The following is a 57,671-nucleotide window of genomic DNA, read 5'->3' on the forward strand; positions in this document are numbered from 1 at the left end:
GAAGGGAGATCGTGCTCAGTAGAAGTTTCCGCCGGAACGGCGAGGTGGCCGCCGCGAAACCCCGAAGGGCTCGCTGGCAACCCGATGAACCTTACGGATCACTCGTCGTACTGTCAACCGACGGCCGGCCCGCCCCCGCGCGTGCTGACGGGGGCCGGTCAGTCGAGGTCGGTGAGCCTGCCGCCGGCGTCCGGCTGGGCGTGCTCGACGCGGCGGAGGAGGCGGGTGAGGAGCTCGCCCAGTTGTGTGCGCTCCTCGGTGGTGAGGTCCTGGAGCAGGTCCTCCTCGAAGACGGACGCCTTGCGCATGACCTCCAGCCACTTCTCGCGGCCGGTGTCGGTCAGGCCGATGATGACGCGGACCCGGTTGTCCTGGTCGCGCTCCCGGGTGACGAGTCCCTGGCCGAGCATGCGGTCGATGCGATGGGTCATCGCCGCCGGCGTGAGGCCCAGGCGCTTGGCGATGGTGCCGGGCCACAGTTGGTAGGGGCTGCCCGCCATGACGAGTTCCTTGAGGACCTCCCACTCGGGACCGGTCAGTCCCAGGGTGGCGAGCTGGCGGCTGTAGGCCACGTTCATCCGCCGGTCCAGCCGGCTCACGGCGTTGACCACCTTCTCCACCTGAGGGTCGAGATCGCGGTACTCGCGCTGGTAGATGGCGATCTGCTCGTCGAGGGTCGGCTGTCTGTCCGGCATGTGGTCAGTATCCCATGGCAGCTCGTTCATACTAAACGCTTGCCCTGTGTATCCTTTAGCATCGAATTTTAGCTTCGAAGTCTTCCTGTACACCCTCTCGAATCAAGGCAGGTGAGTGTGACCACGGCGATGACCGCCGCTCTGCGGCGGATCCAGCTCGGCAACGCGCTGGCAGCGTTCGGCAACGGCTTCACGGTGCCGTTCCTCTTCGTGTACGTCTCGCGGGTGCGGGAGCTCGGCGACGGGACCGCGGGTGCGGTGCTCGCCGCGTTCGCCGCCGCCGCGCTGGTCGTGCTGCCCTTCACGGGCCGCGTGATCGACCGGAGTGGACCGCTGGTGATGGTCGTCATCGGCGCGGTGGCCGCCGCGTCCGGTGCGCTGGGCTTCGGCCTGTCGACCAGTGCCCCCGCGGTGCTGGCCGCCTCGGCGGTGATGGGCGCCGGAATCGCCGTACTGCAACCCGCACTCGCCACGATGATCGTCTGGTGTTCGTCCCAGGGATCACGGTCGCGGGCCTTCGCCATCCAGTTCTTCCTCAACAACCTCGGGCTCGGCGTCGGTGGGCTGCTGGGCGGCATGCTCGTCGACGAGAGCGACCCGGCCAGCTTCACGATGCTGTTCGCGATCGAGGCCGTCATGTTCCTGGTGCTGCTCGCCGTGCTGATGACCGTGCGGGTCGCCCGTCCCGCCGAGGCGGCCACGGCGGACGGCCCCGGCGCCGCCCGCGGCTCCGGCTGGGGCGTGCTGCTGCGGGACCGGTCGATGGTGCTGCTGTGCGTCCTCGGCTTCGTGATCTTCTTCGCGTGCTACGGGCAGTTCGAGTCGGGGCTGTCGGCGTACGCCGTGGAGGTCACCCGGATCTCGACCGCGACGCTGGGCACCGCGCTGGCCGCGAACACGGCGATGATCGTCGTCGCGCAGTTCGTCGTGCTGCGGTTGGTCGAGAAGCGGCGGCGCAGCCGGGTCGTGGCCCTCGTCGGCATCATCTGGACCGTCGCATGGCTGGCCGCCGGGGCGTCCGGGCTCGTGGAGGGGGCGCAGGCGGTGGCGACCACACTGCTCATCACCACCTACGCGCTGTTCGGTTTCGGCGAGACGATGCTCGCGCCGACCGTCGCCCCGATGGTCGCCGATCTCGCCCCGGCCCGGTTCGTGGGCCAGTACAACTCGGCCTTCGCGCTGGTGAAGCAGCTGGCCCTGGCGATCGGCCCGGCCGTGGGCGGTGCCATCGCCGCCGCCGGTGCCTGGTCGGCGTACATCGGTCTGCTGGTGCTGTGCTGCCTGGGCGTCGCCGTGCTGGCGCTGGTGCTGGGGCGGCGCCTGCCGCAGTCGGTGGACCGGCCCGGTTCGGTGGTCGTCGCGCGCGGTGGTGCCGTACCCGAGGCGGAGGCCGCCGCCGGTGCGGAGCAGCCGGTGTCGGGACCCGGGACGGGCGAGCGGATGCCCAGCGCCGTGTGACCCGGCGGCCCGGCATCTCCCCGGGCCGCCCGCTTTCGGGCCCTCTCCGTGGGGCTACCCGGGGTGGTCCTCCCTGCGGGGGCTTTCCCTGTGGGCCGTTTTTACGGCGCCCTCCGACCGCCGCCGGGCGGGCGGGGGGCGCCGTTTCGTCGCGGGGCCGCGAAGAGGTCAGCAGCCGGGCAGTACGAATTCGCACCAGACGGATTTGCCGCCGCCCGGTGTGCGCCGGCAGCCCCACGAGGTCGCGATCGTGGCGACGATCGAGATTCCCCGCCCGCTCTCGTCGGCCGGCTCCGCGCGGCGGCGCCGGGGCAGGTGCTCGTCCCCGTCGGTGACCTCGATGATCAGGCGGCGGTCGGTGCGGCGCAGCCGCAGCCGCATGGGCGGGACGCCGTGCTGGAGGGAATTGGCCACCAGCTCGCTGGTGGCCAGGACGCCCAGGTCGCGGAGTTCGGCCGGGAACCGCCAGGAGGCCAGTACCCCGGAGGCGAACGCGCGGGCGCGGGGCGCCGCCTCCGTGCCGCCCAGCAGGTCGAGGGTGGCGTTGTGGAACAGTTCGGCGTCCTGTCCGGTGCGCTCGGGGTGCTGGCACACCAGGAGCGCCACGTCGTCGTCGTGGTCCTCGCTGATGCCCAGGGCGCGCAGCAGACGGTCGCAGATGATGTCGGGTGAACCACTCGCACCCGCGAACGCCTGTTCCAGTGCGGTGACGCCTTCGTCGATGTCGGCGTCGCGGCGTTCGATCAGCCCGTCCGTGTAGAGGACGGCGGTGGCGCCGGGCGGCAGCGGCAGGCTTCCTGACGTGTGCAGCCAGCCTCCGGTGCCCAGCGGCGGCCCGGTGTGCTCGGTGGCGACCCGGACGGTGCCTTCCGGGTCGCGGACGAGGATGGGCACATGGCCGGCCGAGGCGTAGGCGAGACAGCCCTCGTTCGGGTCGTGGACGGCGTAGACGCAGGTGGCGATCTGGTTGGCGTCGATCTCCGCGGCGAGTCCGTCGAGCAGTTGCAGCACTTCGTGCGGTGGCAGGTCGAGCCGTGCGTAGGCGCGGACCGCGGTGCGCAACTGACCCATGACGGCGGCGGCCCGGACACCGCGCCCCATGACGTCGCCGATCACCAGCGCGGTACGGCCCGCGCCCAGCGTGATCACGTCGTACCAGTCGCCGCCCACCGCCGCGTCGGTGCCGCCCGGCAGGTAGGTGGCCGCGACGCGCAGATCGTCCGGCTGTTCCAGTTCCTGCGGCAGCAGACTGCGTTGAAGGGTGACGGCCGCCTCCCGCTGGCGGCGTTCGCTGGCGCGCAGCCGTTCGAGGGCCTCCACCTGATCGGTGACCTCGGCGGCGAAGATCAGCACCCCGCTGTCACCCGAAGTGGTGATGGGGGTGCAGGTGAAGGTGTAGTAGTGGGCTGTGCGCCGCCTCCGGCCCGGCGTGGTGCCCGCCGGAGCGGGGCCGCGCCGGTCCGGGACCGTCTCCGTCCGACGCTTCGGCACCCGGCGGGACTTGACCGTACGGGGCGTACCGCTGCGCCGTACCTGGTCCATCAACGGCAGCAGCCCCAGTTCCACCAGTTCCGGCATGGCCTCGCGGGCCGGCGCGCCGAGGGGACGCGGCCCGAACGCGTTCACATAGGCCTCGTTGACGAACGCGATCCGGTGCTCCGCGCCGTGGACGACCGCGGCCAGCGCGGGCACCTGGCCGAGCAGGGCGTGGATCGGCAGGGAGTCGATCGCGTGCGCGGGCTGCTGCGCCGCCCTGACAGTGCCGGCCGCGGCACCGGTGTCCGCCGCGCCGCGTCGTCCGTACGCCGTTGCCGGTCCGTCCGGGCCCTCGCGTCCGGCCGCCTCGGCGGCGGGGCGGCTGCGGGCGCCGGGGACGGTGGGTGCGGTGACGGTGTCCGTGCGTCGGTCCGGTGCCGCCTCACGGGGTGCGCCGGCGGTCCGGGCGCCGTCCGGGTCCGTCCCGGCGTACGGCATACCGGGATCGCTGCGGTCCGGCAGGGAGGCATCGGGCCCCTCCGCACCGGCCGCTCCCTTCGCGCCGCCGGCCGGGTCGGACGTCCCGTGTTCGCCGCCCGCGTTCTCCGGGGCGGCGGAGCCGCTGGCGACGGGGGAGTTGCCGGTGTCGGTGGATCCGCCCGCACCGCCGGGGTCCCGGTCGTCGTCAGGGGTGCCGGTGTCCGTGTCGGAGGTGGTGTCGGCCGTGCCGGTGGTGTCGGTCGTTTCTGCGCTGTCGGACGACCTCGCTCGCGCCCTTATCGCGGCCCTGGCCGCGGTCCGCCGCTGTGTGCCGGGCAGTCGGGCGCTCCAGCGCGTGAAGTTCACGTCGTCCGATTCCTTGTGTGATTCGCTGTGTTCGCTCGGGTCGCTCAGGGGCCGCTTCGGCAATCACTCTTCGCAGACGCGGGCCCACCCATGGTCACACGCCCAGTGTGGCGCACCGGACCACTGTTCGTCAGACGCCGCGGGGCGCCGAACGCGCGTCCGGGACCGCCGGGCGCGGGGGCGTCAGTCCTTGTCGGGACGCGGCACGCCGCCCGCCGCCAGCTCGAACTCGGCGCGCGGGTGTTCCAGCGAACCGAGCGACACGATCTCCCGCTCGAACAGACCCGAGAGCACCCATTCGGCCAGCACCCGGGCCTTGCGGTTGAAGGTCGGCACGCGACTGAGGTGATAGGCGCGGTGCATGAACCAGGCAGGGTAGCCCTTGAGTTTCCGCCCGTACACGTGCGCGACGCCCTTGTGCAGACCCAGTGACGCGACGGAGCCCGCGTGTGCGTGCCGGTAGGGGGTGGGCTCCCGTCCGTCCAGGACCGCGACGAGGTTGTCGGCGAGACGACGGGCCTGGCGTACGGCGTGCTGTGCGTTGGGGGCGCACACAGGCAGCTCCGCGCCGCCCGAGGAAGCCTGCGCCGCCGTGGCCCGTCTGCCTGTTCCCCGTCCTTTCCCGGGTTCTCTTTCGGGGCCTGTTCCGGCACCTGTTTCCGGGCTTCTCTCCGGGCCTGTTTCCCGTCCTGTTTCCAGACCTCTCTGCTGGCCTGTTTGCGGAGCTGTTTCCGTGCCGGCTTCCGCTGTCGGGGGATCGGGGACGGCCGACAGGTCGGGCACGGCTGCCGCGTCGCCGGCCGCCCACGCGTGCGGGACGCCCTCCACGCGGAGTGCGGCGTCGCACCGGAGCCGGCCCCGGGACGTCAACGGCAGGCCGGTACGGGCCAGCAGAGGGTGCGGTTTGACGCCCGCCGTCCACACGAGGGTGCGGGTCGGATGCCGGGAGCCGTCGCTGAGGGCGGCGATCCGGTTCTCGCACGAGTCGAGACGGGTGCCGAGGCGGACATCGATGTTGCGGGCCCGCAGCTCGCGCAGCGCATAGCCGCCCATCTCCTCCCCCACCTCCGGAAGGATGCGGTCACTGGCCTCCACCAGCAGAAATCGCAGGTCCTCCGCCGCGACATTGTGGTAGGAGCGGCAGGCGTGGCGCGCCATGTCCTCCAGTTCGGCCAGTGCCTCGACGCCCGCGTACCCGCCGCCGACGAAGACGAAGGTGAGTGCCGCGTCGCGGACGGCCGGGTCCCGAGTGGAGGAGGCGATGTCGAGCTGTTCGAGAACGTGGTTGCGCAGCCCGATGGCCTCCTCGACGGTCTTGAAACCGATGCCGTGTTCGGCGAGCCCCGGCACGGGGAGGGTGCGGGAGACGGAACCGGGAGCCAGCACCAGCTCCGTGTAGGGCAGTTCGACGGTCTGCGGCTCGACCCGCCGGCCCGGGCCCGCCTGGGCGGCGCGCGCCGCGTCGGCCTCCGCCGTGGCCAGGGTGCTGACGTGTGCGACGCGGCGTTCGTGGTCGATGCTGCGCGCCTCGCCGACGACGATCTGGCAGTGCGGCAGGACCCGGCGCAGCGGCACGACGACGTGGCGGGGCGAGATCGAACCCGCCGCGGCTTCGGGCAGGAACGGCTGGTACGTCATGTACGGGTCAGGGTCCAGGACCGTGATGGTGACCCCGGGGGCGAGGGCCTCGCCCGGCTGCGGCGCGTGAGCGGAACGGGCCGCCCCGCCGAGCCGCCGCCGCAGCCTGCGCTGGAGCCGCAGCGCGGTGTACATGCCGACGTAGCCGCCGCCGACGACGAGGATGCGCGTGGCTGCCGCGGGTTCGTTCGTGGCCTTCGTCACTCGTCCATGACGCACCCTCAGCCCCCGGTTTGTCCACAGGCCCCGCAATTCGTATGACCGGTATGCGCCGGGCGCGGGCTCTCGGCTCCGCCGCGGTGGCGCTGGCGGTCGGCGCAGGTCACCTACGGCCACGGCGGGGGCGCGCGGGCCGCGTCACCTCGTACGGCGGGCAGTGTGCGCCACAGGTGTTGGGAGCCGCACGAAGACGCCCCCTTCTCTCACGCCCTGGGCTCAACTATGTTCGTATCCGAGCGGGGTGCGGCAGGTGGACCATTGCGCCGCGTCCCAGCCCCGCAGACGCGGGGGTCTCCGGGGGGAGACAGAGATTTACCGGGGGAACAATGACGCACATTCAGGGTATGCACGGCTCTCATGCCGCCACGGCGACGACGGCTGCCGTCACCGCGCTCGCCGACAGCCGGCCCACCACCACGAACTCCGCGGCCGGCCCCGCGCGGGCGACCGCCACGGCACCCGCCGCCGCACCGCGCACCGCACCGCTGCGGGTGGACGCGCAGCGGAACCTCGAACACGTCCTGCGCGCGGCCCGCGAGGTCTTCGGTGAGCTGGGCTACGGCGCACCCATGGAAGACGTCGCCCGCCGTGCGCGGGTCGGCGTCGGGACGGTCTACCGCCGCTTCCCGAGCAAAGACGTCCTCGTGCGGCGGATCGCCGAGGAGGAGACGGCACGGCTGACCGAACAGGCCCGCGCCGCTCTCGGCCAGGAGGAAGAGCCGTGGTCGGCGCTCTCCCGGTTCCTGCGCACCTCCGTCGCCTCGGGCGCCGGGCGGCTCCTGCCGCCCCGGATACTGCGAGCCGAGGGCTGGACGGACGGCACACCGAGGGTTCCGCAGCAGCGGGCACCCGCCCACACCGAGTACGCCGACGCCGAGTACGCCAACGCCTCCGGGACCGGCGCTCCCACGGGCGCCGGCGCACCGCCGGACCTGCGGATCGTCGAGCGCACGCCGGCCGACTCGGCGGCCGGCGTCGGATACGACGGGCTGGACGAGGACCCGGGCGCCGTGGAACTGCTCCAGGTCGTCGGCCAGTTGGTCGAGCGGGCCCGCGCCGCGGGGGAACTGCGTCCGGATGTGACCGTCAGCGATGTGCTCCTGGTGATAGCCACCGCCGCGCCGTCCCTGCCCGACGCGGCGCAACAGGCCGCCGCCTCCACCCGGCTGCTGGACATCCTGCTGGAAGGGCTGCGCTCCCGCACCGCGCACTGAGGGCGACGGTGGTGGTACGTCCACCGTGTTGTGACCTGCCGTGCCGTGCTCTGCCGTTGTTGTGACGTTGTGTTGCGTCCCGACGTGTTGTGACGTGACGTGTTGTGGCGTGTCGTGTCGTGACCTGCCGTGCTGCGCGGAGCCTCTGTGGCTGAGCGGCCCCGGTTTTGCGGAACCGATGCCTTGGGCTGTGGGGCTGGCTGGGCCTTTGGGGACGGTGCCCTGTGGCTGAGGGGCTTGGCTTCGGGGGACGGTGCGCGGGTTGCTCGGGTGGCGGTGCGGTGCCGTGTGATGCGGCGGTGCTGCGTGAGTGAGCAGTGCGGCACGGTGCTTCGGTGCGGTGTGAGGCAGTGGTGCGGCGTGGTGCCTTCGGGCTGTGCCGTGTGTTGGTGGGATACGTCGCGGTGGTGCGGTACGTCGCCGTCGTGCGGCGGGCCGCCGTCGTGAGGGGCGCCGTCGTGGGGCGTCACCGTCGTGGGGGGTGTGCTCGGACGGCGATTCGTTCGTACGTCTGTGCGTTGTACCCCCGACGAGGGTGATTGGTCTGCTTGCCGGGCTCCGGAACTGCGGTGCTGTGCCACGCTGACGCGATGTTCCGCAGGCAGCGTGTGCAGGGAAGTCGCGGCTATGGGTGCTGACGGACAGCGGAAGCGGGGGCACGGTTCGGAGCGGGGAGCCCCGCCGCACGGGGAGTCTTCGGGGGAAGCCCACCACGTACCGGCGCAGGGCGCCCCTTCCGACCGGGAGACCGCAGACCCGCCTCCGGCCCCCTCCCGGCACGCTCCCGAACAGCGAGCGCCGGCGCGGGACGCCGCGGAGGGAAACACCTCCGGGCGGAGCGCCTCGGAGCAGCATGTGCCGGAGCACGTACCGGAGCAGCGTGGGCCGCATGACGCTCGGGCGACGCGGCACGGGGCCGTTCCGCCCGGTGTCGGTGCCGCTGATGACCGTGACAGTGGCGGGAGCGGCGGCGGCGCCCCTGCCGGGGGCGAGGCCGAGCCGGACGGAGGCCGGGTCGGGCCCCGCCACGGAGCCGCCCCGTCCCCGATCGATGGCGTCGGTGCCGGCGGGAGGGAGAAGGGGAGCGGGAACGAGAACGCGAGTGGGGAGGGGTGCGCAGACGAGAACGGGGGCGGAGGCGAGCCGTCGTCGCGGGCGAGTGGTGACGGCCCGGGCGGGCGGGAGCGCGGAGGCACCCGCAGCGTGGACGGGCGCGGGGGCCGGGGCAGCGGGTCCGGGAGTGCGGGGCCCCTGAGCGACACGGCGGATGGTGGCTCGCGGGGGGTCTCCGACACCGAGTTGGTCTCGCGGATGAGGGAGGGGGACCAGTGTGCGTACGCGGAGCTGTACCGGCGGCACGCCGAGCCGGTGCGACGGTACGCCCGTACCTGTTGCCGGGACGCGGACACGGCTGAGGACCTGACGGGTGAGGTGTTCGCGCGCACCCTCCAGGCCGTCCGGAACGGCAAGGGCCCGCAGACAGCGGTGCGGGCCTACCTGCTCGCTTCCGTACGGCATGTGGCCGCCGACTGGGCGCGGACGCGGCGGCGCGAGCAGCTGGTGGCCGACTTCGCGGTCTTCGTGCAGGCGGCGGCGGACGCCTCGGCGGGTCGGGAGGCGGAGACGCTCGACCTGGGCGCCGACGTCCGGGCGATGCGGCAGGCCGAACGGACACTCGTGGTGAGGGCGTTCCGGAGCCTGTCGGAGCACGACCGGATGCTGCTGTGGCACACGGCCGTCGAGGGCGCCAAGCCGCAGGATGTGGCTCCGCTGCTGGGCACGACGCGGGGTGCGGTGGCGACGGCGGCGCACCGGGCCCGTGAACACCTCAAGCAGGCGTACCTCCAGGCGCACGTCAGCCGGGCGCTCACGGCGGGCGGTGAGTGTGCGAGGTTCGCCGACCGGCTCGGCGCCTTCGCCCGTGGCGGGCTGCGGATGCGGGCCGAACGCGGGGTGGCCCGGCACTTGGAGGAGTGCGCGGAGTGCAGCCGGGCGGCGTCGGAGGTCCGCGACCTCAACCAGCACATCAGGCTGCTGGTGCCGGTGGCGCTCATCGGCTGGTTCGGCACGGCGGGTGGCGCGAAGGCGTTCGCCGCGCTGCTGGGCGGCGGTATGAGCGCGGCGGGCGCGGGCGGTGCGGCAGCGGCCGGTGGGAGCGCGGCTTCCGGCGCTGGAGCCGGTGCCGGGGCTGGAGCCGGTGGTACCGGTGGTGCGGGCGGGGCCGCTGCTGAAGGGCTCGGTACGCCGGCGAAGGTCGGTATCGGGCTGGGGGTCGTCGCCGCTGCCGGTGCCGTACTGGCCTACGCGCTGACGGGAGGGGATGAGGAGCCCCCGAAGAAACCGCAGGCCCGTCACCCCGCGCCGCCGGCCGCCCCCCGGCAGCCGCCCAGCCCGGAGCCGCCCGAGCCGGAGCCGCCCCGGCCGCGGCCCGCGCCGGCCGAGCCACAGCCCGCGCGGAAGGCGTCACCCGAGGCGCCGCCACCGCCGGTCCGCCCGGCGCCCGCCGCGAAGCCCGGGCCGGCACCACGGCCTGCTCCACCGCCCCCTCCGCCTCCGGAGTCCGAGCCCGCGCCCGAGCCGACGCCGCCCGAGCGCCCCCGGCCGGTTCCGCCGCCCCCGCCCCCTCCCCCGGTCGCCGAGCACGTGGTGGAGGTGACGGAGCACCGGGTGACGGTGCGGTCCACCGTCGGGGGGCGGACCGTGCGGGTGGTGGTGGAGCGTCGGGCCCCATCGGAGACACTCGGTGGGCATGCAGGGTCCGTTTCCGTCTCCCTGACGTCGTCCGAGCGCGCGACAGCCGGGCGCCCGAGGGCCGAACGCCCGGGGACCGAACGCTCGGCGGCCGGACATTCGGCGTCCGAACGTTCTGCGTCCGGGCGCTCGGCGTCCAAACGCTTGACGGCCCAGCCCTCGGCGTCCGGGCACTCGGCAGCCGGGCGTCCCGCCTCCAGGCGTACGGCCATCGGGGGTCCGGCCTCCGGGCACGGGCAGTCCGACACGTCGGCGTCGCCGTCCGCGGCGCCACCGTCCCGGTCAACGCCGTCCCGCTACCCGTCCCCGCCGGTGTCGCCGTCGAGGACGCCGTCGTCGCCCGGGGCATCGTCGTCCGGGGCGTCGCCGTCGGGGGCGTCGCCGTCGGAGGCGTCGTCTTCCGGTGCATCGCCCTCCGGTGTGTCACCGGCGAGGTCGTCGTCCGGGGCGGCCTCGTCGGCGTCGAGTTGGGCGCACAGTTTGTCGAGGCAGGCGGCGGCCTCCTCGGCGGACAGCGGCGGTTCGGCGGTGCCGGCGGCCCCGCGCTCGGCCCCACCCGGGTCGGCCTCCCGGCCCTGACCCCCGTCCCGGCGGCCCTCGGGGGAGGCGGCGCCGGAGAAGGCGCGGACCATACCGTCCAGGCGGAGTTCCGGGACACTCGCCGGGAGTTCGCGGCGCAGCCGTGCGGCGGCGTCCGCGAAGCGCAGGGCGAGCGCGTGCCGGCCGGCGCGGGACAGTACGTACCCGGCGGTCAGCAGAGTGTGGCCCAGGAGGTGGTCGGGGACGGCGACCTCCACGGCGGTACGCACCGCCGACCGCGCCGCGCGGAAGGCTCGGGGGAGGTGGCCGGACCCCTCGTCGGCGGCGATGCGCGCGTCGAGGTCGAGCAGCAGCACCTCCAGGGCGGCGGGCGGGGTGCCGACCCCCGCGTACTCCCTCGTCCGCAGGTGGAGGCGGCGGGCGCGGGCGGTGTCACCCTGTTCCACCGCCGCGACCGCGCGGACGTAGACGGCGAGGGTCTGGGCGTCGCGAATGCCGAGCTGATCGGCGTCCGCGATGGCGCGCCGGGCGAGGGAGTCGGCCTGCTCCGCGTCGCCCTGGCGGTACCAGATCTCGGCGATACGGGCGAGCAGCACCGGCATCTCCGTGAGGGCGCCGAGCTGCTGTGCGTGGCGCAGCGCGACCTCGCACTCGGCGCGGGCGTCCTCGTAGCGGCCTTCCTGTACGGCGATTTCGGCGCGCAGTCCGGACACCTGGCTGAGCAGCCAGCGGTCGCCGGTGCTGTCGGCGAGGGCGTCGAGTTCGGGCAGGTATTCGCGGATACCGGCGTATCCGGCTTCTCCGTCGGGGAGGTCGAGGCGGACGTGCGCCTGGAAGAGGAGGGAGACGGCCAGCGCCCAGGGGGAGCCGTGGCGGCGGCAGTTGGCGACGGTGTCCCGGACGGATGCGACGAGGCCCCGGGTGCCCTCCAGCATGTGGGCGGTGACCGGCCACAGCATGCCGGGGAAGCGGGCGGAGGCCGGTCCCGGGGTGCGGAAGAAGGCGACCAGTTCCGCGGCGACGGCGCGGCGGCCGGGGTCGGTGAGCAGTTCCTGCGTGCGGTGCTCGGCGAGGAGGAAGCAGTCGAGGAGCTGGAACTCGCGGTAGAGCAGTTCCTCCTCCCCGGTGCGCTCCTCCGGTGCGGCGGGCAGCAGGGAGAGGGCGGACTTGGCCCATCCGGAGCCCTCGTCGCGGTAGTTGCGCAGCCACCAGAACCAGCCGACGGCGCGCACCAGCGCGGCGAGTGTTTCCAGGTCCCGGGCGCGCAGGGCGCGATGGAGGGCCGCCCGGATGTTGTCGAGGTCGGCCTCGACGCGGGGCAGCCAGGAGAGTTGTTCGGCCGAGCGGATACGGGGTTCGGCGGCCGTGGCGAAGCGGAGTATCTGCGCGGTGTGCCGGTCCTCGGCCGCGTCCCGGTCGTCCGCGTGCTCGGCGGCGCGTTCGCGGGCGTAGTCGTGGATGGTCTCCAGCATCCGGTAGCGCACACCGGTGCCCGCCAGGGCGGGCGGCTGGTCGGCGACGAGTATGGACTTGTCCACGAGGGCGGACAGCAGATCGAGTACGTCGTCGGGACGGTTGTCCGCGCCGCCGCGCCCCCCGTCACCGTCGTCGGCCCCGTCGTCGGCCCCGTCCGCGCACACGTGCTCGGCGGCGGACAGGGTGCAGCCGCCGGCGAAGACGGACAGCCGGCGCACGACGGTGCGCTCCCGCTCGTCCAGCAGGTCCCACGACCAGTCGACCACGGCCCGCAGCGTCTGCTGGCGCGGCAGGACGGTACGGCTGCCGCTGGTCAGCAGGCGGAACCGGTCGTCCAGCCGGTCCGCGATCTGGCGCGGGGTCAGCGACCGCAGCCGGGCCGCGGCCAGTTCGATCGCCAACGGCAGCCCGTCGAGGCGCCGGCAGATCTCCGCCACCGCCGCCGGGTCCTCCCCGGTGCGGAAACCGGGACTGGCGGCGGCGGCACGGTCGGCGAAGAGACGGTGCGCGGACGCCGGTGGCAGCGGCTCGACCGGGCGTACGGCCTCCCCCGGCACCCCGAGCGGCTCCCTGCTGGTCGCCAGCACGGTCAGCCCGGGGCAGTGCGCCAGCAGCGTCTCGGCGAGGGTGGCCGCCGCATGGATGACGTGCTCGCAGTTGTCGAGCACCAGCAGCGTGGTGCGGTGCTCCAGGTGTTCGACCAGCAGCCCGGTGGCGTCCTGTTCGCCGCCCAGCGATCGGGCGCCCTCGGTGGCCGCGGTGGACAGGGCCGTCACCCGGCGGCCGAGTGCGCTGAGGACGGCGCCGGGGACGGCCGCGGGGTGGTCGAGCGGCGCCAGCTCCACCAGCCAGGTGCCGTCCGGGTACGGCGCCGGTGCGGCGGCTGCCGCGGTCGCCGCGACCTCCTCGGCGAGCCGCGTCTTCCCGGAACCGCCCGGCCCGGTCAGGGTGACCAGCCGGGAGCCGGTCAGGTCGGTGCCGATCGCGGCGATCTCGGCCTCCCGCCCCACGAAGCTGGTCAGCCGCGCCCGGAGATTGCCGGGCGCGCGCCGCGTCCCGCCCGACCGGTCCTCGCCCCACCGGTCCTCGCCCCACCGGTCCTCGCCCCACCGGTCGCCGTCCCATCGGTCGCCGTCCCACCGGTCACTGTTCCGGTACGGCATCCCGTGGGGGGCGGAGGGCTCGGGGTACGAGGGGGATGCGGGGTGCGCGGAGTGCGTGGGGGGCGTGGAGTGTGTGGAGTGCGTGGGGGACGTGGACGGTGCGGACGGTGTTGCTGCTGTTGCCGGTGCGGCTGGTGTGGACGGCTCGGGGTGCGCGGAGGGCGTGGGGCGCGCGGGGTACGCGGACGGCTCGCGGTGCGCGGACGGTGCGGAATGGGCCGGGGGCTCGGTGGGGGCCGGGGGCTCCGCGTAGGCGGGTTGCGCGGAAGGTGCCGGGTGCGCCTGGGCGGGGCCGGGAGCCGGTGCGGTTCCCGCTGCGGGGGCGGTCCCGTGGCCGGGGGCGGGGTTCACGGTGCCGGCCGTACCCGGGGCGGCGGCTGACCCAGGGGCGGCATCCGGGCCGGGGCGGGCGGCCGGTCCAGGACGGGTGGCCGGGCCGGTGGCGGCGTTCGGGGAGCCGGGGGTGGTGCCTGGGGCTGTGCCCAGCTGGCCGGCGGCTCTGCTCCGGTCCGCCGGGCCTCTCCCGTGGCTGGCGCTCCAGTTCGCCGGGTCTCTCTCATAGTTGGCGCTCCGGTCCGCCGGGCCGGCGCTCTCAGCGGCGCCGCTCCCGCCAGAACGCGTCCCGGTGCCGGCACCGGGACCGGGACCGCGGCCGGTGGTGTGCGGGCCTGCCCACGTGCCCGGCGCCGTACCCGGTGCGGCGCCCGGTTCCGTGGCGGGGGCCACGGTGCCGGGTCTCGGGGTCCCGGCGGCCAGCAGCTCCGCGTGCAGGGCGCGCAGCTCGGCGCCCGGGTCGGCGCCGAGGCGGGTGGCTATGCCGCGGCGTACGGACTCGTACTCGGCCAGTGCCTCCGCCGTACGCCCGCTCTCGTGCAGGGCGCGCAGCCGCAGCACCTGCAACGGCTCGTCCAGCGGGTGCTCAGGGGCGAGCTGTCGCAGTTCCGGGAGGATCTGCGCGGCGCGGCCGAGGGCGAGGTCGGCGGCGAACCGCCGGTGCAGGGCCGCATGGCGGAGCGCCTCGGCACGGGCGGCGGCGGTGGCCCGGTCGGGCAGGTCGGCGAGGGCCGGGCCGCGCCACAGGGCGAGCGCTTCCCGGAGGAGGTCGGCGGCGTGTGCGGGGTCGCCGTCCGCCAGGGCCCGTTCGCCCTCGGCGGCGAGCCGTTCGAAGCGGTGCAGGTCGACCTCGTCGCGGTCGGGATCGACGCGCAGCCGGTAGCCGCCGGGCAGCGACTCGACGGCTTCCTTGCCGAGGGCCCGGCGCAGTCTGCCGACGAGGGCCTGGAGCGCGGCCGGTGCGTTCTCGGGCATCGCGTCGTCCTCGGCGTCCGCCCAGATCTCTTCGATGAGGGTCCGCGGCGAGACGGGTGCGCAGCCGTGGGCGCGCAGCGCGAGCGCGGCGAGCAGCGCGCGCAGCCGCTGCCCGCTCAGCGGGAGCGGCCGATCCGCTTCGTCGCGGGCCTCGCTGGGGCCCAGGATCAGATAGCGCACCGCCCCATTGTCCCTGTCGTCCCCGTCCGGCCCCTCCGCTTTTCCGCCCGGCCCCGGGGCCGGACCTCCGCCGCCCCCATCGCCTCCCGGCGGACCTGCGGCGCACCGTCCGGGCCCGCGGCACCCCTCCGGCCCCGTGGCACACCGTACGGCGCGTCACGGTGTCACCCCCACGCGGACCTGCGCGGTTCCCGCGCGGGCAGGCCGGCAGTGGGCTCCCGCGCGGGCAGGCCGGCGGTGGGTGAGGAGCCAGGGGCGTCATCCCGCGGCGGGCGGGAGGATGCGTTCGTAGCGGGCATCCGGTGTGACGCCCGCCGCCGCGGCCCGGTGGCGGGGTGCGGCGGTGCCGGTCCAGCAGGTGCCGCGGCGGGCCAGGAGACGCTGGAGCCACAGTTCCATGGAGACCAGGTCGGCGATGCCTTCGGGCGGAAGCGGTTCGCCGCGTGCCACGCGTCGGACGGCCTGGCGTACGACGCGGGCCTCGACCAGCCCGGCCTGGGCGAGCAGCGGCGCTTCGAAGAGTCGCAGCAGATGGTCGGCGGCGAGTCTTATCCCGGCACGGAGGGCGGCGTGGTGTCCGGCGTGGGTGGGGGCGCCCCAGCCGGGCGGCAGGTCGTGGACGCCGGCGCCGGCGAGGGCGGCGCGCAGTACGGAGGCGCGCGCACCGGGGCGTACCCGGAGGGCTTCTGGGAGTGCGCGGGCGGCGCGTACGACCTGGTTGTCGAAGTAGGGGGCGTGCAGCCGCTGGTTGCGGATCTCCGCGGCCTGTTCGAGGACGCGGTGGTCGGCCGCGGCGCGGGCGAGGGCGGCGCGGGCCCGCCGTTCGCCGGGGCGTTCCACGGTGGGCCGGGACTCGGCGGCGGCCTCCAGGCGGAGGGAGACCTCGGCCAGTGCGGCTCCGGTCAGCCAGCGTGCCGCCGGGCCGGGACGGCACCAGGTGAGGGCGGCCACGGAGGCGTCCGCCGCGCTGTCCCCGCCGTCGGGCCAGGGGTCGAAGGCGGAGGCGGTGAAGGCACCGTCGCGCAGCAGTGCGGCGGTTTCGGCGATGCCGTCGCGGTACGGGGTGCGGGCCAGCCGGCGTGCGGCCCGGTAGACGGTGACGGGCACCAGCAGCGAGCGTCCGGTCGGCTGTCCTTCGGCGCGGGCCAGTGCCGCGACGGGGCGGACGAGATGGCGGCGGCGCCGGTCCAGGAGGAGGTCGGCGAGGCGTGCGGGGTGGGCGTCGAGGACGTGGCGGGCGCCGGCGCCGAGGAAGTGGTCGGCGCTGCCCGCTGCCAGTCGGTGCCGGTGGCGCGCGGCGGTGACGAGGGAGGGCGCGGGTTCGTCGGTGAGGGGACCGGCGGCCAGGTCGGCGAAGGGGAGGGTCTCCTCGCCGCCGGTGACGACGAGGTGGCGCAGCCGCGGGTCGGCGGCCAGGGCGCGGGCGCGTTCGAGTTCGGCGGCGGGGCTGTCGTCGCCCGCGCCGTCGTGCGGCGCCGCGTGGGTGCCGGGCCGGGTGAGGTCGTTGAAGGTGACGGCGAGGAGACGTTCACCCGCGTCGGCGGCGCCGGTGCCGAAGACGGTGCCGGGGCTGCCGGGCAGTCCGGCGGCGAGCAGGGCGAGGGTGCCGGAGGCGGCCCCGCCGGACAAGTCGGCGCCGACGCCGGGTGCGGGGCCGCCGCGGGCGCGTTGCCGGTCGGCGGGTCCCATGCCGGGGACGGGGCCCGGGTCGCGCACGTCGAAGTCGTGTTCGGCGGCGTGGCGGGGTGCGGTGAGCCGGGCGCGCACGGCGTCCACGAGAGCGTCCCGCAGGCCGTCGACCGCCGCCTGGGGGTCGGTGGGCGGGGCGCCGACGACGAGCGAGGCCGGCGATTCGTAGCCGGCGATCTCGCGGCTGCCGCCGTCGCGGACGATGAGCGCGTGGCCGGGCGGTACCCGGCTGACGCCGCGGTAGGGGGTGCCGTCCCCGAGGGCTTCGGGCGAGTCGGGGCAGGCGAGGAGGGCGGCGAGGTGGCCGAAGTCGAGTTCGGCCTCGACGAGGTCGGCGAGCGGCAGGGCGGCGGTCGCGTAGGCGGTGCCGCCGGCCCAGGGGGTGTGGAAGACGGGCCGGGCGCCGGCCAGATCGGCGGCGACGGTGATGCGGCGGCCGACGCAGGCGACGGCGGTGTAGCTGCCGGGCCAGGCGGTCAGATGGCGAAACGCTCCGCCACGGGCGGCGATCAGGCCGAGGCGGAGTTCGTCGTCGCTTGCGCCGCACCGGCCGAACACGGCGAGCCGGTGCCCGGGTTGGGCCTCCACGACGCGGATCTCGTCCGGCCGCCAGTCGCCGACCGCCCACAGCGGGTCGGGGCCGCCCCACAGTGCCTGCGCCCCGACGGGCCAGAGCACGCCGTCGCTGCTGCCACTGCCGTCCGGTACGCAGGCGGTGTGCGCGTCGTCACCGACCGGGCCAGGGCCGCTGTGGGGGCCGTACGTGCCTGACGGGTCTGGCGGGCCGCCCGGGCCGAACGGGCCTGCCGCGCCCGGAGCACCGTCGGTGCCGTGGTGGTCGTAAGGGCCGGCGGAACCGTGGAAGTTGCTGGAGCCGAAGTGGCTGGTGGAGCGGTAGGAGTCGTACGAGCCGCCGGAGCCGTACGGGCCGCCGGAGCCGTAGGGGCCCCGCCCGTCGGAGGTGGCGCGGGAGGTGTCGCGCCACCGCCGGTTCCCCGGCGCGGCGCTGCTCCACCCCACCAACCAACGCATCGCCGCCTGCCTTCGCGTCTGCCGTCGCGTCACTCCGCCGCTGTCCGCCCGCTGTCCGCCGTCACCGCGCCGCATGTCCGCGGCACCGCGCGGGGCGGACGGGGCCGGGCGCGGCGGCTGCGCGCCGCCGGGAACCCGCTGCCGTTGCGGCTATGGTGCCACGAGAGTGGCGCACGGGAGTCGCGCAAGGGGCGCATGCACAAGGGGAATGCGCTGCTCATCTGCTCCCCGGCGGCTCCCCTGCCCCCTTCCCACGCCACGCCGTCGTCCGGACGTTCTCGCGCCGAGTCCGTTCCGGTCGCCGCGACGGGGTGACGGCGCGGGCATATTCCTCTGGTCTCGTCCTCCGGCACCGCACACGCGACCGATGTCATTCGGCCAAATCCAGTCGGTCGACCACGGCGGTGACCGATGCCTTGACGCACCGTCACACGGCGCCGAACCGCCGGCGTACGGAGGGCGACGGGACTGACCGAACGGGCCCCGAAAGGCCATACGGAGCCGGGCACTCCGGGCGCCCCGGAGAGTCGCACACGCGGTGCACGGGTGCACGGTCGATCACGGTTCCGGACCCGCCCGGAGGACGCCGCCCGCACCCCGAACCGCCACCCGGTGCGGAGCCCGAACGGGTGCCCGTACCGCTCCCCGGGAGCCATCCCGAACGACCGCACGGCGGCGGCGTACGGGGGTTCGAAACCGGGACGCCGAGACCCCGCCGCCCCCGCACACGGGCGACCGGGAAACCCCGCGCCGCAGCCGCACCCGTCCACCGGTCCGCGCCCGGCCGCACCACCCCGGTGCGGGCCACGCCCCGGCCGCTCCGCACCCGTGCAAAAGCCACTCCGCGACCGGCTCCCCGAGACGCCCGCCCCGGCCGCGCACAACCAGTGCGGGGCTCTTGACGCGTCCCCCAGGACGACACCAACCACCCGTCCGCTCCGAGGACTTCACCGCTCGGACCGGCGGAAACGCCCCGTCCGAGGGGTGGCCGCGGGGCGCTCTTCCCGCCCTCTCACGACCCCCGCCGCACCGTCCGCACGGCAGCTCCGCACCCAGGACGGGCGGGTGCGCGAAGAACGGTCGGAGGGGAGGGCGACGGGCCGTACAAGGGCTTCGGGCGGCATCGGCAAGAGGGGTGGAACCGGGCCTTCCGCCGGGCTTCCACGACCGTCCGGGACGGTCGCGGACCGCTCTCGGCCCACCCGTTCCGGAGGGGGCGCGGCGCGGGCCCGGCCGGCTTGCCCCGCCGGCCGGGCCGGGAAGCGCGTTCGGTCCTCCCGGCCCGGACCGCCGCCCGCGGGGAATGAGGCGGCGGTGTCCCCCAGCCCACTGAACCTGTGCAGCGGGCCGACCCACGCGACTCCCATCGAACCGCTGCCCGACAGCGCCGGGCAGGCGCATGGGCGGGCGCACGGCCACACACGAGGGGCACGGAAAAACGGACCGCGAAACCACCCGGACCGGGGACCCCCGCGCACGATTCCGGCCGTCTCGCGCGGGGCAGCATGAGGGTGGCACGTGACCCCCGCACGTACACGCGTACGGACATAGATCCCGCCATCCCCCATGACACCCCTTAACGGTGGGCATGCGGCGAACTACGCTGTGTTCGCAGTGCTTTCCGCGCCGCGCAGTGCGCAGCGACGGGAGGGGGCCCCGCGCCAGAGCCGCGGGGCGGTCGTCGGTGTGGTCAGGGGTGCGCATGTCCAGGGAGTCACGCGGGCCGAATGAGAAACTCGGCACCGTCCTCGCCCTCGCAGGGATCAGCAACGCCGGACTCGCCCGAAGGGTCAACGACCTCGGGGCCCAACGTGGCCTCACGCTCAGGTACGACAAGACGTCGGTGGCCCGATGGGTGTCGAAGGGGATGGTGCCGCAAGGAGCGGCCCCCCACCTCATCGCCGCTGCCATCGGCAGCAAGCTCGGCCGTCCGGTGCCGCTGCACGAGATCGGCCTCGCGGACGCCGATCCGACGCCCGAGGTCGGGCTGGCCTTCCCCCGCGACGTGGGAGCCGCCGTCAAGTCCGCCACCGACCTCTACCGGCTCGACCTGGCCGGGCGGCGCGGCGGCGGCAGCATCTGGCAGTCGCTCGCCGGGTCGTTCTCCGTCAGTGCCTACGCCACCCCGGCGTCCCGCTGGCTCATAACCCCCGCCGACAGTTCCGTCGCGCGCCACGTCGAGTACCTGGAGAGCGGCGCCGGAGACGGGAACAGAACGGACGGCGGCAGAGCGGGCGCCCACGCGGCGCACCGTACGCAACAGACGGCGCAGGGCGCCGGCCCCAACGGCAACTCCGCGGAAGGCCGCGGCCGGGAGGGGCAGCCGGCGGACCCGGAAGGCTTCGGAACCCCACTGCGTGTCGGCCACACGGACGTGTCCAAACTGCGGGAGGCCGCCGACGAGGCACGCCGCTGGGACTCCAAGTACGGGGGCGGCGACTGGCGTTCGTCCATGGTCCCCGAGTGCCTGCGGGTGGACGCCGCGCCCCTGTTGCTGGGTGCCTACACCGACGAGGTGGGCCGCTCCCTCTTCGGCGCCACGGCGGAACTGACGCGCCTTGCGGGCTGGATGGCGTTCGACACCGGACAGCAGGAGGCGGCCCAGCGCTACTACATCCAGGCGCTGCGGCTCGCCCGTGCCGCGGCGGACGTGCCCCTCGGCGGCTACGTTCTCGCCTCCATGTCGCTCCAGGCCACCTACCGCGGCTTCGCCGACGAGGGCGTCGACCTGGCGCAGGCCGCGCTGGAACGGAACAGGGGCCTGGCGACGGCCCGCACGATGAGCTTCTTCCAGCTGGTCGAGGCCCGCGCCCACGCCAAGGCGAACGACGCGCAGGCGTGCGCGGCGGCGCTGGCGGCGGCCGAGAGCTGGCTGGAGCGCTCCCGCGACGGCGACCCGGACCCCTCCTGGCTGGACTTCTACTCCTACGACCGGCTCGCGGCCGACGCCGCCGAGTGCTACCGCGATCTGAAGGCGCCGCGCCAGGTGCGCCGGTTCACGGAGAAGGCGCTCTCCCAGCCGAAGGAGGAGTTCGTCCGCTCGCACGGGCTGCGGCTCGTGGTCTCCGCCGTGGCCGAACTGGAGTCGGGCAACCTCGACGCGGCCTGCGCCGCGGGGGTGCGTGCCGTCGAGGTCGCGGGGCGCATCTCGTCCGCCCGGACGACGGAGTACGTGCGCGACCTCCTCAACCGCCTGGAGCCGTACGGGGACGAGCCCCGGGTGGCCGAACTCCGCGAACGGGCACGCCCGCTGCTGATGGCCCCGGCGTGAGACCGGGCGCGGGGCTCCGCGTGGGACGGAGCGCGGGGCTCCGCGTGCGGCGGAGCACAGGGCTTCGCGTCGGGCGGAGTTCACGGCTCCGCGTCAGGCGGAGTTCACGGCTTCATGTGTGCGGGCGCTGTGGAGCCCGCGCGGACCGGAGCGCAGTGTGCGACGGGCAGCGGCACGTGTGCGGTGACCGCCTGGGTGAGTACGGCGGCCAGGTGCTCCGCGCCGTGCCGGGCCGCTGCGGATGTCCGGGCCGCCGCGGACGGCCGGGCGACCGCCTGCTTCCCGACCACCGTCGGCGGCCGGTCCGCAGCCGGCGTCCGGACCACCGTCGGTATCCGGTCTACCGCCGGCATGCGGTCTACCGCCGGCATCCGGACCACCGCCGGCATCCGGACCGCCCCGTGGACGAACGGTGACCGCGGACGATGATCAACAGCGTGACGGGCACCGCAGCGGGCCGTCGGCGTCGGGGTCCATGATGGAGGGCGTGACCTCGACGTCCGGACAACTCGACCGCGGCACCGCAGGCGGACCCGCCGGCGGGCTCGACTGCGACGTGCTGGTGATCGGCGCCGGCGTCGTCGGCCTGTCCACCGCGTACGCGCTGACCCGACGCGACCCCGGCACCCGGGTCGTCGTCCTGGAGAAGGAGCCCGGCCCCGCCCTGCACCAGACGGGCCGCAACAGCGGCGTGATCCACAGCGGCATCTACTACCCTCCCGGCTCCCTCAAGGCGCGGTTCGCGCTGCGGGGCGCAGCCGAGATGGTCGCCTTCTGCGCGGAGCACGGCATCGCCCACGAAGTCACCGGCAAACTCATCGTGGCCACCGAACACGAGGAACTGCCCCGGCTGCACGCCCTCATCCAGCGCGGACGGCAGCACGGCATCCCCGTACGCGAACTGGGCCCGGCCCAGATCGCGGAGCACGAGCCGCATGTGCGGGGGCTCGCCGCCATCCATGTGGGCACCACCGGGGTGTGCGACTTCCCGGCCGTGGCCCGGCAACTGGCCAGGTCGGCGCAGGAGGCGGGCGCCGAGGTGCGGTACGGCGCCGCCGGCCAGGTCACCGCCGTGGACCGCCGCCTCGGGCGCGGCGTCGCCGTACGAACGGCGGACGGCACGGTGCTGCGGGGCCGCGCGCTGGTCAACTGCGCGGGACTGCACTGCGACAGCATCGCCCGGCTCGCCGGGGACACCCCGCCGGCGCGGATCTTCCCGTTCCGGGGCGAGTACGCCGAACTCGTCCCCCACCGCGAACACCTCGTACGCGGGCTCGTCTACCCGGTGCCCGACCCCGCCTTCCCCTTCCTGGGCGTCCACCTCACCCGTGGCGTGCACGGCGGCGTCCACGTCGGACCCAACGCCGTCCCCGCTCTCGCCCGGGAGGGCTACGCCTGGCGCCACGTCCGCCCCACCGACCTCGGCGGCTTGCTGACCCACCCCGGCGTGTGGCGCATAGCCCGCCGCCACTGGCGCTACGGTGCCGGCGAGATACACCGCTCCCTCTCCCGTACGGCCTTCACCGCCGCCGTCCGCCGCATGCTGCCGGACGTCACGGAAGCCGACCTGCGCCCCGCCCCCGCGGGGGTGCGGGCCCAGGCCGTACTGCGGGACGGCACGCTCGTCGACGACTTCCTCCTCACGGAGGGCCCGCACACCGTGCACGTCCTCAACGCCCCCTCCCCCGCCGCGACGGCCTCCCTCCCCATCGGACGGGAGATCGCCCAGCGGGTGACGGGCGTACTCGCCGACCGCTGACGGCCGAGGCACCGCCCGCTCCCGTGCCGCCCCGGTGTGACACGGCTCGCACCCCGTCCCCCGTAAAATCGAAACATCGTGTCCGAAAGCAAGAACCTCCGCAGCGACCAGCTCGCCCACCAGGCGGGACCCGGCACCGAGCAGGGCCCCGGCTCCGAGCAGGGACGACCGCCGCGCCAGATGGCGCGGATGTTCCCGCCGGGCGCCGGCCCCTCCCCCGATCCGGCCGGCTCCCACCACGAGCGCCGCATCCGCAGCTTCCAGCCACGCCGCAGCCGCGTGACCAAGGGCCAGCGGGCCGCACTGGAGCGGCTGTGGCCCCGCTGGGGCTTCGACGTGGACGGACTGCACCGCATCGACCTCGCCGAGCTGTTCGGCGACCCCGATCTACCCGTCGTCCTGGAGATCGGCTTCGGCATGGGCGAGGCCACCGCCCGGATGGCCGCCGCCGACCCCGGCACCGGCATCCTCGCCGTCGACGTCCACACCCCCGGCCAGGGCAACCTGCTGCGCCTCGCCGACGAGCAGGGGCTCACCAACGTACGCGTCGGCAACGGCGACGCGATCATCCTGCTGCGCGAGATGCTGGCCCCCGACTCCCTCTCCGGCCTGCGCCTCTACTTCCCCGACCCCTGGCCGAAGGCCCGGCACCACAAGCGGCGGCTGCTCCAGCCCGAGTTCCTCGACCTGGCCGCCGGCCCCCTGCGCTCCGGCGCCGAAGTGCACTGCGCCACCGACTGGGAGGACTACGCGGAGCAGATGCTGGAAGTACTCTCCGCACACCCCGACTACGAGAACACCCAGCCCGACGGCGGCTACGCCCCCCGCCCCGCCCACCGGCCGCTGACCCGCTTCGAGGGACAGGGCCTCGACAAGGGCCACGTGGTGAGGGACCTGGTCTTCCGCCGCCGCTGAGGGGCTGCGGCTGCCGGCTGCCGGCGTCGCCTCCGCCGCGTCTTGGGGGGGCGCGGTCTTGGGGGCGTGCCTTGGGGGCGTGCCTTGGGAAGGGGGCGCCTTAGGGGCGCGCGCCTCGTGGGTGCGCCTTGGGCGGGCGCCTCGGGGAGGGGTGCCTCGGGGAGGGGGCGCCTCGGGGAGGCTGGTGCGGTGGCCTGTGGACGGTGCTGGTCCGGTGGTGACGCTGCGCGGGGCTGGTGCGCCCTCGCTGCCGGCCGTCCACTGTTTCGGGCGCGGCGTGCGCGGGCTTCCGGCGGCGGTTGTGCCGGGACCGCAGCGGGCGTCACCCACACTGGTTACTGTCGATGGGTGCATGACGAGGCAGCCGGCGCCCCCGACACGCCGCCCAACCCGACGCCCCCGGGGCAGCCCCCGAACCCTCCCGCGCCGGCCCGGCCGGCCCCCGCCGGCCGACGGCCGCGGGGCGGGTCGGGCCGTCCTGCGGCCGGTCCGGGCGACACGGGCGCTGTGGATGGGGCGGGCGACGCGGGCCGTGCGGATGGCGCGGACGGTGCGGCGGCAGGCATGGACAGCCGGGAAAGGCCGGACAGTGCGGGCAGTGCGCATGCTCCGGGAGGGCCCGGGATCGCAGTAACGGGCGAGCAGCATGCCGCAGCGCAGGACCGGCAGGGGGCCGGTGCGCGGGAGGGGGACGGGGACGACATGGGGGAGGGGCACGACATGAGTGGTGCCAGTGGGGGCGCCAGCGGTGGTGCCGCTGTTGCGGGTGGTGCCGGAGGGGCGGGGGCGGCCCCGCACGGAGAAGGACCGGGCACATCGCCTGCGGCCTCACACGGGGAGGAGTCGGGCATATCTCCCGCAGCCCCGCATGGCGCGCCGTCGCCGCCGCCTGAAACGGCTCCGGGCCCACCCAGTACGACTCCAGCTCGCCCCGAGGCGAATCCGGTCGCACCCGGTACGGCTCCCGCCCCGACCGGTACGGAGACGGCCTCGACGGGTACGGCGCCACCCCGGACAGTCCCGGTCGGGCCCGATACGGCCCCAGCCTCGACGGAGACGGCTCCGGCCCCACCCGACGCGGCTCCGGTCCCACCCGACGCGGCTCCAGTAGCGCCCGACGCGGCCCCAGCCACGCCCGGTACCGCTCCGGCGCCGCCCGACACGGCCCCGGCCCCGACGGAGACGGCTCCGGCACCGCCGTCCCCGCAGGTGCCTTCCCCGGCGCGGGGCAACCCGTACGCGGCGCCGCCCGGGCCGTATACGCCGACGCCGTGGGCGCCACATTCGCTGGGCCGGCCGGAGGGTGCCCCGCCGGCGGTTCCCCCTGCGGGCCCGCACTACCCGGAGGTGGCGGCGCCACCGGCGCAACCGGGCGGGATGCCGCCTGCCGCCACGGACGGGCACGCCCCCACCGGGCACCCTTCGGGTACGCCCTCCCCCACGGCGCCGGGCAGCGGCGTACCCGGCGGCGCGACCGATGCCGTACAAGGCGGGGGCACTCCCAGCGGCCCGCCGCACCACGCGCACCACGCCGCCCTCCAGACACACCCCGTACCGTCCTGGTGGCAGCGGCACCGTCACACTTTGCGGGCCACGACGCTGATCGTGCTGCTGGCGCTGTGCGGGCTGATGATCCTCGCGCTGGTGCGGGAGCAGACGGGTACGACCGGCCTGCTGGTCGGTTTCGGGCTGGCGCTCTTCCCCGTACCGCTGCTGCTGGCGGCGTTCCGCTGGCTGAGCGCGCCGCTGCCCGCACCGTGGCGCACCCACCTGTTCGCGTTCGCGTGGGGCGCGTGTGCGGCGACGCTGGTGGCGATCCTCGCCAACGGTTTCGCCACCGACTGGCTGGCCTCCTCCGTGGTGGTGGACTCACCGCGCGAGGCGGACACGTTGGGCGCCACGTTGATCGCCCCCGTCGTGGAGGAGACGACGAAGGCTGCGGCGATCCTGCTGCTGTTCCTCTTCCGGCGACGGCACCTCGACAGTGTCGTCTCCGGTATCGCCGCGGCCGGCATCACCGCGGCCGGGTTCGCGTTCACCGAGAACATCCTGTACCTGGGTACCGCGTACGGCGAGGACTCGGCGCTGGATCCCGACGGCCTCTCCAGCTCGGCGACCGCGGGCACCTTCCTGATCCGGATCGTCTTCGCGCCGTTCGCGCACCCGCTGTTCACGGCGATGACCGGCATAGCCTTCGGCGTGGTCGCCGCCCTCCCGCGACGCCGCCGTGTACTGCGGGTGGTGCTGCCGCTGGTCGGCTGGTTCACGGCGGTGCTGCTGCACGCGATATGGAACGGCTCGGCGTCCTTCGCCAACAACACCTTCCTCGTCGTCTACGGGCTCTTCATGCTGCCCGTGCTCGGCGCGCTGACGTGGCTGGCGGTCTGGTCCCGCCTGCACGAGCTCCGCGTCGTACGGGACACCCTGCCCGCGTACGCGGCGGCGGGCTGGTTCAGCGAGCCGGAGCCCTGGTCCCTCTCCTCCATGCGGGCCCGCTCCATGGCCCGCGCGATGGCCCGCCGCAGCCACGGCCCGGCGGCGGCCCGCACCGTGGCCGACTACCAGCACGACGCCACCGCCCTGGCCCTCCTCCGCGCCCGCGCCACCAACGGCGCCACGGCCCCCGACTTCGCCGCCCGCGAGCACGCGCTGCTCCAGTCCCTGTGGTCCAACCGCCCCCTGGCCGGCCCACCCACCACCAGCGCCGCCCTCGCCCTCACCCCACCCCGCCCGACCCCACCCCCACCCTGGCCGGGGTACGGGGTGGGATGAGGGCTTCCCGCGTCGTGACCGCCCCGCTGCCCGCCCGGGAACACGGCCCCGGCGCGTTGTCTAAGCTCTCTCCTGTGTCCTCCTCCGACGACGTGAAGCCAGAAGCGCTGCCGGCGGGGTCGTGGGCGTCCTCCGCAGCACGCCGGCGGAACATGCAGGCGATCAGGAGCCGCGACACGACTCCCGAGCGCAAAATCCGTCAGCTTGTGCACGCCCGGGGCGCCCGGTACCGCGTGAGCGCGCGCCCGCTGCCGGACCTCCGGCGCACGGCCGACATGGTCTTCCGCTCCGCGAAAGTGGCCGTATTCATCGACGGCTGCTACTGGCACGGCTGCGACGAGCACTACGTACCGCCGAAGACGAACTCCGGCTACTGGTCGGACAAGGTCGCGCGCAACATAGCGCGCGACCGTGACACCGATCAGAAACTCACAGAAGCAGGCTGGCTCGTGCTCCGCTTCTGGGAGCACGAGGAATCAGACGTTTGCGCCGACAAGATCCTCGCCGAAGTCAGAAGCAGGCGCGGAAACATCTGACATCGGTGCTGCCTCAGTGGGTGCTTCATCTGTCGGCACCGCGTTCGATGACGCCCCTGCAACCGCAGCCGCGGTTGCAGGCTCCTCGCCGATGACTGTCTGCACAAACCTGGGCCGGTCCTGGTCGACGGCGACATATTCGATTTCCAGGTCAGCCAGCAACTCATGCGCACGTTCTGGCTGCAGCACAGATGCGATGGCCTTCCCCAGTGCTCTGGCGACGGGCGGCGGGAAAGCGTTGCCGACTTGCCGGTATTGCGCCGTCTTGCCTCCTGCGAATTTCCATTCCGCAGGGAAGCTCTGAATCTGGGCGGCCTGGGAGACAGTGAGCATGGGACCCTCTGCCCTGAGGAAGTCCCTGTCAAGATCGGTAGTGTCCTGAGCCTCGTTGGCGACGCCCATGGCGTTCACCTTGAAAGCAGCCCAGCTCTTCTTCGCACGGTTGGGCCCCAGGTCAGCCCCGCCGTGTTTACGCGAACCACCGACCAGGGTGGGCGCAACTTCCATCCCGGATTTCCGGGCTGCTTTTTCCCAAGCTTCGTAGGACTTGTTGATTTCGCTGCGACGGGACGGGAATCGCTTCTCAAGTACGCGCCGCCGCTCCTCCATGCTCTTCGCGAGAACATCGAAAAGCGTGTCACGCCCTGCAGAAACCCTCTCTGGCCAGGGGAACTTGGCGTCCGCATCCATGACGTCTTTGCGGATCGCGATGAGAATCGCTCGCGGCCTGAGCTGCGGAACATCGAAGACACGTGATTCGAGAAGGCGCCACCCGCAATACCTGTAGCCGTGCTCGTTGAGCTGGTCAACGATCCATGAACGGTATTCCTCGAATTTTTCGTGCAGGATACCCTTAACGTTCTCGATCAGCACCGCTCGCGGCTTGAGCTGACCGACGATTTCCAGCATCCGGGGGAACAGATCTCGTTCATCATCCCGGCCAAGCCGGTGCCCAGCGACGGAGAAAGGCGGGCAAGGGACGCCGCCTGCCAGCAGATCTAGCTCGCGTTCCTCTAGGGCCCGGGCAGGCTTTTCCTCATCGCCTTGCTTTTCACGGAGGGCCGCCATCGTGCGCCAAGGATCGAAGTTCTTCAAATCCTCCTCAAGAACTTCACATCCAGCCCATTCAGGGTCACTCTGCACGTTCTGCCGGAGCGTGGCACATGCGTGCTTGTCGATCTCCACAAGAGCCAGGTGCCGGAAGCCAGCCTCGTGCAGTCCGATCGCCTGGCCGCCGGCCCCGGCACAGACCTCAACCGAGGTCAGCGGCTTCAGTGCGCCACGATCGCTCGCGCTCATCGGCGTGGTTCCTCCCAGCGTGACTCATAGCAGGTGCCCAAGTTTCGCAGAAAACTCTGCTGTCACCATGAGCCTGGAGCACACGACTATGCCCGCCCTGCCCTAGGAGTCTCGCAGCATGCCGGTGAACACGTGAACTGGGCTGCCGAAGGCACCAGGGTCGTTCGCGCCCTGCTTCATCGGCAGCCCGCCCAGTTACCTCTTTCCCAGATGCCTGAGCACAGCGCGCGCGTCGGTACTGTCCAGGCCGCCCACTGCCGCGGGAGCCTCCTGGAGATCGGCGAGCTGCTGAACCCCCGGGTCGTCCAGCACCTTGGACATGAACTCCAGCTTCTCCTGAAGCCGGACGTGGACGACTTCGTCGATGGTGTCCCGGGCCGCGATCACTGTGACACGTGTCTCGGTGTCCTGTGCCAGGCCGAGCCGGTGGATACGGTCGAGGCTCTGCAGGTAGCGGCCTGCCATGAAGTCACGGTCCACGTAGACAGCATCGTGGCACACCTGGTGGAGGCTGATGCCCTCGCCGAGGGTTGCCGGGTTGGAGACCAGAACCATGCAGTCGGGGTCTTCCCTGAACCGCCGGATCTCGTCCTCCCGGTTGGGCGTTCCGCCGAAGACGACCGCCGTGGGATAGCCCTTGTCCTCCAGAAGCTTTGCCATGGACGTGAGGCTGCGGACGAAGGTCGTCCAGACGAGGGTCTTCCTGCCCCGCGCCGCGTTCTGGGCAACGATGTCCGCCGCCGCTCCGTACTTGGGCGACAGCTCGTAGTCGGGCAGCCTCCGCAACAAGTCGTACAGAGATCCGCTCTCCGGGATTTCCAGCGGCGGAAGCCGGTACTCGACCGGCTCGTACTTGCTGGCGCCCTCCAGCAGCAGCGCGGGATTAGTGGCCGCCATCAGCATGCGGAGCGCTGACTTGCCCAGGTCGGCGAATTTGTCCGCCGATGCCTCTGCCCGCGCAGACAGATCACCGACAAGAGCACGGTAGATCTCGTCGTGCAGGCCCGGCAGTTCGACCGTGAGGAGCCTGGCCGTCACGGGCGGCAGCCCCAGCTCCTGCTTTGTCGTACGGGTGAACAGCGGCCGGAGAACCGCGCTCGCGTGGGAGAGGTCTCCGCCGGACACAGCCTGCGTCACCACCCGCTGGCCGTGCCCCGGCCATACGAAGCCCAGGAGGTTTTCCAGGTCCTTCGCCCCGTTCGGCGCCGGCGTGCCCGTCAGGATCAGCCGGCGCTTGGCCAGGGGACCGAGTGCCATGCAGGCCGCTCCGTAGGTCCCCTTCGCGCCGAGCTTCATCCGGTGGGCCTCGTCCAGAATGAGCATCGACGGCTCCTCCCTCAGCCATGCAGCGAGGAAGGAGAGGTTCCGGTCGAGCCGCTCGTAGTTGGCAATCAGGACCTCGGCGTGCGGGTCCTGGCCGCCGTCCAGCTTGCAGTAGCGCAGGCCGGGGGAGAAACAGATGCCCGATTCATAGATCCACGACTCGTAGGCGGACTTCGGGCTGATGACGAGCAGCCTGCGGGCCTCCCCCTTCGCTCGCATAGCCGCGTACACGCCCAGGGCTGCCCTGGTCTTGCCGGCACCGGGCACGCTGAAGTTGGCGCCATGCCGCAGGGAGAGCAGTTTGCTGATGTCGCGACGCTGGAACGCCGTGAGCGGCGCGGCCCACGCCGGTCCGAGGAGATCCCCGAGTTCCTCCTCGGACAGCAGCGCCCCGTCGTCCGCCTCCGGCGTGCTGAGCTGCTTCTCCGCAGTCTCCGCATCCTGGATGCTGGAGACGACAAGGGCACTCAGATCCGGGTCCCACCGGACATTGTCAGGCGCCGACCAGCTGGACAGCAGGTTGATGCCGGACAGCAGATCCTCAAGATCGACGATCGCTGAGGAGGGGCCCAGCTGCCGCCCGGTCCGGAACCGGGCGACAAGCTGGATCAGGTCGGAGCGGTACTGGTCGGAAACCCGCAGCTCAGCCTTGGTGCGGCTCAGGTCGAAGCCCAGCCACAGTGAGGGCTCCGCTTCCTGGTCGGTCACTCTTCCTCCTCAACCGCTGCTGCCTTCATCAGCCATTTGGTGCCCGCGCCCGGGCTGTCGTTGCCCCGGGAGACCTGCTGTGCCAACTGCCGGACCACCGTGCGGAACTCTGCGAGGGCTTCGTCGAAATCGTCGACGTCGAATGCCCGCGCGCCCTTCGCCTTGACTACCTCGCTGACGCACAGCTCCAGCGAGGTAGTGGCGTCCTTGAGACGCTCCTGGGCCAAGCGCTTCTTCTTGCGGAGACGGCCCGTCCGGCCGGCGTGGTCAATCGCCTCGTCAAAGGCGTCCTTGGTTTCCCCCAGGGTGTCCATCGCCTCGCGCCTGACGTCCTCGTCTATCTGCCGCGCATGTACCTGGGCCGTCGTCCGCAGCACAGTTTCCGCGATGCTGCGGGCCGTCTTCACCTTGTCCGACTCGGCCGGCATGGAGACACCCAGGCCAGGGATCACAGTGGTGGCGGCAGTCGGCGCCGTGGCTTCCGGGGCGAGACGCTCCGGCAGTTCCTTACCGAGATAGTCGTCGTAGAATCCTTCGTCGATCCACCGGACATCCGTCTTGGCGAAGCCGAGCAGCAAAGCGGCCACGCGGTACTCCTTCAGCACTTCAGCACCGTCCGGGTCCGCCTTGTGCAGATTCGTGTAGTCGCGGTGCAGCTCCTTCAGCCGCTCCTGCATACCTTCGAAATCGACGAGACGCAGTGAGGCCCCCTCGGACTCACTCCGTTCGATCTGATCCCGGATGAGCTGCAGAATCCACACGTTCTGGTCGACGGTCTTCACTGCGCACCTGAACTCCTTGGCGATCGCCTCACGGGGGATGCCAAGGCGGATGCGCTCGTCAATGGCCAGCAGCCTGTTGATGAAGGAGTATTCGCGGCGGCTGTCGTTGCGCAGCTGAAGAGACAGCTCAACAGCCGTGATGTCGTCCCAGGTGAAAGAGGCCGGCAGCACTCCGACACGCATGCTGGTAACGCCCAGTTGCCGCAGAGCCGCGGCCCGGGTGTTGCCGTTGACGAGAATGCCGTGGTGTGTGACAAGTCCCGGCTCGTTCTGGCCGTACTGGCGAAGGTCTTCCTTCAGCTTGTCGAACTCGGGATCACGCTTCGTCGGGTTCGTGGGCATGGCCTGCAGCAGCTCGCCCAGATAGTCCTGGCTCTCACCCCGCCACGGTGCGGACCTGAGCGTCTTCTCCCGCTCACGGTCGTGGCTGCACTGCGCCCGGATCCGGTGAGTCGCCGGGTTGTAAAGAAGATGCTCCAGCGGCAGGTCGATGACATCGACATGGAGCGCTTGTCCATTCCAGTCGACGGTTACCGTCTCGCGCGTGCCCCTGGCTCCCCTCGCCTCGTCGAGACGCAGCTTCAGCAGCTCTTCGAACTTCTCACTGCGCGGGGGCAGCGGGAATTCCTGAACACCAGTCATCGCTTTCAGCCTTCCTGCTTGGTCTCGCCATTGACCGCCGCTGCCAGCACCGCGCGGGCCTCCCCGGGCAGTGCGCGGTAGTGCCCCCACAGCCGCTCCAGGACGCCGCGGTCACGCCGGTCGGCCTTGATCCAGCCCGCCAGCACCTGCCGCTCGATAGCCGAGAGCGCCTTGACCTGCTCCACCATCCCGGCAAGATCTTCTTCCCGCGACCGGCCGCCGATCCGGCACTTGATGCATTCGGTGACGAGCTGCGTCTCCGTCTTACCGTTCGGCAGACGCACCTTACGGCGGGCGATGTCCAGCTGGGCCGTGGAGCTACCGTCCTCGTACGTCTCGCCGGAGCCGATACCGCACGACCGGCAGAGGTAGTTGTCCTGCTGCATCGTCTTGGTGCGCTGCGCCGCCGTGAGCGTTGACTGCGCCTTCGCCTTCGCCTGGCCGGGGATCCAAACCTCCGCGCCCCTCTTCACGTAACGCTGCTCGTCCTGCTCCAGCGTGGGATCCTCACGCCGGGTGTCGATCTGCCAGCCGTGGCTGCGCAGGTCCCGAAGGCGGCGATCGATCTGGGCCACCCCGGCGAAAGCCTCGCGCAGCTGCGCCTTGGTGAAGACGTTCCCCTCCCCCACTTCGGTCTCAAGCCACAGCCCTGCCCGGATCATCGATCCGAAGCTGGACTCATCCCGCCAGTCAGGAAGCGTCATCCGCGCTCTCCAATCGTGAGTATGAGCAGAAAAACAGAGCCCAGTCCCAACGGGGCGCGCTAGAGCCCGCCCCGCAGCGAGCTCCTCTTTTCCTACCCCATTCGAAGACCGACGTCTAGATGAATTCGCCCCGGAACGAGGTCTTTCCAGTTATCCAGCATCTTTCCAGTTCCAGCCTGCCGCGTCTTTCCAACTACCCCCGGTCTTTCCAGTTATTTATGGGCCACTTGGCCCTGGAAATCGCTGAGGCCAGCTGGTACCAATGGACATTCACCTCTGTCCGTCCGGACCAAGTCGGGTCGCACATCGGGGACTTGTGCATGCATGCTCCCATCCACCCGGCCGCAGGTCCCATCAGCATGGGAGAAAGTCCGACATGCCAAGAAAGGGGCAGAGAAGCCCCATCGACCCAACGTTCCCCCCTGAAAAGCGCAGGTACGTCCAGCAGCTCCGCACCCTGGTAGACGTCACAGGACTGTCTGGCGACGACTTCGTCGCGGAAGCGCAGTACCCATTCCAGGCGCCCACGCTTACGAAGTTGCTGGCAGGTGATGTCCTCAACTGGGGACACAGCGAGAAGATACTGGAGACCTCTGAGCGCCTGATCGGGCGGAGACTGATCGAGGCAGCGGCACTCCGCAACCTGCACGAAGCGGCCGTCTTCAGCACCAAGGAAGGTCACCTGAAGGAAAAACGGCGGTGCGAGGACGCCCGGCGGCAGCCACAGGAGGACCGGAAACACCTGCCGGTCCCCCGCTCCGGCGGGGACCGGCAGGTGAACGCCCCGGAGACCACTCAGGCAGAACGCTTTCTTGCCCGTCTGCTGAGAAACGAGGATGCGTCGGCACACGTGACTGTTGAGGTGCTGAACGCCGGCGCGGATGTCCTCCCGCCGTACGAGGCAGCCACGGTCATGGCCCGTCTGCAGCACCATCGCCGGTACGGCTTGGCGGACGACTTCGCCCAGATCTATGGCCGTGAGCAGGCCAGCGCGTCCGTCGTCCACGCGGCCCGTGACCTCATCGACTCACACAGCATGCCGAATCTGGCATCCAGGCTGCTGACGGCGGCCATCTACCCGGCCGCCGTCAAAGCCGGTACTGAATGACCTAGCGGCCAACCCCGCACCTTCTTCCGCTGGCCGCGCCAGTGGCTGTTACGCCGTCTGGCGCGGCCACCCCCTCACCCCGAGGCGGTGGTGAGGAGGTGGAGTTCTTCCTGGGTGAGGTGGAGGTCCGGGGTGGCCAGCAGGGCGGGGAGTTGGTCGGGGGTGCGGGCGCTGGCGATGGGGGCCGTGACCGTCGGCTGGGCGGCGAGCCAGGCGAGGGCCACCGTGGCTTCCGAGGTGCCGTGGGCGTCCGCTACCGCCGTGAGGGCGGCCAGGACGCGCTGGCCACGTTCGGTGGCCAGGTGCTGGGCCGCCTTGTCCGCGCGGGCGCCCTCCGGGGCCGGCTCGCCGGGGCGGTACTTGCCGGTCAGGAAACCGGATGCCAGGGCGTAGTACGGGAGGACGGCCAGTGATTCGCGCTGGGCGATGTCCCTCAGCGCGCCCTCGTACGTGTCGCGGGAGACGAGGTTGTAGTGGGGCTGGAGGGCCACGTAGCGGGCCAGGCCCTCGCTGTCGCTGGCCGCCAGCGAGGCCGTCAGCCGCTCGGGGGAGAGGTTGGAGGCGGCGATCTCCCTGACCTTGCCCTCCTTGACGAGGGTGTCGAGGGTGCCGATGATCTCGGCGACCGGGACCGACTCGTCGTCGAAGTGCGTGTAGTACAGGTCGATGCGGTCGGTGCGCAGCCGGCGCAGCGAGTCCTCGCAGGCCGCCTTGAGCGTGGCCGGGGCGAGGCCCATGTGGTCGGGGTGGTGGCCCGCCTTGGTGGCGATCACGACGTTGTCGCGTACCGCCGAACCGCGTGCGGCGAGCCACTCCCCGATGACGGTTTCCGACTCGCCGCCGTGGTTGCCCTCCACCCACGCCGAGTAGACGTCCGCCGTGTCGATCATGTTGCCGCCGCTGCCCGTGTAGGCGTCCAGCACGGCGAACGAGGTGGGGGTGTCCGCGGTCCAGCCGAACACGTTGCCGCCGAGAACGAGCGGGGAGACGTCCAGCTGACCGATCCTCTTGCGCGTGTCCAGATGCATGCCGCGACCGTAACCCCGAAACGCGCCCGTCCTCCCTGTGCGCGCCCCCGCGCCTGCCCGGAGCGCCCCTTCGGACGCCACACAGCGGTGCGGCGCCCCGCAGGGCCGGGCACGTCAGACCTCGACGCCCCTTTCGTGGAGCCACGGCAGGGGGTCCACCGGGGCGCCGCCGTCGGGGCGGACCTCGACGTGCAGGTGCGGGCCTGAGGAGGTGCCGGTGGAGCCGACCCGGCCGATCACCTCGCCCGTGGCGACCTTGTCGCCGGCGGACTTGGTCATGGACGACAGGTGGCAGAACCACACCTCCGTGCCGTCTTCCAGCCGCAGCACGACGCGGTAGCCGTACGAGCCGGCCCAGCCAGCAGCCTTGACGGTGCCCGCGTGGACGGCTTTGACGGGGGTCCCGTTGGGCGCGGTGAAGTCCTGGCCGGTGTGCTCGCTCTGCCACATGTTGCCCGCCTGGCCGAAACCCGCACTGAGCCGGTACGAGGCCAGAGGCTTCGTGTAGGTGCCCTTGGTGGCGGCGGCGTCGGAGGCGGTCCCGGTGGTGGCGCCGGTCGTGGCGGGGGCCGGTTCCGTGCGGGCGGTGGCGTCTGTGTCCGCCGCCGGGCTCGTGGCGGGGCTCGCGTCCGTGGCCGGCGCGGGCGCAGGCTCCTGCTTCTTCTCGGGCGCCTCCGACGGCTGTTCGCTCACCGGAGCGGTCTTGTGCGCCGGTCCGTCCGCCGGTCCGTCGGCGGGTCTGTTCGCGGGGCCGTCTGCGCGGCCGTCTGCGGCGGATCCGTCGGTGTCCGCGCTCCCCACGGTTGCCGCCGGTGCCGCCTCCGCAGCCGTCTCGTGGGCCGGCTCGGCGGGTGTCTCCGCGGCCCCGTCCCGCGGGGCGGCCCCGGCCTGCGCGAGGAGGCGGGCCAGCAACGCGTTGCCCGCGTCGCCGCTGTCGGCCGTCGCGGGGGTGTCCGGCGCCGTCCGGTGAGCCGCCGCGGCGACGGTGCCGTCCGCGGGGGCCGTGCCGTTCGTGGTGGCCGTCCCGTCAGTGGCGGGTGCGCCCAGGGCCGGCAGGTCCTCGGTGTCGGTGGGCAGCCGGTCGGACAGTTCGTCCATGGAGTCCAGGGAGTCCACGGCGTCCGTGACGTCGCCGAGGTCGGGCACGGATATGGAGCCCGGGTCCTTGTCGTGCGCCGTGGCCATGCCGCTCGCACCGACCGCCGCGATCATGCCGACGCCGAGCACGGCGCCGCCGCGTGCGACGCCTCCGGTGCGCTGTCTGGCCACACGGTGCCGGCCACGGAGCGGGCGGGTGGGTTCGTCACCCGGGTTCCACTCGTCCCAGGGTTCGCCGGGCTGCGGCGCGGAGCCGCCCGGGGCCGTACCGCCCAATGCGGAACCGCCCGGTACGGAACCGCCCGGCGCTGCGCCGCCGTACGGGGCGCCACCGTAGGGGGCCGTGGGGACGGCGCTGTCGCGCTGCGGGGCGTTCCCGCTCGACTGAGGGGCTGGGCCCTCGGGTTCGGAGGCCACGACGGGGCGCTCTCCTTTCCTTCCTTCTCGCCTACCGGGTTAGCTGACGGGTTCGGAGCAGGAAGGTCTCCTACGGGCGCCCCCGGTCGAGAGCGTCCGATTCACCCCGTCCTTCCCGCCTTTACGACGAGAAGGGGTGGTTCCCCGGTTCCCACGGTGCGGGCGGCCCCGAGGGGACCGCCGGTGCTCCACGTGCGGGATTCGGCGACAGCGCACGGTGCCGTCCTCCGTGACGACAGTGACGACCGTGCCGCTGTTATCGGACGGTAATAGAACAGCGCCCTTGTTTCCAAGCTGTTCCCCGCAATTGCCCTTTCGGCCACGTTCGCCGACGGTGCGTCACCGGCGGCGTGGTGCGGGCCGGGCGGCCACGGCGATGCGCCGCCGCAGCGGCGTACCGCCTCCGCGGTGCCCCGCCCGCGCAGTACGGGCCCGAAATCACGCACCGGTGCCCGGCGACAGCGGGCCGATCTTGGGCACGGACGCCTTGCCGGTGTTCGTCACGGGGCCGCCCGACCAGGGTGCGGTGAGGGAGGCCCGCTCGTCGGGCGGGGTGATCTTCGCGGCGGTGGGCGTCACCGTGGTGACGCCGGTCATCTGCGGGTTGGCGAACGACAGCGGGGCCCAGGCGCTCTCGCCGGGCGACAGCGTGATCGAACGCACCTCACCCACCGCACGGTTCGGGTCGATCGAGACCTCCTCACCCGCGCTGTTGACGAACGCCAGCCCCGGGTAGCCGCGTACGTCGCAGGCCTCGCCGGACTTGTTGGTCAGCACCACGGAGAAGTTCTTCTGCCCCGCCCCAGGGTGGTTGGGACCGAACGACGCGTCCAGGTCGCCGGTGTGGCAGCGCGTGTCACCCGAAGCGCCCGCCCCGGCGACCGCGCCGTCGCCGTCCGCACCGCCGCTCTCTGAGGAACCGGACTCATCGGACGAGCCCGAGGAACCGCCCGAATCGGCCTCCTCGGAGTCCGATCCGTCGGCGTCACCCGACGCACCGCCGGCGTCGCCCTTGTCGTCGCCGCCCTTGTTGCCGTCCTTCTCGCCGCGCTGCTCGTCGCCCTTGCCCTCGTTCTTGCCGTCGCCGCCCTTGTCCGCGTCGCTGTCACCGGCCGCAGGTGTGGCCTCCCCGCCGACCTTCTGGGGCCCCGACGCGTTCGAGTCCTTGTCGCCGCAGCCCGCCAGGAGGACCCCCGCGGCCAGTACCACCGTGGCGGCGCTCGCGAGACGTGTCATCCGGCGCGGGCGGCGTACCGTTCCGCCCCGCTCCTGCGGAAAGTCCGTCGGTGGCTGGAGTGACTGGGGTGACTGGGCGGGCAGATCGGTCGTCATGGGGTCGTGGCGCTGCGTCATGGCTGCGGTCCCTCCCTGATGGAGCGGTCTCACGTCGTGCGGTCTCGGGCTGGTGCGGGCACCCGGGGCCGGATGCGGGCCGGCCGTGGCTGCCCCCGGACTCACGCGCCGTACACTCCGTTCGACGGTGCGCCCCCCGGGGGAGGTTCACGGTTCACCGCATTTCCTCGCGGCGGCCCGCAATGCCCGCTGTGCGGCCCCGCAATGGTTCTTCCCCACGACGCCGCAGTGCCTGCCAGGGCGGCTCCGTCACGGGATCTCCACGGGATCCGCCCCTCCGCCGTGCCGCTTTACGCTCAGTCGCCGGACGCGGCGGTCACGCGCAGGCTGCTGATCACCTGTTCCGTCCTGGCCTCGCAGTCCTCGTCACAGCGGATCTGCAGGTAAACCTGCTGCTTCCCCGGCCGGACGGAAGTCAGTCCGATTTCCTCCAGGGAATGTCCGGGCGAAGCGCACGACGACCAGCTGCGCACCTGGCCCTTCCAGTCCCCGTGCCGCACCGTGCGGTCCCGCCCGTGCTGGCAGCCGTTGTGCCGGAGGCCCGCCACCTTCTCCGTCAGCCCGCCGCCGGACTTCTCCGTACCGCCCATGCCCACGAAGACCCCGCTCGTCCCCGAGGTGAGGTCCTGCCAGCGGTCGGCGTCCTGCGCCACGAGGAGGCCCGGCGCGCGCTCGGCCGGCAACCCCAGCGACGCCATGTTCCAGCCGGAACCGCGCGACTGCTTCGCCCAGGACGCCGGGACCCGCACGCTGATCCGGCCGCTGTCGTCCCGTACCCGTACCGTCTCCGGTTCCTGGGAGCCCGACCGTACGAGCGCCACACCCGCGGCGCCCGCACCCGCCAGTACGGCGAAGACCGCGCACACCGCCAGGACGACGCGCGGGCCGCGCCGGCGCCGCGCGCCCGCCGCGTCCGCCGCCCCTGCCGCGGAAGCCGTCCCCGCTGCGGAAGCCGTTCCCGCCGCGGAAGAGGGTGCGTCGTCCCGGCCGCCGTCTCCCGGGGTCCGGGACGCGGTGACGAGCACCGTGTCGTCGTCCGGGTCCGCGGGGGAGGGGACGCTCGCCGCCCAGGACGGGGCGTGCGCCTCCGAGGGGGACGACGAGGACGCGGGAGCGCTTGTGGCCAGGCTCTCCAGGACCGAGGCGTTCTTGACGTTCCACGGGCCCGGCGGCCCCGCGGCGCCCGAGCCCCCCGCCCCCGGGGTGCTCGCCGCCCCCGGGGTGCTCGCCGCCCCCGGGGTGCTCGCCGCCTCCGGTCCGCCCGGTGGCCCCGCCGTCCCGGACCCGGCCGCCGCGTCGGCGCCGCGTACGCCGCTGCCGTCGGCATGCCCGGCGGGCGGGCCAACGCCCTCCGCCGTGCCCCACGTCGGCCCCCGGCCCCGCTCACTCGCGGGCTCGGACGCCGGCCCGGGTACGCGCCCCGCCGCCCGGGAGCCGGAGTCGGCGTTGGAGGCGGGCGCGGTTCCGCTGACGGATTGCGCGCCGGAGCCGGACTCAGCCCGGGTGCCGGGCTCCGCACCGGAACCGGCGCCGGAACCGGAGCGGGCGTCGGCGCCGGAGCGGGCGTCGGAGGCGAAAGCGGAATCTGCGGGGGAAGCAGTACCGGAACCCGTTCCGGCCCCGGACGCAGTGTCCCCGCCGGCGGCAGCTCCCCCACCGGCTCCCGAACCGGTGACGCCGCCGGACGCGAACGCCGTACCGGCCGCAGGACCAGTGCGCGCCTCCGTGCCGGCCTCGGACGACGTACGTGCTGCCGCGGACTCCGCGCCGGAACCGACCCCGGAACCCGCACCCGAGCCGAGGCCGTCACCGGCCCCCGCCCCGGACCCGACACCGGATACGGAATCGCTTTCTCCTCCAAAAACGGAATCCCTCCCGAGGCCCGACAGACCCCCGGCGGCGTCCCCCGGGGCGGGGTGCTCCGCGGGGCCGGTCTCGTCCGACCCGCCGAGTTCGGCCGCCAGGCGGTCGAGCTCGGCGGCGAACGCGGTGGCGGTCGGCCAGCGGTCGGCGCGGTCGGGCGACAGGGCGCGGGTGACGGCGGCTTCGAGGGCCGCGGGGAGGGTGGGGCGGATCTCCCGGAGGGGGAGGACGCGGCCGGGCGGGCCCGGAACGGTGGCGGTGACGAGGTAGTGGAGGACCGCGCCCAGGCCGTAGACATCGGCGCGGGCGTCGATGCCGTCGAAGGGGTCGGCCTGTTCGGGCGCCATGTAGCCGGCGGATCCGGCGACCACGGTGAGGCCGGACGCCTGGGCGAGATTTTTGGCCAGTCCCAGGTCAGCGACCAGTACCCGCTCCCGGCCCCCGGTGCCGCCGCCCGCCAGCAGTACGTTGGACGGTTTGATGTCGCGGTGGACGGCGCCTGCCTCGTGCAGGGCGCTCGCACCGCGTGCGGCCTCGGCGGTGATGCGCAGTGCCTCGGGCACCGGCAGCGGTCCCAACGCGGCCACCCGGTCGGCGACGGTGCCGCGGTCGGCGTACTCCATGACGAAGTAGGGACGCTCGTCGTCCGTCTCGCCGACGTCGAAGACCTGGACGACTCCGCCGGAGGACGCCTTGCGCAGCAGCCTCGCCTCGGCGAGGAACCGATCGCGGATGTCCATCCGGCTCGCCCAGTTCTCGGCCATCACCTTGACCGCGACGGGAGCCTCCAGCCGGTCGTCGTGGGCCAGCCAGACGACGGCGAAGGCTCCGGATCCGAGGTGCTTGTCGACCCGGTAGCGGCCGATCCGATCAGGTGAGGGCATGCCCCTTATGATGCCTGGGTGTCTTCTCCGGCCTCCGCAGACGCCGTGAACGAACCCGTACCGTCAGGTGTGCAGCCCGACTTGAGAAATTCATCCCCCGAATCCAACCCCCCACAACACCCCAATCCCCCACATTCTCCTCAACCGGACACCGAGGCGCTGGCCGCTCTCGCCGCGCAGGGTGACCGCAATGCCCTGGACGACCTGTTGCGGGCGATCCGTCCCGATGTGGTACGCCGCTGCGGCCGGTTCCTCCTCTACCGGGAGGACGCCGAGGAAGCCGCACAGGACGTGCTGCTCCAGGTTGCGCGGCACATCGAACGGTTCGAGGGCCGTAGTCGCTTCAGTACCTGGCTGCACACAGTTGTGGCCAATTGTTCCCGGCAGAAGTACCGGGAGCTGAAGCGGCGCTCGGCCGAGCAGCCCACCCTCCCCGAGGAGACGGGCTCCCCGGAGCGCCGTCCCGATCCGCGCACCACCAGTGTGATCGCGGGTTCGCGGGTGGACTTCCTCGAAGCGCTCGAACGCCTGGAACAGGAGAGTCCGCATCTGGTGGCGCCGCTGGTCTACCGGGACCTGTGCCAGATGGACTACGCCGAGATCGTCGACCGGCTGGGCATCCCGCTGGGCACGCTCAAATCGCGGCTCCACCACGCCCGGCGCCATATCCGCCCGTGGCTCAGCTTCGAAGGCCCGTGACGGGCTGCGCCGGGGCCGCGCCGGGCCCGTGAGGGGCTCGGACGCGCCCCGGGCGGAGCGGTTGGTCCCCGCGCGCATGTCACATTCCGGGACGGTCCACAGCTCACAGTGGTGAGGCCCTGACCCATCGGAAGGGACGCGTTCCACGAACTCTTCGTCCGCTTCTTCCGATTCGCCCGGCACCTCCGGATCCTCGACGAGCCCGGAACCTCCGAAGGTCCCGGGACCGTGCCGCACGGCTCCGGGCCCGTCCCGCTGCGGGCGCCGCCGGCTCGTGCGGGTCCGGCTCGTCCGTGCCGGGGCGCGCTCCCCCGGGCGCGGGCGTCGCGGGCTGGCGTGAGAGCGTGACGGTATGCCCTTCGCGACCGCGCCCGACGGCACCGCGCTCCACTACGAGGTCCACGGTACGGACGGCCCGCCGCTGCTGCTGCTCAGCGGCCAGTCCAACAGCCACCGGTGGTGGGACGCGGTACGCGCCGACTTCGCGGCCCGGTTCACCACCGTCGTCATGGACTACCGGGGCACCGGCGCCAGCGACCGGCCCGACACCGACTCCTACAGCACCCCCGGGTTCGCCGCCGACGCACTGGCCGTGCTCGATCATGCGGGGATCGGCCGGGCCCACGTGTACGGCACCTCGATGGGCGGCCGGGTCGCGCAGTGGCTCGCCGCCGGCCATCCCGAACGGGTCGGCCGGCTCGTGCTGGGCTGCACCTCGCCGGGCGCCCCGCACGGTGTGGAGCGGGGCCCAGAGGTACGGCGGGCACTGGCCCAGCCGGACGCCGAGGCTGCCCGGCGGGTGCTCCTGGACCTGATGTACACGCCCGCCTACACGGCGGCGCACCCGGGGCCGTTCCCGACGCTGGGGGACCCGTCCATGCCCCCGCACGCGCGCCGGCGCCATCTGCGGGCCAGCGCGGCGCACGACGCGTGGGAGGCGCTGCCCCGGATCGCCGCGCCCACCCTCGTGGTGCACGGCACGGACGACCGGTTCAACCCGACGGCCAACGCCCCGCTGCTGGCCGGGCGCATCCCCGGCGCCCGGCTGCGGCTGATCCCGGGCGCCCGGCACGCCTACTTCGAGGAGTTCGCCTCCTCGGCGACCCCGCTGGTGGCGGATTTCCTGCGGGACGGCGAGGTGGCGGCGACCGCGTCGGCGCACGCCTGACGCCGCGGGCCGGGCCGGGTCAGCCAGTCCGGGCGGAGCGGAAGCGGTCCTGCGAGGCGGCCAGGTCCACGATCGGGTGCGGGTAGTCCAGGCCGGCCCGTTCCTCGTCCGGCAGGCGCCACGGACGGTGCACGGCGGAGCCCGCGACGCCGGCGAGCTGCGGCACCCAGCGGCGCACATAGGTGCCGTCCGGGTCGTACTTGGCCGCCTGGGTGAGCGGGTTGAGGACCCGGTTGGGGCGGGTGTCGGTGCCGGTGCCGGCCGCCCACTGCCAGTTGAGCTGGTTGTTGGCGACGTCACCGTCCACCAGGTGGGCCAGGAAGTGGGCGGCGCCGACGCGCCAGTCCACGTACAGCGTCTTGGTGAGGAAGCTCGCCGCCAGCAGCCGCGCCCTGTTGTGCATCCAGCCCTCGTGCAGCAGTTGCCGCATCCCGGCGTCCACGATCGGGTAGCCGGTGCGGCCCTCGCGCCAGGCGGCGATGTCACCCGCCGCGTCCCCGTCCTCGGTGCGCCACGCATCGCCGTGCGGCCGGTAGTCGGTGTGCGCGGCGCTCGGGCGGGCGGCCAGCACCTGGTGGTGGAAGTCCCGCCAGGCGAGCTGCCGTACGAACGCCTCGGCGTCCGCACCGCCGGCCTTGGCCGCTTCATGGACGAGCGCGGCGGCGGACAGGGTGCCGAAGTGCAGATGCGGGGAGAGCCGCGAGGTGGCGTCGCCGGCCAGATCGTCCTGGCCGCCCGCGCCCTGTTGCCCGTACCGGGTGAGGGCGCCCGAGCGGCACCAGGCCGCCCACCGTTCGCGACCGGTCGGCTCCCCGCCCCGGGGCAGCCCCGGCGCGGTGCCGGACACCTCCTCGCGGCGCGGCAGCCGCGCCGAACGCACCGCCTCGGGCACGGGGACGCTGCGCGGGGCGGCCAGCGGGGTGCGCCCGTGTCTGTCGCGCCAGCGCCGGTAGTACGGCGTGAAGACGGCGAAGTGGTCCCGCCCGCCGGACGGGGTGACGGCGCCCGGGGCGAGCACGGTGACCACCGCGTCATGGACGTGCAGCGCGCAGCCGGTGCCCTCCAGGGCGGTGCGCAGCCGCTCCTCGCGGCGCTGCGCGTAGCCGCTCACATCGGCCGCGACGTGCACCTGGTGCGCCCCGCTCTCGTGGACGACCCGTGCGGTCTCCTCGGCGACGTCGCCGTGGCGCAGCACGAGCCGGCCGCCGCGCTGCCGCAGTCCCTCGTCCAGCGCGGCCAGGCAGTCGGCGAGGAACGCGCGCCGGTTGGGCGCCGCGAAGCCGGACCGGTCGATCCGCTCGTCCCGCACGAAGAGCGGCACGACCTGGTCGGCGGACGCCAGCGCGGCGCGCAGTACGGGGTTGTCGCGCAGCCGCAGATCGGCGGTGAACAGGGCGACGGAGACGCGGGGCGGGGTGTGACGCGAGCCGGTCATGCGAGCGGTAACGGGCGCGCGCCGCCGCACGTCACGCCCCGGGCGGGACGACCGTCCTGATGGCGGGCCGTTGTCACACCCGCCGCCTAGTCTGGCCGCTCACCCACCAGACCCGGGCCGCCACCCGGTCGGGAAGCGAGGAGTGCCCGTCATGCCGCCGTCCAGTCCCCCGTTACCGCCCGCAGACAGCCACACCGTCATCGAGGTGCGCGGGGCGCGGGAGAACAACCTCGCCGACGTCTCCCTCGACATCCCCAAGCGCCGGCTGACGGTCTTCACCGGCGTCTCCGGCTCCGGCAAGTCGTCGCTGGTCTTCGGCACGGTGGCGGCCGAGTCGCAGCGGCTGATCAACGAGACGTACACGGCGTTCGTGCAGTCCTTCATGCCCAGCCTGGGCCGCCCCGACGTGGACGCGCTGCGCAATCTGAGCGCGGCGATCGTCGTCGACCAGGAGCGCATGGGCGCCAACTCCCGCTCCACCGTGGGCACCGCCACCGACGCGTACACGATGCTGCGGATCGTCTTCAGCAGGCTGGGCAGCCCGCACATCGGCCCCTCCACGGCGTTCAGCTTCAACAGCGCCGAGGGCATGTGCCCCGAGTGCGAGGGGCTGGGCGAGGCCACCACGATCGACGTCTCCCAGGTCGTGGACGAGAACCTGTCCGTGCGCGAGGGTGCCGTCCTCGCGCCCGGGTTCGCCGTGGACAGCTGGTACTGGCAGGTGATGGTCGGCTCCGGTCTCTTCGACCCGGACAAGAAGGTCCGCGACCTCACCCCGCAGGAGCGCGACGCGCTGCTGTACCAGCCGACGACGAAGGTGAAGGTCGGCAACTCCAACCTCACCTACGAGGGGGTCATCACCCGTATCCGGCGGACGCTCCTGGCCAAGGACCGCGACACGATGCAGGCCCCCGTCCGGGAGTTCACCGACCGCGCCGTCGTCTACCAGCCCTGCCCGGCCTGCGGCGGCAGCCGGCTCAGTCAGGCCGCCCTCTCCTCGAAGATCGACGGCCTGAACATCGCGGACTGCGCCCGCATGCAGATCAGTGACCTGGCGCCGTTCGTCAGGAACCTCGCGGACCCCTCCGTGGCCCCGCTGCGCGACAGCCTGTGCCAGACCCTCGACTCGCTCGTCGCCATCGGGCTGGGCTATCTGAGCCTCGACCGGCCCGCGGGGACACTGTCGGGCGGCGAGGCCCAGCGGGTGAAGATGGTGCGCCACCTCGGCTCCAGCCTCACCGACGTCACCTACGTCTTCGACGAACCCACCACCGGGCTGCACCCGCACGACATCCAGCGGATGAACGACCTGCTGCTGCTCCTGCGCGACAAGGGCAACACGGTGCTGGTGGTCGAGCACAAGCTGGAGGTCATCGCGATAGCCGACCACGTGGTGGACCTCGGCCCCGGCGCCGGCGCCGACGGCGGCCGGATCTGCTACGAGGGCGATGTGGCCGGACTGCGCGCCTCCGGCACCCTCACCGGCCGCCACCTGGGCCACCGCGCACGGCTGCGCGAGACCGTCCGCGAACCCAAGGGCACGGTGGAGATCAGGGGCGCCGGCCTCCACAACCTCAAGAACGTGGACGTGGACATCCCGCTGGGCGTCCTCACCGTCGTGACGGGCGTGGCCGGCTCCGGCAAGTCCTCCCTCATCCACGGCTACCTGGCGGGGCGGGACGGCGTGCTGGTGGCCGACCAGTCACCGATCCGCGGCTCGCGGCGCAGCAACCCGGCCACCTACACGGGGCTGCTGGGCCCGATCCGTACGGCGTTCGCCAAGGCCAACGGCGTCAAACCCGGGCTGTTCTCCGCCAACAGCGCCAGCGCCTGCCCCCACTGCAACGGCATCGGCCTCGTCTACACCGACCTGGCCATGATGGCCGGGGTCGCGTCCGTGTGCGAGCAGTGCGAGGGCAAACGGTTCACCCCCGAGGTGCTGGGCTACACACTGCGCGGCAAGAACATCAGCGAGGTGCTGGGCATGTCGGTCGCCGAGGCCCGCGCGTTCTTCACCGGCGGGCAGGCCCGCGCCGTCCTGGACCGCCTCGTGGACGTCGGGCTGAGCTATCTGCGGCTGGGCCAGCCGCTCAACACGCTCTCCGGTGGTGAACGGCAGCGCCTCAAGCTGGCCATCCACATGGCGGAGAAGGCCGCCGTCTACGTGCTGGACGAGCCGACCACCGGGCTGCACATGGCGGACGTCGACCAGTTGCTGGCGCTGCTGGACCGGCTCGTGGAGGACGGCAACTCGGTCGTGGTCATCGAGCACCACCAGGCGGTGATGGCCCACGCCGACTGGATCATCGACCTGGGGCCGGGCGGCGGCCACGACGGCGGCGAAGTCGTCTTCTCGGGCCCGCCCGCCGCACTCATATCCGAGTCCGACACGCTGACGGCCCGGCATCTGCGCACCTATGTGGGGGCCGACGCCCTTGCAGCCGGCACGGGGACGGCGCTCGGCTGACGCGGGCGTCACTTGTGGTGCGGTGCGGTGCGGCTGGTGGCGGGGGCTGGTGGCGGGGGCCGGTGACCGGGGGCCGCTGGCCGATGGCAGGGGCCGCTAACCGATGGCGGGGCCCGGGGGCTGGTGGCCGGGGGCCGGGGGCCGGTGGCCGCAACGAGAGGGCGCCCCTCACCACGAAGGGCGCGCCGTCACCCCGCCGTCCAGCACCAGGTCGTGGCCGTTGATCCAGCGGGCCGCCCCGGAGGCGAGGAACACGCATGCGTCGCCCACTTCCTCGGCGGTGCCCAGTCGCCCGTCCGGCGCCGCCCGCTGCCACCGCCGTACGCCCTCCGGCCACTGCTCCTCGATGCCCTCCCGCCGCACCAGGCCGGGCGAGACGGTGTTCACCCGCACCCCCGAGGGGCCGTACTCCAGCGCCGCGGCCCGCGCGTGCGCCACCACGGCGGCCTTGGCCGCGGCGTAGTGCGCGTGCCCCGGTGCCGGCTGGGCCGCCTCGATGGAGGCGACGTGGGTGACGGAGCCGCCCCCGCCGGCCGCCAGCAGGGGGGCCGCCGCCTGGGTGCAGCCGAAGACGCTGAGCACGTTGGTGTCCATGACGGCCCGCCACCGCTCCTCGCTCATCCCGGGCAGTGCCTCGACAGGCTGCACACCGGCGTTGTTGACGACGGCGCCCAGTCCGGCGGGCCGCCAGTGTGCGGCCTCCTCCACCACGGCCCGGCAGCCCTCCTCGGACGCCAGGTCGCCGTGGAGCGCGCACGCGGTGCCGCCCTCCGCCTCGATGAGGGCGACCGTCTCACGCGCGCCGGCCGCGTCGCCCCGGTAGTGGACGGCGACGGCGGCACCGCCGGCGGCGAACCGCAGCGCGATGCCGCGTCCGATGCCGCCGGAGGCGCCCGTCACCAGGACGGTGCGCGGATCGTCCAGCCGGATCACCGCGGAAGCCCGTCTCGCCGCCGGGTCCTCCGCGCCCGGCGTCCCGCCCGTCATCGCCCCAGCTCCCGGATCGTCGCGGCGTGCCGGGGGTGGGCGCGGGCCAGTGCTTCGGCGTCCCCGTGTTCGTACCCGGCGTCCGTGTAGCCGGGGGCCATGGTGCAGCCGAACAGTGTCCAGGCGCCGCCCGGTGCCACCCGCGCCCCCATCCAGGTGCCGGCGGGCACCGTCAACTGCACGTGCTGGCCCGCGCCGAGCACGTCGGGCCCCAGCACGGGGGTGGTGGCCGTCCCGTCGGGGTGGAGCAGCAGCAGGTGGAGCGGGTCGCCGAGGTAGTGGTGCCAGATCTCGTCGGACGGCAGCCGGTGCAGGGCGCTGTAGTCGTCCGGTGAGGCGGTCAGCAGCATCACGATCGCCGTGCCCTCCGGCCGCCCGTCGGCGCGCGGCGGTCCCGCCCACAACCGCCGGAACCGCCCGCCCTCCCTGGGCAGCGGCGTCAGTGAGAAGTGTGCGGCCAGTGCCTCGGCGGTGGCCGTGCCGTCCTGCTCGTCGCTTTCGTGGGAGTTCACGCCACCAGCCCTGCCCGAGGGGCGTACGGGCCCAAACCGGTGCGTCCCCGTCCGCGACCACAACGACCACAACGACCAATACTTTTCTTGCCGCCCAGGGGCAGACAGCGCCGCCGGGCGCGGGCAGCATGTGGGCCTCCCCCGGTCCCCACCCCGTCCCGGGCCCCCTCCCTCACGGGGGTCCGGGGCGGGTCCCCGCCGGACGCCTCCCCCGTCCGGCTCCCCGCCCCCGTGCGGGCTGCCCCGGAAAGGCGGTGCCCCCGTGCGTCCCCGCGCCCTGCTCTCCCCCCTGGCGGCTGCGGCCGTCGTGCTGCTCGTCCCACCGCTGCTGACGAGCGGTACCGGTGCCGACGGCGGCACGAACATCCCCGGTCTGCGCTTCATGGTCCCCAACACCCCGGGCGGCGGGTACGACATCACCGCCCGTACCGCCGCCAAGAACGCCGAGGACGCTGGCCTCAACCACAACATCGAGGTCTTCAACCTGCCGGGCGCCGGCGGCACGGTGGGGCTCTCCCGGCTCGTCAACGAGCGGGGCAACGGCAAGCTGGCGATGTCCATGGGCCTCGGTGTGGTCGGCGCCGTCCACACCAATCACGCGCCCTCCACCCTGGCCGACGCCACCCCGCTCGCCCGTCTCACCGAGGAACCGGACATCGTCGTCGTGCCGAAGAGCTCGCCCTACAAGACGTTCGGCCAGCTGCTGGCCGCCTGGAAGAAGAACCCGCGGGCCGTGCCCGTGGGCGGCGGCTCCTCGCCGGGCGGTCCCGACCATCTGGCGCCGATGCTGATGGCGCGGGCCGCCGGCATCGACCCCCGTTCCGTCACGTACGTGCCCTTCGACGGCGGCGGTGAGCTGCTCGCCTCCGTCCTGGGCGGCAAGGTGAAGTTCGGTGTCTCGGGCCTGGGCGAGTACCGCGACCAGATCGAGTCGGGCGAACTGCGGCTGCTCGCCGTCACGGGTGCCGAACGGGTCGAGGGCTTCGACGCGCCCACCCTCAAGGAGTCCGGGCTGGACGTGGAGTTCACCAACTGGCGCGGCATGATGGCACCGCCCGGGCTGTCCGAGGCGCAGCGCGACCGGCTCATCCGCTTCCTCGCCGAACTGCGCCGCTCCCCGCAGTGGCGCACCTCGCTGCGCACCAACGGCTGGGACGACGCCTGGCTGCCCGGCGGGAAGTTCGGCCGGTTCCTCGACCGGGAGGACAACCGGGTGGACACCGTCCTCAAGGAGCTGGGCCGATGAGCACGCCGGAACCTCCCCCGCGCCCCGAGCCCTCCCCCGCGCCCCAGGGAGCCTCCTCCGCTCCCGAGGACGGCTCCCCCGCTCCCGAAGGAGCCTCCCCCGCTCCCGAGGGGGCCGCCGCGCGCCCCGCGCGGTTCCCCCGGCTGCGCGGCTCCTCCGAACTGGGCGTGTGCGCCCTGCTGCTGGCCGTCGGCGTCCTGGTGCTCACCGACGCGCTCACCATGGACACCGTCGCCTCCGTACGCGGACCGGTCGGGCCCCGTACCGTGCCCGTCGTCGTCGGTGCCGCGCTGGTCCTCGTCGCCGTACTGCTCGCCGTGGACGTCCTGCGCGGCGGACGCGGCGAAGCGGAGGGCGGCGAGGACGTCGACCTGTCCGAACCCGGCGACTGGCGCACCGTCGCGCTGCTCGCCGGTGTCTTCCTCGCCTTCGCCGCACTCGTCGGCCCGCTCGGCTTCCCCCTCGCCGGCGCGCTGCTGTTCTGGGGCTCGGCCTACGCGCTGGGCAGCCGCAGCCACGCCCTCACCCGCGACCCGCTGATCGCGGCCGGCCTCTCGGTGGCCACCTACGCCGTCTTCCACCTGCTCCTCGGCGTCCATCTGCCGGGCGGGCCGCTGATGGGGGTGCTGTGACCCATGGACTCGCTCACCTCGCTGATGAACGGCTTCGGCACCGCGCTCACCCCGCTCAACCTGCTGTGGGCCGCCTGCGGCGTCCTGCTGGGCACGGCCATCGGCGTACTGCCCGGCATCGGCCCCGCCATGGCCGTCGCCCTGCTGCTGCCCGTCACCTACGGGCTCGACCCGACAGCCGCGTTCATCATGTTCGCCGGGATCTACTACGGCGGCATGTTCGGCGGCTCCACCACCTCCATCCTGCTCAACACCCCCGGTGAGAGCGCCGCCGTGATCGCCGCCATCGAGGGCAACCCGATGGCCAAGGCCGGACGCGGCTCGCAGGCACTGGCCGCGGCGGCGGTCGGCCACTTCGCGGGCGGCATGATCGGCACGATCCTGCTGGTGGTCCTCGCCCCGACGGTGGCCCGGCTGGCGGTGGACATCGGAGCGCCCGACTACTTCGCCGTCATGGTGCTGGCCTTCATCGCCGTCACCTCCGTCCTGGGCTCCTCCCGCATCCGCGGCTTCGCCTCCCTGCTGATCGGCCTCACCCTGGGGCTGGTCGGGCTCGACCAGATGACGGGGCAACAGCGGCTGACCTTCGGCAGCCTCCAACTCTCCGACGGCATCGACGTCGTCCTCGTCGCCGTCGGCCTCTTCGCCATCGGCGAGGCCCTGTGGGTGGCCGCCCATCTGCGGCGCGGCTCCGGCACCGCGCTCCCCGTCGGCCGCCCCTGGCTCGGCCGCGACGAGTTGCGGCGCACCTGGAAGCCGTGGCTGCGCGGTCCGGTGATCGGCTTCCCGTTCGGTGCGATCCCGGCCGGCGGCGCCGAGATCCCCACCTTCCTGTCGTACATCACCGAGAAACGGCTCTCGAAGCACAAGGAGGAGTTCGGGAAGGGCGCCGTCGAGGGCGTCGCCGGCCCGGAGTCCGCCGCCTCCGCCTCCGCCGCCGGGACGCTGGTGTCGATGCTGACCCTCGGTCTGCCCACCACGGCGGTCGCCGCCGTGATGCTGGCCGCCTTCCAGCAGTACGGCATCCAGCCCGGCCCGCTGCTGTTCGAGCGCGAACCCGAGCTGGTGTGGGGCCTGATCGCCTCGCTCTTCGTGGGCATGGTGATGCTGCTCGTCCTCAACCTGCCGCTGGCGCCGGTGTGGGCGAAGCTGCTGCGCATCCCGCGGCCCTATCTGTACGCGGGCATCCTCTTCTTCGCCGCGGTCGGCGCCTACGCGGTGGGCGGCCAGGCGATCGACCTGGTGATCCTGCTGATCATCGGCCTGCTCGGACTGATGATGCGGCGCTACGGGCTGCCCGTGCTGCCCGCCGTCATCGGCGTCATCCTCGGCCCCAACGCGGAACAGCAACTGCGCCGGGCGCTCCAGATCAGTGACGGCAGCGTCACGGGGCTGGTCAACACCCCCTTCGCGGTCACCGTCTACGCGGTCATCGCCCTTCTGCTGCTGTGGCCCTGGCTCAAGCGGCTGGTGCCGAGGGGACGCACGGAACACAAGGACTGAGCCGGCCTCACCAACTGCCGCTGGGCGCGGGACCCGTCGGGGACGGGCCCGCGCCCAGCGCTGTGCGAGGCGGACACAAAAAATGATTTGGTAAAGTAACTATTGACGTTTTCTTGACGCCTTCTTTGCCTTGATCTTTTTCCGGATCCGTGCAAGAGGCCGGACGCCAGGAGGAGCCATCAGCTTGCCGACGCCCGACCACCACTGCAGCCCGCACCACACGACCACCGCACCACCGGGGGCGTGACCCATGGGCCACGCCGACACCCTGCTCGCCATGGGCGGCGCCTTCGTCGCCGCCGCCGTCCTCGCCCGCCTCGGCAACCGCATCGGACTGCCGACGATCCCCCTGTTCATCCTGGCCGGGATCCTCCTCGGCCCGCACACACCGGGCTTCGTCCTCGTCGACGACCCCCACCAGCTGGAGATGCTCTCCGCCCTCGGGCTGGTCCTGCTGCTCTTCTACCTCGGCCTCGAGTTCCACATGGACGACCTCAAGGCCGGCGGCCGGAAGATGGCCCTCGCCGGAGGGCTCTACCTCGCCCTGAACGTCGGCGCCGGACTCGGCTTCGGCTTCGCCGTCGGCTGGGGCACGTCCGAAGCCCTCGTCCTGGCCGGGGTCCTGGGCATCTCGTCCTCCGCCATCGTCACCAAGACGCTGGTCGACCTCGGACGCATCGGCAACCCCGAGACACAGCCGATCCTCGGCATCATCGTCGTCGAGGACATCTTCCTCGCCCTCTACCTCGCCGCGCTCCAGCCCGTGCTGACCGGCGCCGACAGCCTCGGCTCGGCCCTCGGCCAGATCGCCAAGGCGTTCGCCTTCCTGCTGCTGCTGGGGCTCGCCGCCCGGTTCGGCACCCGCCTGATCGGCAAACTGTTCGCCACGCGGGACAACGAACTGCTCGTCATCTCCTTCCTCGGCGCCGCCGTACTGGTCGCGGGCATCGCGGAGGAGTTCGGCGTCGCCGACGCCATCGGGGCCTTCATGGTCGGCCTCATGCTGGGCAACACCGCCTCGGGCGAGCGCATACGCGAGCTCGTCCACCCCCTGCGGGACGCGTTCGGCGCCATCTTCTTCTTCGCCTTCGGGCTGTCCATCGACCCCGGCGACCTGCCCACCGTGCTGGTGCCGGTCCTCGTCGCGGTGGCGGTGACCGTCGCCATGAACATCCTGGCGGCCATCTGCGCGGCCCGTATCTACGGCTTCGACCCGGTGCCCACCGCGAACGTGGCCACCACCCTGCTGGCGCGGGGCGAGTTCGCCCTCATCCTGGCGACGATGGCCTCCGCGGCCGGCCTCGACGACCGCCTCGCCCCCTTCATCGCGGGGTACGTCCTTCTCCTCGCCGTCCTGGCGCCCCTGGCCGCGGGCCGCACCCACCACCTGATACGCCGACAACCCGCCGTGACGGTGTAGGCGCCGGCGCACGGCTGCCCGCGCGGTACGACGAAGGGCGGCACATCGGCGCTTCCGCCGATGTGCCGCCCTTCGAACGCTCAGCTCCTCGCCCGTGTCCCCTCATCCGTGTCGACGGCTCGCCCGGACCCGGCCACCGGGGACGGACTAGCGGCGGACGGGGTACCCCTGGCCCGGGTGGTTCGGGTCCTCGCCGGACGGGCCCTGGTACGGCCGCTGGTACTGCTGGTCGTCGCCGTACGGGTCCCGCGGCACCAGCCCGGCGGCGTACGGGTCCTGGGGGGCGCCGCCGTCGTGCGGGCCCGGCTGCACGGGGGCGCCGTCGCCGTACGGGGAGCCGATCCCCTCCGCGTACGCGCCGCCGCCGTGGCCCTGGCCCTGGCCGGGCTGTCCGTATCCGCCCGGCGTCCCCTGCGGGCCGTGGCCACCGGGGGCCTGCTGCGCCCCGCCGCCGTAGCCGTACCCGCCGGACGGGGCCGGCCCGCCCGCGGCCTGCCCGCCGTCGAAGGCCCCGTACCCGGCGTGGCCGCCCGGGCCGCCGGGCGCCGCAGGACCGGTCGGTGTGCCCGGACCACCCGGGTTCCCGTATCCGCCCGAGGCGGCCGGGTTCCCGTATCCGCCCGGGCCGGCCGGGGCACCGGACGTGCCCGGGCCCGCGTGGCCGCCGTAGCCGGGAGCCGCGCCCGGACCGCCCGGGCCGGGGCCGAAGGAGCCGGGGGCGCCGTGCCCCGCCGGTGCGTGCGGGCCGCCGAAAGCGCCGGGCTCGCCGGGCACCCCCGGCTGACCGGCCGTACGGGGATCGGCCGCACCGTGGCCGGCCGGAGCGTGTCCGCCGGGCATGCCGTGGGGGCCGGACGCCGCGCCGGGAGCCGCACCGTGGCCGCCGGGTGCCGCGGGGCCGCCCGGGGCGCCGGCCGCCCCCTCGCCGCCGTGCCCGTACCCGGCGCCGCCGTGCCCCTGGGCGTAGGCGCCGTGGGGGTGCGGGGCGCCCGCCCCCTGTGCGTGCCCCTCGAACGGGGCGCCCGGGGTGCGGGGCGGGTGGGAGTCGTCCTGGGCGGGGGCCTCGTCGGCGTCGCCCTTCTTGTCGGAGCCCTTGCCGCGGGCGCGGAGGTACTCGATGACGATCGGGACGACCGACAGGGCGACGATGCCGACCAGGATCATCTCGATGTGCTCGTGGACGAAGTCCACCTGCCCCAGCGCCGCGCCGAGCAGGGTCACGCCCGCGCCCCACAGCGTGCCGCCGATGACGTTGAAGATGATGAACGACCGGTACTTCATCCCGCTGACGCCGGCGATGATCGGCGTGAACGTCCGGACGACCGGCACGAAGCGGGCCAGCACCAGCGACTTGGGGCCGTGCTTCTCGAAGAACTCGTGCGCCTTCTCGACGTTCTCCTGCTTGAACAGTCGGGAGTCGGGTCGTCGGAAGAGCGCGGGACCGACCTTCTTGCCGAACAGATAACCGGCCTGGTCGCCCAGGACGGCCGCCAGGACGATCAGCAGGCACATCAGCCACAGCGACATGTGCAGCTGGTCCGTCACAATCAGCAGCCCCGTGGTGAACAGCAGGGAGTCACCCGGCAGGAAGAAGCCGATCAGTAGCCCGGATTCCGCGAAGACGATCGCCAGGATGCCCACCGGGCCGAAGGTCTGAATCAGGAAGTCCGGATCCAGCCAGCTGGGTCCTAGTGCGAGGTTGGTCACGGAGGGCTCCTGGTCAGGGGCGCGAGTCGGGGGCACCTCCCGGCCGAAGGCGGGGGAGGGCGTGCGATCAGCCCACGAGGCTGCATCGGACGCTACACGCTACCAACGAGCCCCCGGCCACCACCGTTCCCCGAGCCCCGAACCCCCGCCGCACACGGACCGAGCCGCACGGTACGGCGGCCGGCACCGGGCCGCCGGACGGGCCGACGCGGTACCGCACACGCCCCCCGGGGTGCCGGGAGCCGCGCCGTCCGGTTCCCCCGCCGGGACCAGCCGCCGTCCGCGAACCGGTGAACCCCGCACGGCCGGGCAGCGCACAGGCGTTCCCTCCCGGCCCGGCTGCCGCTAGCTTCCCTTGCACCGAGTCCGCGCGTCCGTCATACCGGATGTGACGGACATGGAGCACCACCGGCCGAACAGCCGTTCCTGAAAGGACCACGACTGTGTCCGTACCGCTCCGTTCCTGCTCCCGGCGCCGTGCACTGCGCGGCAGACCCGGCAGGGCCGCCCTCGTGGCCCTGGCCACCGCCGCGCTCACCGCCCCGCTCGCCCTCACGGCAGGCGCCACCGCCGCCCCGGCCGCCCCCGGCCAGGGCACCGTCACCCGCACCGCCCCCACCGCGGACACCCGCGCCACCGAGGCGGCCCGTCACGGGGGCGCCGCCGAGCAGGGCGACATGCTCGCCCGGAAACTCGTCCGGCGCACCGGTGCCGACGGTGCGCACCGGCATCTGACCGCACTGTCGGCCATCGCGAAGACCGGTGACGGCCACCGGGGCGCCGGGTCGCCGGGCCACGACCGTTCGGTGGCGTACGCGGGCGGTCTGCTGAAGGCCGCCGGCTACAAGGTGTCGTACCAGAAGTTCGAGTTCACCTTCCGCGAGACCCTCGCGGAGAAGCTGACGGTGCTGGGCCCGCAGCAGCGCGATGTGCCGATCACGTTGATGACCTACACCAAGAGCACCCCGGAAGGCGGCATCGAGGCACCGCTGGCGGCCGTGCCGGTGGACGCCGACGGCTCCAGCGGCTGCGAGGCGGGCGACTACGGCGGCGGCGACTACAAGGGCCGCATCGCGCTGATCCGGCGCGGCTCGTGCTCGTTCGCGCAGAAGCAGGCGGCGGCGGCCGACGCCGGAGCGGTCGGCGCGGTGGTCTACAACAACGAGGACGGCGCCCTCAACGGCACCCTCGGCAGCCCCGACGACGCCCGTATCCCCACGGGCGGCATCACCAAGGCGGACGGCGAGGCGCTGGCCGCGCAGGCGGCCGGCGGCGGGACGACCGTCCGGCTGGAGGTCCGCGAGCGTCAGGAGCAGCGCACCACGCACAACGTGCTCGCGGAGACCCGGGGCGGCGACGCGGACCGCACGGTGATGCTCGGCGCCCATCTCGACTCGGTGCCCGAGGGTCCCGGCATCAACGACAACGGCTCGGGCTCGGCCAGCATCCTGGAGACGGCTCTCCAGCTGGCGAAGGCCGACCACAAGGGCAGGCACGCCAACAAGGTGCGGTTCGCCCTGTGGAGCGCGGAGGAGCTGGGCCTGCTGGGCGCCGAGCACTATGTGACGCAGCTGCCCGCGGCCGAGCGGAAGAAGATCGCGCTCTATCTGAACTTCGACATGATCGCCAGCCCCAACTACGGGATCTTCGCCTACGACGGTGACGACTCCGACCGCACGGGGGCCGGGCCGGGCCCGGAGGGTTCGGCGGCGCTGGAGAAGGACCTGGTGGACTTCCTCGCCACGCGCGGCATGCCCGCGCGCGGTACCGACTTCGACGGCCGCTCCGACTACGGTCCCTTCATCGAGGCCGGGATTCCGGCGGGCGGTACGTTCACCGGCGCCGAGAAGATCAAGACGGCCGAGCAGCAGAAGCTGTGGGGCGGCACGGCGGGAGAGGCGTACGACGGCTGCTACCACCAGGCGTGCGACACGCTCGAGAACATCGACATGCGGGCGTTCGACGCGAACGTCAAGGCCATCGCGAACGCGGTGGGCCACTACGCGTGGGACGTCAGCGGTGTGACCGCCCGGGGAGCGGGCGGCGGCAAGAAGGGCGGCATGAACGCGGGCAAGACCGGTGGCGCCGCGGTCGCGGACGGCGAGGAGCCCGCGTACGGCCCGTACAAGGGAGCGCGCCTGGTCCGGTGACCACCCCCTCGCACGTCCGTGCGCGCTCACCCCGCCAGGTTGTCCACAGGGTGTGGACAACCTGGCGGGCGCGGGCAGCGGTGAGGGGTCACCACGGGCGGGGAAACGGACGGATCTCCTCCTCGCCCCCCGGTCAGGGCGGGGTATGCCAGTGACCCATGCCGGACCGCCCCGGTGTCCGATGCGCCGACACTTGCGCGACCCCGTCGTTTTCTGCCCGCTTTCCGACCGCTTCATCAGCCGTTCGTCCGGATTGCACCGTCGTCATGAGGCTGCGCCCGGTACCGGTGGCCCGGTAGGCTTTCCGTGTGATCTTCAAGCGAATCGGAAACGGGCGGCCGTACCCCGACCACGGCCGGGAGAGCACCCGTCAGTGGGCGGATGTGGCCCCGCGACCGGTGCGTCTTGACCAGCTCGTCACCACCAAGGGACAACTCGACCTGGAGACCCTGCTCGCCGAGGACTCGACGTTCTACGGCGACCTGTTCGCCCACGTCGTGAAGTGGCAGGGCGACCTGTATCTGGAGGACGGTCTGCACCGCGCGGTCCGTGCCGCCCTCCAGCAGCGCCAGGTGCTGCACGCGCGCGTACTCGAACTCGACGACTGACGCGCCAGCCGACGCCCTCGTGCGGCCGGCCGGCGCACGACCGGCCGACCGCACGGGAGCACGACCGCACGAGGGCACGATCGCACCCCTGCGACCGCCGTACGGCTGTGCGCACGGCAAAGGCGCCCGATCCTCCGATCGGGTACGCATACTGACGAGCCGCTGATCATCTGGTAGGCAGTACGGCCTCCGGCCACTACCCTGCGTACATGAGCATGCTCACTCCTCCCGGGCTGGGCGGGAAGTACCGCATCAAGGGCAGCCGGTATCCGCGGATGCGCCGGCCGCGGCGGCGGGGCAGGCTCATCGCCACCACCGGCCTCGGCGTCCTGACCTGCGCCGTACTCGGGTGGGGCACGCTCCAGCTCGTCGACATCTACTCCGGTGCGGACGAGCCCCCGGCCGACGGCGCACACGCCCGGCCCGCCGACTGCGCCTCCCCGGCCGCCGCCGGCCCCCGGGCCCGCGCGGGCCACGCCTCGCTCCCGGCCCCCGGCACCATCACCGTCAACGTCCTCAACGCCACGTCCCGCACCGGCCTGGCCAAGGACACCGCCGACGCGCTGGAAAAGCGCGGTTTCCGCATCGGCGAGGTGGCCAACGCCCCCGCCCCGCTCGACGGCAAGGTGAAGGGGAACGGGCTGGTCATCGGCGGGCCCGGCACCGCCACCGCCTCCCGGCTCTCCGTCCTGGCCGCCCAGCTCGACGGCGCCCGCATCCGGCACGACGCACACCGGGACGGCAAGGACCTCGATCTCGTCCTCGGCAAGAGCTTCACGAAGCTGACGGGGAAGAAGGCGGCCGAGGCAGCCCTCACCAAGCTGTCGGGCCCCCGCTCGGCGTCCTCCCACGAAAAAGCCGGCACCACCTGCTGACGCCCCACCGGCGCACTGAAGGCGCCCCGCACCGGCAGCGTGCGGCCTTTGGACGGAAGCCGGAACCACACAGCGCCGTCAGACGACAGCCGACACACGCGCGGCCGTACGAGAG

General features: G+C 73.2%; 35 protein-coding genes, 1 pseudogene and 1 riboswitch. Of the genes and pseudogenes, 19 read left to right on the plus strand and 17 right to left on the minus strand.

Translation table 11 applies throughout. The features are described 5' to 3' along the window. Positions 1-158: 158 nt before the first annotated feature. Positions 159-695, minus strand: a complete 537-nt coding sequence (locus tag IO40_RS0100005; RefSeq protein ID WP_016472240.1) for a MarR family winged helix-turn-helix transcriptional regulator — start codon at positions 693-695, stop codon at positions 159-161. 129 nt (positions 696-824) lie between these two features. Between IO40_RS0100005 and IO40_RS0100010 the strand changes: the two genes are divergently transcribed. Next, a complete protein-coding gene (locus tag IO40_RS0100010) occupies positions 825-2,153 on the plus strand; it encodes an MFS transporter (protein ID WP_051719225.1) in 1,329 nt (442 codons plus the stop codon). Positions 2,154-2,321: 168 nt separating this feature from the next. Here the strand turns inward: IO40_RS0100010 and IO40_RS0100015 are convergent, their stop codons facing one another. Together IO40_RS0100015 and IO40_RS0100020 are read right to left on the minus strand one after the other, a co-directional pair. Beyond that, positions 2,322-4,475: an ATP-binding SpoIIE family protein phosphatase gene (locus IO40_RS0100015; RefSeq protein ID WP_031174573.1), complete on the minus strand. Its 2,154-nt coding sequence runs from the start codon at positions 4,473-4,475 to the stop codon at positions 2,322-2,324. Between the two features lie 183 nt (positions 4,476-4,658). Then, entirely contained in the window at positions 4,659-6,332 is a 1,674-nt protein-coding gene (locus tag IO40_RS0100020) for an NAD(P)/FAD-dependent oxidoreductase (RefSeq protein WP_031174574.1), read from the minus strand. A 326-nt stretch (positions 6,333-6,658) separates the two neighbouring features. Between IO40_RS0100020 and IO40_RS0100025 the strand changes: the two genes are divergently transcribed. Together IO40_RS0100025 and IO40_RS39565 are read left to right on the plus strand one after the other, a co-directional pair. Then, positions 6,659-7,546 (plus strand): TetR/AcrR family transcriptional regulator, encoded by an 888-nt coding sequence (locus IO40_RS0100025; protein WP_016472236.1) that lies wholly within the window; start codon positions 6,659-6,661, stop codon positions 7,544-7,546. 1,311 nt (positions 7,547-8,857) lie between these two features. Next, a pseudogene (locus IO40_RS39565) lies at positions 8,858-9,373 on the plus strand (RNA polymerase sigma factor); the annotation flags it as partial. A 1,220-nt stretch (positions 9,374-10,593) separates the two neighbouring features. Here the strand turns inward: IO40_RS39565 and IO40_RS0100035 are convergent. Beyond that, positions 10,594-14,964: an AfsR/SARP family transcriptional regulator gene (locus IO40_RS0100035; RefSeq protein WP_031174577.1), complete on the minus strand. Its 4,371-nt coding sequence runs from the start codon at positions 14,962-14,964 to the stop codon at positions 10,594-10,596. 258 nt (positions 14,965-15,222) lie between these two features. After that, on the minus strand, positions 15,223-17,685 hold the full coding sequence (locus IO40_RS0100040) for an asparagine synthase-related protein (protein WP_031174578.1): 2,463 nt from the start codon (positions 17,683-17,685) through the stop codon (positions 15,223-15,225). A gap of 1,702 nt (positions 17,686-19,387) precedes the next feature. Here IO40_RS0100040 and IO40_RS0100045 point away from each other — a divergent pair. The 5 genes from IO40_RS0100045 (at position 19,388) to IO40_RS0100070 (ending at position 26,938) form a co-directional block, all read left to right on the plus strand. Beyond that, entirely contained in the window at positions 19,388-20,956 is a 1,569-nt protein-coding gene (locus IO40_RS0100045; RefSeq protein ID WP_016472231.1) for an NsdA family TPR-like regulatory protein, read from the plus strand. Positions 20,957-21,431: 475 nt separating this feature from the next. Continuing rightward, positions 21,432-22,715 carry an L-2-hydroxyglutarate oxidase gene (gene lhgO / locus IO40_RS0100055; RefSeq protein ID WP_031028090.1) on the plus strand — a complete coding sequence of 428 codons (1,284 nt, stop codon included), beginning with the start codon at positions 21,432-21,434 and terminating at the stop codon, positions 22,713-22,715. A 78-nt stretch (positions 22,716-22,793) separates the two neighbouring features. After that, positions 22,794-23,630 (plus strand): tRNA (guanosine(46)-N7)-methyltransferase TrmB, encoded by an 837-nt coding sequence (gene trmB, locus IO40_RS0100060; RefSeq protein ID WP_016472228.1) that lies wholly within the window; start codon positions 22,794-22,796, stop codon positions 23,628-23,630. Between the two features lie 1,584 nt (positions 23,631-25,214). Next, positions 25,215-26,402 carry a PrsW family intramembrane metalloprotease gene (locus tag IO40_RS0100065; RefSeq protein ID WP_234336515.1) on the plus strand — a complete coding sequence of 396 codons (1,188 nt, stop codon included), beginning with the start codon at positions 25,215-25,217 and terminating at the stop codon, positions 26,400-26,402. A 92-nt stretch (positions 26,403-26,494) separates the two neighbouring features. Next, complete coding sequence (locus IO40_RS0100070) at positions 26,495-26,938, plus strand: very short patch repair endonuclease (RefSeq protein WP_262070662.1); 444 nt, start codon at positions 26,495-26,497, stop codon at positions 26,936-26,938. Here IO40_RS0100070 and IO40_RS35395 read toward each other — a convergent pair. From IO40_RS35395 to IO40_RS0100090, 4 genes are all read right to left on the minus strand, one after another. Beyond that, positions 26,879-28,237, minus strand: coding sequence for a DNA cytosine methyltransferase (locus IO40_RS35395; protein WP_078659678.1), 1,359 nt, complete (start codon positions 28,235-28,237; stop codon positions 26,879-26,881). The genes IO40_RS0100070 and IO40_RS35395 overlap by 60 nt on opposite strands. Positions 28,238-28,432: 195 nt before the next feature. Next, the gene (locus IO40_RS0100080) at positions 28,433-30,268 is read right to left on the minus strand and encodes a DEAD/DEAH box helicase (protein WP_031174584.1); all 1,836 of its coding nucleotides are present in this window, start codon (positions 30,266-30,268) and stop codon (positions 28,433-28,435) included. Continuing rightward, positions 30,265-31,692 carry a ParB N-terminal domain-containing protein gene (locus IO40_RS0100085; RefSeq protein WP_031174585.1) on the minus strand — a complete coding sequence of 476 codons (1,428 nt, stop codon included), beginning with the start codon at positions 31,690-31,692 and terminating at the stop codon, positions 30,265-30,267. Before IO40_RS0100085 ends, IO40_RS0100080 begins: the two co-directional genes overlap by 4 nt. Before the next feature lie 5 nt (positions 31,693-31,697). Continuing rightward, positions 31,698-32,396 (minus strand): hypothetical protein, encoded by a 699-nt coding sequence (locus tag IO40_RS0100090; RefSeq protein WP_031174586.1) that lies wholly within the window; start codon positions 32,394-32,396, stop codon positions 31,698-31,700. A 376-nt stretch (positions 32,397-32,772) separates the two neighbouring features. On the opposite strand from IO40_RS0100090, the gene IO40_RS0100095 reads away from it, so the two are divergent. Continuing rightward, positions 32,773-33,504, plus strand: a complete 732-nt coding sequence (locus tag IO40_RS0100095) for a hypothetical protein (RefSeq protein WP_031174587.1) — start codon at positions 32,773-32,775, stop codon at positions 33,502-33,504. A 74-nt stretch (positions 33,505-33,578) separates the two neighbouring features. Here the strand turns inward: IO40_RS0100095 and IO40_RS0100100 are convergent, their stop codons facing one another. The 4 genes from IO40_RS0100100 to IO40_RS39570 form a co-directional block, all read right to left on the minus strand. After that, on the minus strand, positions 33,579-34,532 hold the full coding sequence (locus IO40_RS0100100) for an aldo/keto reductase (RefSeq protein WP_016472225.1): 954 nt from the start codon (positions 34,530-34,532) through the stop codon (positions 33,579-33,581). A 114-nt stretch (positions 34,533-34,646) separates the two neighbouring features. Beyond that, positions 34,647-36,047, minus strand: coding sequence for a M23 family metallopeptidase (locus IO40_RS0100110; RefSeq protein ID WP_051719221.1), 1,401 nt, complete (start codon positions 36,045-36,047; stop codon positions 34,647-34,649). A gap of 14 nt (positions 36,048-36,061) precedes the next feature. Continuing rightward, a riboswitch (cyclic di-AMP (ydaO/yuaA leader) is annotated at positions 36,062-36,222 on the minus strand. A gap of 263 nt (positions 36,223-36,485) precedes the next feature. Continuing rightward, the gene (locus IO40_RS0100115) at positions 36,486-37,400 is read right to left on the minus strand and encodes a DUF4232 domain-containing protein (RefSeq protein WP_031028087.1); all 915 of its coding nucleotides are present in this window, start codon (positions 37,398-37,400) and stop codon (positions 36,486-36,488) included. A gap of 296 nt (positions 37,401-37,696) precedes the next feature. Further along, positions 37,697-40,147, minus strand: coding sequence for a serine/threonine-protein kinase (locus IO40_RS39570; protein ID WP_324604482.1), 2,451 nt, complete (start codon positions 40,145-40,147; stop codon positions 37,697-37,699). Between the two features lie 159 nt (positions 40,148-40,306). Here IO40_RS39570 and IO40_RS0100130 point away from each other — a divergent pair, with 159 nt between their 5' ends. Together IO40_RS0100130 and IO40_RS0100135 are read left to right on the plus strand one after the other, a co-directional pair. Next, positions 40,307-40,846, plus strand: coding sequence for an RNA polymerase sigma factor (locus tag IO40_RS0100130; protein ID WP_030409353.1), 540 nt, complete (start codon positions 40,307-40,309; stop codon positions 40,844-40,846). Between the two features lie 352 nt (positions 40,847-41,198). Next, on the plus strand, positions 41,199-42,014 hold the full coding sequence (locus tag IO40_RS0100135) for an alpha/beta fold hydrolase (RefSeq protein ID WP_030409352.1): 816 nt from the start codon (positions 41,199-41,201) through the stop codon (positions 42,012-42,014). A gap of 19 nt (positions 42,015-42,033) precedes the next feature. Here IO40_RS0100135 and IO40_RS0100140 read toward each other — a convergent pair whose 3' ends face one another. Beyond that, positions 42,034-43,449 (minus strand): cryptochrome/photolyase family protein, encoded by a 1,416-nt coding sequence (locus IO40_RS0100140; protein WP_031174589.1) that lies wholly within the window; start codon positions 43,447-43,449, stop codon positions 42,034-42,036. A 151-nt stretch (positions 43,450-43,600) separates the two neighbouring features. Here IO40_RS0100140 and IO40_RS0100145 point away from each other — a divergent pair, with 151 nt between their 5' ends. Then, complete coding sequence (locus IO40_RS0100145) at positions 43,601-45,916, plus strand: ATP-binding cassette domain-containing protein (protein ID WP_031174590.1); 2,316 nt, start codon at positions 43,601-43,603, stop codon at positions 45,914-45,916. A 168-nt stretch (positions 45,917-46,084) separates the two neighbouring features. Here IO40_RS0100145 and IO40_RS0100150 read toward each other — a convergent pair whose 3' ends face one another. Continuing rightward, positions 46,085-46,903, minus strand: a complete 819-nt coding sequence (locus IO40_RS0100150; RefSeq protein WP_031174591.1) for an SDR family NAD(P)-dependent oxidoreductase — start codon at positions 46,901-46,903, stop codon at positions 46,085-46,087. Next, positions 46,900-47,415 carry a cupin domain-containing protein gene (locus IO40_RS0100155; RefSeq protein ID WP_016472216.1) on the minus strand — a complete coding sequence of 172 codons (516 nt, stop codon included), beginning with the start codon at positions 47,413-47,415 and terminating at the stop codon, positions 46,900-46,902. Before IO40_RS0100155 ends, IO40_RS0100150 begins: the two co-directional genes overlap by 4 nt. A 262-nt stretch (positions 47,416-47,677) precedes the next feature. On the opposite strand from IO40_RS0100155, the gene IO40_RS0100160 reads away from it, so the two are divergent. The 4 genes from IO40_RS0100160 to IO40_RS0100175 all read left to right on the plus strand — a co-directional run bounded on the left by IO40_RS0100160 (position 47,678) and on the right by IO40_RS0100175 (position 52,216). Next, on the plus strand, positions 47,678-48,661 hold the full coding sequence (locus IO40_RS0100160) for a Bug family tripartite tricarboxylate transporter substrate binding protein (protein WP_031174593.1): 984 nt from the start codon (positions 47,678-47,680) through the stop codon (positions 48,659-48,661). Further along, entirely contained in the window at positions 48,658-49,293 is a 636-nt protein-coding gene (locus tag IO40_RS0100165) for a tripartite tricarboxylate transporter TctB family protein (RefSeq protein ID WP_031174594.1), read from the plus strand. The genes IO40_RS0100160 and IO40_RS0100165 overlap by 4 nt, the downstream gene beginning before the upstream one ends. A 3-nt stretch (positions 49,294-49,296) precedes the next feature. After that, the gene (locus IO40_RS0100170) at positions 49,297-50,796 is read left to right on the plus strand and encodes a tripartite tricarboxylate transporter permease (protein ID WP_031174595.1); all 1,500 of its coding nucleotides are present in this window, start codon (positions 49,297-49,299) and stop codon (positions 50,794-50,796) included. Between the two features lie 277 nt (positions 50,797-51,073). After that, positions 51,074-52,216 (plus strand): cation:proton antiporter, encoded by a 1,143-nt coding sequence (locus IO40_RS0100175; protein WP_030409597.1) that lies wholly within the window; start codon positions 51,074-51,076, stop codon positions 52,214-52,216. A 147-nt stretch (positions 52,217-52,363) separates the two neighbouring features. On the opposite strand, the gene IO40_RS0100180 is transcribed toward IO40_RS0100175, so the two are convergent. After that, on the minus strand, positions 52,364-53,923 hold the full coding sequence (locus IO40_RS0100180; protein WP_030409598.1) for a DedA family protein: 1,560 nt from the start codon (positions 53,921-53,923) through the stop codon (positions 52,364-52,366). Positions 53,924-54,366: 443 nt separating this feature from the next. On the opposite strand from IO40_RS0100180, the gene IO40_RS0100185 reads away from it, so the two are divergent. From IO40_RS0100185 to IO40_RS0100195, 3 genes are all read left to right on the plus strand, one after another. After that, on the plus strand, positions 54,367-56,073 hold the full coding sequence (locus IO40_RS0100185; protein ID WP_031174596.1) for a M28 family metallopeptidase: 1,707 nt from the start codon (positions 54,367-54,369) through the stop codon (positions 56,071-56,073). Positions 56,074-56,381: 308 nt separating this feature from the next. Then, positions 56,382-56,681 carry a type II toxin-antitoxin system VapB family antitoxin gene (locus tag IO40_RS0100190; RefSeq protein ID WP_016472209.1) on the plus strand — a complete coding sequence of 100 codons (300 nt, stop codon included), beginning with the start codon at positions 56,382-56,384 and terminating at the stop codon, positions 56,679-56,681. 209 nt (positions 56,682-56,890) lie between these two features. Then, complete coding sequence (locus tag IO40_RS0100195) at positions 56,891-57,556, plus strand: LytR C-terminal domain-containing protein (protein ID WP_016472208.1); 666 nt, start codon at positions 56,891-56,893, stop codon at positions 57,554-57,556. The last annotated feature ends 115 nt before the right edge of the window (positions 57,557-57,671 follow it).

The sequence above is a fragment of the Streptomyces albus subsp. albus genome (assembly GCF_000725885.1).
GTDB lineage: Bacteria > Actinomycetota > Actinomycetes > Streptomycetales > Streptomycetaceae > Streptomyces > Streptomyces albus.

Excerpts from the sequence above, each read along its gene's own strand:
- IO40_RS0100005 (WP_016472240.1), bottom strand. The coding sequence starts at position 695 with ATGCCGGACAGACAGCCGACCCTCGACGAGCAGATCGCCATCTACCAG.
- IO40_RS0100010 (WP_051719225.1), top strand. The coding sequence starts at position 825 with ATGACCGCCGCTCTGCGGCGGATCCAGCTCGGCAACGCGCTGGCAGCG.
- IO40_RS0100025 (WP_016472236.1), top strand. The coding sequence starts at position 6,659 with ATGACGCACATTCAGGGTATGCACGGCTCTCATGCCGCCACGGCGACG.
- IO40_RS0100040 (WP_031174578.1), bottom strand. The coding sequence starts at position 17,685 with ATGCGTTGGTTGGTGGGGTGGAGCAGCGCCGCGCCGGGGAACCGGCGG.
- IO40_RS0100045 (WP_016472231.1), top strand. The coding sequence starts at position 19,388 with ATGTCCAGGGAGTCACGCGGGCCGAATGAGAAACTCGGCACCGTCCTC.
- lhgO (WP_031028090.1), top strand. The coding sequence starts at position 21,432 with ATGATGGAGGGCGTGACCTCGACGTCCGGACAACTCGACCGCGGCACC.
- IO40_RS35395 (WP_078659678.1), bottom strand. The coding sequence starts at position 28,237 with ATGAGCGCGAGCGATCGTGGCGCACTGAAGCCGCTGACCTCGGTTGAG.
- IO40_RS0100085 (WP_031174585.1), bottom strand. The coding sequence starts at position 31,692 with ATGACTGGTGTTCAGGAATTCCCGCTGCCCCCGCGCAGTGAGAAGTTC.
- IO40_RS0100090 (WP_031174586.1), bottom strand. The coding sequence starts at position 32,396 with ATGACGCTTCCTGACTGGCGGGATGAGTCCAGCTTCGGATCGATGATC.
- IO40_RS0100095 (WP_031174587.1), top strand. The coding sequence starts at position 32,773 with ATGCCAAGAAAGGGGCAGAGAAGCCCCATCGACCCAACGTTCCCCCCT.
- IO40_RS0100100 (WP_016472225.1), bottom strand. The coding sequence starts at position 34,532 with ATGCATCTGGACACGCGCAAGAGGATCGGTCAGCTGGACGTCTCCCCG.
- IO40_RS0100115 (WP_031028087.1), bottom strand. The coding sequence starts at position 37,400 with ATGACGCAGCGCCACGACCCCATGACGACCGATCTGCCCGCCCAGTCA.
- IO40_RS39570 (WP_324604482.1), bottom strand. The coding sequence starts at position 40,147 with ATGCCCTCACCTGATCGGATCGGCCGCTACCGGGTCGACAAGCACCTC.
- IO40_RS0100135 (WP_030409352.1), top strand. The coding sequence starts at position 41,199 with ATGCCCTTCGCGACCGCGCCCGACGGCACCGCGCTCCACTACGAGGTC.
- IO40_RS0100140 (WP_031174589.1), bottom strand. The coding sequence starts at position 43,449 with ATGACCGGCTCGCGTCACACCCCGCCCCGCGTCTCCGTCGCCCTGTTC.
- IO40_RS0100145 (WP_031174590.1), top strand. The coding sequence starts at position 43,601 with ATGCCGCCGTCCAGTCCCCCGTTACCGCCCGCAGACAGCCACACCGTC.
- IO40_RS0100150 (WP_031174591.1), bottom strand. The coding sequence starts at position 46,903 with ATGACGGGCGGGACGCCGGGCGCGGAGGACCCGGCGGCGAGACGGGCT.
- IO40_RS0100165 (WP_031174594.1), top strand. The coding sequence starts at position 48,658 with ATGAGCACGCCGGAACCTCCCCCGCGCCCCGAGCCCTCCCCCGCGCCC.
- IO40_RS0100170 (WP_031174595.1), top strand. The coding sequence starts at position 49,297 with ATGGACTCGCTCACCTCGCTGATGAACGGCTTCGGCACCGCGCTCACC.
- IO40_RS0100175 (WP_030409597.1), top strand. The coding sequence starts at position 51,074 with ATGGGCGGCGCCTTCGTCGCCGCCGCCGTCCTCGCCCGCCTCGGCAAC.
- IO40_RS0100195 (WP_016472208.1), top strand. The coding sequence starts at position 56,891 with ATGAGCATGCTCACTCCTCCCGGGCTGGGCGGGAAGTACCGCATCAAG.